We start from the raw sequence: 56,876 nt of genomic DNA, 5'->3' as shown, positions 1-56,876 counted from the left end.
ACATCTTTAACAAGTTCAACACGCCAGAAAATCGCAGCTGGCTACAACAATTGTGGGACAGTATCGTGAACTTCTTCAGCCACATGTTCGGCGGAGTTATTTTAGGCTAAAAAATTAAGGCCATGATTATCAATGATAGTCATGACCTTTTTTAATTACATATGCTCATCCATGTAGCGATTCAATGCGTGATCGACATATTCGTTGCCGCGGTTATTGGCGTGGCCTTTAGTCCATTCAAAAGTGCTGTCAGGGAAGGATTGCAGCAAGCGGTCTAGTTCTTTCCATTCAGGCACATTCTTTAATGGACCTGATGAGCGTTTCCAGCCGCGTTTCTTCCAACCTTGGAGCCAGTGCTGATTAATAGCATTTAAAACGTATTTTGAATCAAGCACAAACAACAAATGCTTTTCGTTAAAGCCAAGCTCAATTAGCTTTTTCAATGCATTGATCAAAGCAGTCTGCTCCATCTTGTTGTTGGTTGCGCCGTATTCGCCACCAGAACCATCTTCAGAGCCGCCATCCCACTCAATTAAGTAGGCCCAGGCAGCCTTATCTGTCTTTTTAACGTGGCCGCCCTTATAAACACCGGTATTTCGGGTACCGCCATCAGTATAAGTAGTCGCAAAATACTCACTAGATTGGGTATTTTGCTTTTTTGTTTTCTTATTTTTGGTTGCCTTAACCGGCTTTTTACTGTTATGTTTTATTTTTTCTATGGCATTTTCTAGCGTGTCATCTTTGCGGTTGATTGTTTCTTCATGTGACTTTTCTTGCCAGCCCAAATAATCAATTGCATCGGTGATATTCTCAAAGGATTTATATTCAGCGCCGGAAAAACCATCCACTTGTTTTTTGGTCTCATCCCAATTGCGATAAACGCCTGGAACGCGACCTTTTTTTACTGCATAAATTTTCATAGCTACCTCAAAAATCAAAAAACTTCCACTAAATGTTAAAATGTACTTGTTACTATTCACATTATATAGAAAAGAAATGAAGGTGAGCAAAAGTTGTTTTTCAATACTAAAAAATACGCTGAAGAAGCGGAAAAGAACCATAAACATGATCTAAAGCAAGAACCAACCATGTTTAACATGATTTCATTGGGACTACTGGCAACTTTTGCCCCAACCCGTATTTTCTTGCGCATGCATAAGCGCCATATTACCGATAATGTGGTCGTTGAAGAAAGCGACGTCGAGCAAGTGCCGATCATTTATTTCCACGGCTTCCGCGGCGGTGACTACACCACCAATGTCATGGTGCATCAGGCAACTAAAGACAAAGGAAACGAGAAATTTTTAAAGGTTACTGTCGATTTACTCGGTAATTTTAAACTTGAAGGTACCTGGACAGGTGACAAGCATCCCATCGTGCAAATTGCCTTCCGGCAAAGAATCGTCGGCATCTATGGCATCGACTATTACCTGAGTTTTGTCCTGCCATTTTTATCTAAAAGATACCACTTCAAAAACTACATCGCAGTGGCCCACTCACTTGCTTGTCCTTGCATCATTAGAACCGAGATGAAGCATTCTTCAAGTAAAACTTTTCCGCATTTAACTAAATGCGCTCTTATTGCTGGTCCATTTGACGGGGTAACTTATCTTGGCGACATCCCTAACGTTAATGTTTTAAACGAAAACGGACGTCCAAGCATGATGAACCCACATTATCTCTATCTTTTATTCAACCGCAGAAAATTCAATCCCAACATTTCCGTCTTAAATATCTACGGCAACGTCTTGGACAATACTAATACAGATAAATTTATTTCCGTCGTCTCAGCTAAAAGCATTCGCTACATTTTGGCCCCTAAAGCTCATTTTTACCAAGAAGTCGAGGTCCGTGGCAAAAACGATGCGGAACACAGCTGGATGCACGATAATCCTTTCGTAATTGACATTATTAATAAATTTCTTAACTTAAAAAAATAGTTTTTATGGAGGAAGAAAATGATTTGGTGGCATGATTTTATCAGAATTATCTTTATAACTAATACGATCTTAGCCTTCTACATCGTTTTCCACCGGAAGCGTTCAGTTTCTACAACTTGGGCTTGGCTGATTATTTTGCTTATTCTGCCAGTAGTCGGTATTACCCTTTATGCCTTTTTTGGTCGAGGCATTTCCCAGGAAAACATTTTTGCCATCAATAAACAGAAACACATCGGCCTGCACAATGTTCAGGAGTCAATTACTGAGGCCCCTAAGCATGTCAGCCCTTCTGATACGTCAAGTGCCGGTGAGATAGCCATCCGCTTTTTTAACCAGGATGATGAATCTCCTTTGACCAAAAACAATAATGTTGAGCTTTACACGGAAGGCGAAACCTTCTTCCACGACATGCTAAAAGACATTGTTCGCGCTAAAGAAACTATTAATATCGAATTCTACACTTTTTACAGTGACAACATTGGCAACCGTGTTTTGCAACTGTTGATTAAAAAGGCCCAACAAGGCGTTAAGGTGCGCGTAATCTACGATGCCTGGGGCTCAATGGGTGCCACTAAAGCCTGGTTTGATCAATTGCGGGATGCGGGCGGCGAAGTTTTGCCCTTTATTACTTCTAAAAATATGATCACCAGATACCGTATCAATTACCACTTGCACCGCAAAATCGTGGTCATTGACGGTAAGATTTCTTGGACTGGCGGTTTCAACATTGGTGATCAATATTTAGGCAAGAAAAAGAAATTCGGTCATTGGCGCGACAGTCAGGTACGCATTGTGGGTTCTGCCTCTCTGCTTTTACAAGAACGTTTCGTGATGGACTGGAACGCTTCAGTTAAAGAAGCAGATCAGATCATTCGCTTTAACTCCACTCTTTTTCCAGATCTTGATGAAACCAACATTCATCAGGGCGACATCGCTACGCAAATCGTCTCAGATGGTCCCGACCGTTACACGCCATACATGCGCAACGGCATGATGCGACTCATGCTACTGGCTCGAAAGAGATTATGGATTCAAACGCCTTATCTGATACCAGATGACGCCGTTTTTGCGGCATGGCAAACGATTGCTGCATCGGGTGTCGACGTGCGCATCATGATTCCTTGCAAACCGGACCACCCATTCATTTATCGCGCTACGCAATGGTACGCTAATGAGTTAACTCGTTGCGGTGTCAAAATTTATATTTACGAAGATGGCTTTTTACATGCGAAAACGACTATCATCGATGACAAATTTTCTAGCGTCGGTTCAATGAACCAAGACTATCGTTCATACGATTTGAACTTTGAAGACAACGCTATTTTTTACGATAAAGATTTCAACGAAAAAATGGCTCAGGTCTTTGAAGAAGATATGAAGAAATCTCATTTGCTCACACCTGAGGAAATAAAAAAGCAAGGTCGTTTATTACGAACCTTGCAGAGTTTTTCTCGTATGTTATCACCAATTTTATAATTATTGGATTTCGACTGAGACATTTTTGCCCATATATTTTTGAAGGGCTGGTACAACTTCATTCACTTGATTGCGGAAACGCATCATGTATGACTTGTTGTCCTTCGTTCTAAAAAGAGCCACAATCAATGGCTTTCTTTGATTTTGCATATTGATCAAAGTGATGTCAGCAATATCTTCATATTTGACAGTGCGTTTGAAATAGCCGGAAACGACTAATCTCTTAGGACTGAAACCTGAGAAACCATCAACGATACTGATTAATAGGAATAAAGCTAGGAAGACGTTTAAGCCTGGATCACCTTTTTCAATGTAGTTCCAGGTAAAGCCTAGCCAGATAAAAATGACGGCCCAAACAATTGAGGAAGCACGGTAGTGACCACGGAATTCGACCTTTGCTTGCCAGTACCAACTGTAACAAGCATAAGCCAACATTAAGATGTTAATTACTATATAAAAGTAGGACATGTATGTCATAAGAATTCTCCTCAACATTTTATTTGTTTTATTATAACAAAAAGTCGATATATAATTATACATAGTAATTCTTTCAGAGGCAAAATAATGAATCATGATGATTTAACTGAATTGCAGCAAGATTTAGATAATGCAAAACATGTTGTCTTCTTAACGGGAGCCGGTGTTTCTACACACTCAGGTATCCCCGATTACCGCTCCAAAAACGGTATCTACAATGGCGTACAAGAAAGTCCCGAGACGATTTTAAGTGAAAGTACACTCTATAATCGCCCCGAATTTTTCTATCATTTCGTGATGGACAATATGTACTTTCCCGATGCCAAGCCAAATCTAATTCATGAAAAAATTGCGCAAATTTGCAATAAAAAAGGCGATTTGATCACGCAAAATATTGATAGATTGGATACGAAAGCTGGCAATGAACACGTAACAGAATTCCACGGCAATTTGTATAATATATACTGTACTAAATGTCATCAGCCAGTTTCCTATGATGAATACGCCAAGGGCTACATTCATCAAAACTGCGGCGGAATTATTCGTCCAGGAATTGTGCTTTACGGGGAATCAATCAATCCCGAAACGCTAAACAATTCGGTCAATGTTATGCAAAAATCCGACTTAATTATCATCAGCGGTACTAGTTTTGTGGTTTATCCATTTGCCCAACTATTGGCCTACCACAAAGAAAACGCAAAAATTTATTCGATTAACAAAACTGAAATTCCGGCTCCTGGCGTAAAACAAATCATTGGAGACGCGCTTGATGCATTTAAACAATTGAATTAGAATTTTTGTTTTGTTATTCTTATAAACAATAACTATATGGGTGTTGAAAACATGGCAAAGGTTTTTTATTATGATTACGTCACGATTGAGCCGAGAACTTATTTTTTAACGGCTTCAGAGTTCGGTTTAACATATGTAGGGCTTAAATGAGATGAAACTGTTTCTCCTATCTTCAGTTTCTATCCTCACCGGATGTTCGTGCGTGATCCTAAAAGATTGGCACCATATGTTCAGCAGCTAAAAGAGTATTTCACTGGAACAAGAAGAGTATTCGACGTTCCGATTGATATTTCAGAATTTGGAACTGAATTTCAGCGAAGAGTTTTGCAAGCGGTGCAACGAATTCCTTATGGAATGACTATCAGTTACGAAGGTGTAGCAACCAGTATGCCTGATGCAAGTTCTTATCGCTCAGTTGAACACGCTGTTGCTCTTAATCCGGTATTATTTTTCATTCCAGACCACAGAGTTGTTTTATCTAACAACCAAGTGGGCACCTATCGTTTAGGACAACAAGAAAAAATCAGATTAATTAAACTAGAAAAGAGTCATTTGCATGGCAATTCTTAAATTGTACACACCCTTTTTCGATGGCAATAACTGGTTGCACGTTTTAACCAGTGGCAAGGACTGGATGATCATTCTTACTTTAATCATCATGGAATGTCTGCTCTCAGTTGATAACGCAGTAGTGTTAGCGGCTCAAACTCAAGTATTACCTACTAAAGCTGAAAAGGAAAAGTCCCTGATCTATGGTCTTTGGGGCGCATACCTTTTTAGATTCATCGTTATTGGGATTGGTACTTATTTGATCAACTTCTGGGAAATCAAATTAGCCGGTAGTATTTATTTGTTCTACCTATCATTCAAGTTCTTCTATAATCAGCGCCACCCTAAGCAAGCAGCTGAACACGAAAAAGAAAAGGAAGAGCGTGAAGAAGCACGTCATAAAGGAAAGAAAAAGAAGAAAAAACACGTCCTTTCTCTTTTCTGGCGGACAGTTATTTCGATTGAATCAATGGACATCGTCTTTTCAATCGACTCCGTTCTTGCAGCTTTGGCTATTTCAGACAACCCAGTAGTTGTTTTAATTGGTGGTATGATCGGTATCCTCTGCATGAGAGGTGTGGCCGAAATTATCATTAAGTTGATGGACATTATTCCGGAATTGCAGCCAATGGCTTATGTTTTGATCGGAATTATTGCACTTAAGTTGTTATTGGCTTTGCCACCACTAAGATGGGAAATGCCTAATACAGCATTCGCAATTCTCGTCTTTGCAATTTTAGGTATAACCATTATTTTCCACTTCTGGCGCATCAGAAAGCATGGACATAAACATTTATAGAAAGCAAAAAGCTTATCTCAATTGAGGTAAGCTTTTTTAGTTACATTTTACTTTCAACATATTCCTTAAGCACAACTGCTTGATTATGTTCCCTATTCTTAGCACCATAAAGAAACAGAACATCGCCAGACTTTAACTTATCCTTTACTGTCTCAATAAATTCAGGCGTAAAGTCATTTTCATCCAATTCCTTGATGTACTTTTCTTTAAATTCGGAAAATTTTTCATCTTCATGGTTAAACCATTTTCTTAATTCGTTTGTTGGGCCGATCTGCTTATCCCATTCACCCAAGTCTGCCTTAACTTTACTCATACCACGTGGCCACATCCGATCAACTAAAATTCGGTAGCCTTCGGGTTGTTCATGACCATAAATTCGTACTAATTTAATTTCTGTCATTTGAAATTCCTCGCTTCTTTTTTTAGTGTATTACTAAAAGCAAAAATTAGAAACAACGAGGCACTTTATGGATTACGCAGAATATTTTACTAACCGTCCCACTGATGAAATCACCCGTGATTTAATTGGACGACCACTCACTTTTAATAATGGAACAGAAAAACTTGGCGGCTATATCGTAGAGGCCGAAGCTTACATAGGAAAACTCGACCGTGCTGCCCACTCTTACGGTGGTCGCCGCAGTCCCTCTAACGAAGGCCTTTATCGCACTGGCGGCACCATTTATATTTATGCTCAACGACAATACTTTTTCTTCGATGTTGCCTGCCAAGAAGAAAATGAACCACAAGGAGTTTTGATTCGCGCAATTGATCCTGCTTGGGGTATTGATACTATGGTTAAAAACAGAAATGGTAAAAGCGGAGTTCTCCTCACCAACGGTCCTGCTAAAATGATGCAAGCTTTTGGTATCCACAATAAAAACTGGAATCTACATTTTCTTTCAGATTCGCCATTTATCATCGATTTAGACGATAATCATAAACGTATTGCCCAGGAAATAATCGCAGATAAACGCGTCGGGATTAATCAATCTGATCCTGTCTGGGCTAACAAAAAATTACGTTTTTACGTTGCTGGTAATCCTTACGTTTCAGATATAAAAAAAAGAGATTGCGCTTACAGCAACGGTTGGGCTTGACAAAACTTCATTTTTCTTTTAATCTTTTTATCAGTTAAATAATTTTCCAATGCAATAGAGGTTGCGACAACCACAAGATAATTCAGAGTCCGCGAAGACAATGAAGGTTATCTTAGGGCTGCCGCCGAAATGGATTTAACATTCGCGTGTTGATCTGTTGGGCTATAGAACAATATTCTATAGACTGTCCTGGTTAGTCCCCAGGGAGCGCTATAAGATTTGGTTTAAATACTGATGATTATGACCCTCGTTTGTTTTGGCAAACGAGGTTTTTATTTACGCTTTATTGTATTGGCTTTATGTTAAAACTATTTTTTCGGAGGTTTTACAATTGAAGTCAAGATTTAGATGGATCGCTGCATTACTTACAGTGCTCCTCAGTATATTTATCGGTTTCAGCTTTAGTAGTAATTCGACTCAGGCTGCTAAAAAAGATTCCGGCACATTAAAGATCGGTATGGAAGCTAACTACCCACCATATAACTGGACTCAACCAACCAAAGCTAATGGTGCGGTTCATATCGATGGTTCTAACTCATACGCTAACGGTTATGATGTTCAAATTGCCAAGATCATTGGTAAGAGACTTCATAAAAAGGTTATCGTTGAAAAGACCCAATGGGATGGACTTTTACCAGCTTTAACTTCAGGCAAAATTGACTTGATCATTGCTGGTATGTCACCTACTCCTGAAAGACGTAAGGCCATCAACTTCTCAGAACCTTACCGTAAGAGTACTTTCGTTGTTATCACTAACAAGGCAAGCAAGTACTCAAATGCTAAGAAATTAACTGACTTTAAAGGTGCTAAGTTAACCGCTCAACAAGGTACTTTGCACTACAACTTAATCAAGCAATTAAAGGGTGCTAAGCGTCAACCTGCGATGCGTGACTTCTCAGCTATGCGTCAAAGTTTAGCTTCAGGCACTATCGACGGTTACGTTGCCGAAGACATCGAATTTGAAAGTTACCACAACGTTAACCCTAACATCGTTGCCATTAACTTGAACAAGATGGCCGGCTTCAAGGTTGACCACGACGATTCCGTTACTAGTATCGGTGTCAAGAAAGGCAACACTAAACTTTTAAACGAAGTTAACGCTACTTTGAGAACTATTTCTAACAAAAAGCGTGATCAATTAATGTCACAAGCCGTTAAGGAACAACCTAAGGCTGGTAACCAAACTAAGAAGGAAAACTGGCTTGTTACTACCTGGAAGCAATACGGTGGCATGATCATGTCAGGTATCGGCATGACTTTGCTCTTAGCTTTAGTTGGTACTATCGTTGGTTTCTTCATCGGTTTGCTCGTTGGTATCGTTCGTACTATTCCAACACCTACTACTCGCGGCAAGCGCTGGGCATTAAACTTTGTTAAGTGGTTATTATCAGTTTATGTTGAAATCTTCCGTGGTACTCCAATGATGGTTCAGGCAGCCGTAATTTACTACGGTATCGCTCAATTCTGGCACTTGAACTTGAACAGAACCGTTGCCGCTTTGATCATTGTTTCCATCAACACTGGTGCCTACTTGGCCGAAGTTATCCGTGGTGGTATTATTTCAACTCCAGAAGGTCAATTCGAAGCAGCTAGTGCACTTGGTATGACCCACAACCAAAGAATGTGGCATATCATCTTGCCTCAAGCTATTAGAAACTGTTTACCATCAATCACCAACGAATTTATCGTTAACATCAAGGATACTTCAGTATTGAGTATCATCTCAGTTTCTGAATTGTTCTTCGTTGGTACTACTATTGCCAGTCAATCATTCAAGTTCTTCCCAACTTACTTAATGATTTCAGCAATCTACTTGATTTTGACCTTTACTATTACTAGAATCTTCAACTTCATTGAAAAGAGACTCGAAGGTAACAAGAACTACAACTTGATGGCTAACCAAGTTCAAGTTGGTACTCCAAAAGATGCGGAGGCAAACAATTAATGACTGAATCAAACGAAGTAATTTTAAGTTTAAAGCATATGCAAAAGTCCTATGGGGCTCACAAGGTATTGAAGGACATTTCTTTCGATATCAACAAAGGCGAGATCGTGACCATCATTGGTCCTTCCGGTGGTGGTAAGTCTACTACCCTTCGCTGCATCAACTTGCTCGAAGAACCTACTGGTGGCGAGATCGATTTCCACGGTGAAAACATTTTGGCACCTGGTTACAACCGTAATACCTTTAGATCCAAGGTCGGCATGGTATTCCAGCAATTCGACTTATTCGAAAACAAGAATGTTTTGGAAAACTGCATGATCGGCCAAGAATTGGTCCTCAAGCGTTCAAAAGACGAAGCACGTAAGATTGCTATGGAGAACCTTAAAAAGGTTGGTATGGATCCATTTATCAAGGCTAAACCACAACAATTATCTGGTGGTCAACAACAGCGTGTTGCTATTGCCCGTGCGATTTCAATGAATCCAGAAGTTTTATTGTTCGACGAACCAACTAGTGCCCTTGACCCAGAAATGGTTGGCGAAGTACTAGACGTTATGCAAAAGCTTGCTACAACCGGTTTGACGATGGTGATCGTTACCCACGAAATGGGCTTTGCCAAGAGCATTTCAGACCGTGTATTGTTCATCAGTGACGGTATCATTACTGAACAAGGTTCACCTGATCAAATCTTTGATCATCCAAAGAACGAAAAGACACAAAAGTTCCTGAGTAACTTCAGAAAAATGGACTTTTAAAATTTTAAAAGCAGAGAAGTTTGATTACTTCTCTGCTTTTTTAGTTTATAATTAATAAAAAATTAATTGGAGGAATATTTATGAATGAAAGAGTGTATTACTTCGTCAAATCGTATGATGAAGATTTACCAAAACCACCCGCAGAAAGTTTTGGTCAAATTTTAAACGAAACCTACTTGCATCCCTTCGATTGGAGCGCAAGAACCACTCGTAAGTCCTACTGGTGGAGCGTCTTAACCAACTTCATTATTGCCATTTTAGCTATTGTAGTTGGATTCTATGCTTTCAATGAAGGCCTTAATCCAGGTATCAGAGTAATCGACGCTGTGGTTGCGATTGCTATCTATGTCTGGGTATTTCTAGCTGGCCTTGGTCAAATGATCCGTCGTTTGCATGACGTTGGCTACAGCGGCTACTGGTACTGGGCTACCTTCACTGGTTATGGAACAATGTTTATGTTTTACTTAGCACTTCAACCATCTGTCCAACACAAGGTTAAATGGGGCAAGTACTTGTTCAGCGATCAAGATTATCCTGAGGGCGGCGCAAAAAGTAATGTTCCTGTACCAACTATTGGTCAAATCTTGAAGGAACACTTCTTTGACTGCTTCAAGTGGGATGCTAGATCTACTAGAACCTCATTCTGGGTAGGTACTGCAATTAGCCAAGTTATCATGACAATCGGCGTACTTGCTTGTTACCTACTTGCTTTCATGCTTTTAGCTCCTTTCAGCGTTACTGAATCTGATTCTGGCGATGCCAAGGTAATCGGTGTAATCTTCATCATTTTTATTATTTTCTTTATTGCAGCAGCTATTTGGGCCTTTTTAGCACAATTAGGTCACACTGTTCGTCGTCTGCACGACGCAGGCTTTAACGGTGGTTGGTGGTGGCTGGGCGTAATTCCTTACGTTGGTCAACTGTTGCTAGCATTCTTGCTCTTCCACCCTACTGTTCAAAATGAAGTTAAATGGGACAAATATTTATTTGATCCAGAAGATCGAATTAGATAGATCAAAATTAAAAAGATCATTCCTATATGGGGATGATCTTTTTAAAACTCATTTTCTATTTTGAATTGAGTTTACAAAAAATAGCGCTTTTTTACGTTTTAAATAATATCCTTATTTTCCTTAATGCGAGCTAATTTCCAGCCCGTATCAAAATACGTCTTGCGCGTTTGACGCAAATCATCATAATCACTTTGTAAACTATCAATGGCATCCTGTAAGCTCTTATTTTGCTTTCTAATCGCATTTAGCTCAGGATCATTGATCACACCCTTAAGGTGTACTTGAGCCGCTAAATAGCGCCGACGATGCTCAAATTCTTCTCTCAAAGTACCCAGCGCATCTTCATACTTAACTAGCTTTTTATTGATCTCAGAAATTTGATCATTCAGTTGAATAAACAACTTATAAGGCATATCCGACTTAATTCGGTTGCATTCCGCACAAGCTAAAGTTAAATTATCTAAGCTGTTGTTGTGACTAAGAGAAACAGGATCCTTATGATCTACGCTGTGGCCACGTCTGCCGCAATATTGGCAGCGGTATTTATACTTGGCCCGAATGCGTTCACGATCAATAAAATCAACTTCGTTTAACTGGAAATTGATCTCCAAACCCATTCCCTTTAAATTTTGCTCAAAAGTTACGCCTTGGTTAGGCACATAATTAAGCTTGCCATCTTCGCTTTTAATTACCGCCAAATTCAAATCAGACCTTTTAATCTGTTGGCGGGCGATTTCATTACCATCATAATCTTGTAAAAAGGCTTCGTATTTTTTACGGTCCTTTTTATTTTTCACAATAAAACCTGATTGATCTTGTTTCTTTGCACCGACAAACGTGTAAAGCAAGCTTTGAGCAAAAGTTGCGACCGCATCATTTGCGTAATCTTCCGGATTCAGGTTGCGCGTGATACAAATGTCGCAAATACTGGTCAACTTAGGATTCATTAACCCCTCTTGCTTAAAATGCAAAGAGTCCATGCGCAGCCCGCATGAACTACATTGAAATTTCACCTAATCATCCCCTAACAATAGAATGCTAAAAGCTATTCGTTGCATCTTATCCTTTCCCGCGAAATCACCTTTAAAAAGATCTGGCAAAATTTTCTTAATAAAGTATTGTACGCAAACTAAATCGTCGAACTTCTTGATCGTTTCAAGACTTTCCTTGAACATTTGCATATAAACCGGGTTAGGATTACCTAATTCGATTTCTCCATAAGCTTCATATAACAAATCTAATTTATCACAGATTGATAAAATTTTACCCTCTAAAGTATCATCTTTGCCTTCTGAGAGACGTTTAGTATAAATTTCTTGAAATTCTTCTGGAATCTCATCCTTAATGAACTTAGTGGTCATTGTTTCTTCAACATCACCAATCATCTTTCTAAGTTGAGGAGTAGCGTATTTAACTGGTGTCTTAATATCACCGATGAAACGTTCAGTATAATCATGATTCAAACTCTTTTCGTAAAGGGCCTTCCAATTGATCTTCTTATTGCCGTGAACTTCTTCGATATCACCCATCATTTGTGCGAGTTCAGCTGTTCTGAAGCAGTGATCAGCTACTGAGTGGTGGTGGTACTTGAAGTAACCTGGTGCACGATCGATTGACTCTAAACTGTTAAAACCTTGAATGTATGCATTTAATCCCATTTTTTGTCCTCCTCTTAAAAATTTATTGCTAAAAATGTTTAAAAATTTTTACTATGTTATCAAAAATCAAAATGAGATGCAAATATAGCTGGATTTTGGCAGCATTGTTCGTGTTTTATATAAAGCGTTTCTCTTGACTAGATAATAACTAATAATTTATCTTTTAGATGACTAATAAATTATTTAGTTTCATCAATATTTGTTCATGTTTTGTGGAGAGAATCAATGATAAAAACTAGAAATAGGTACGTTATCGCCTCAGCCGGGATCACACTGCATTTAATGATCGGCGGCGTCTATGCCTGGAGCGTTTTTACCGGTCCGATTGTTAAACAAACCGGTTGGGCAGAAACCTCCGTTTCTTTTGCCTTTAGTTTAGCTATTTTCTTTTTAGGGATGTCAGCAGCCTTTATGGGACGTTTAGTTGAAAAGTTCGGACCCACAATCACTGGTACAATTTCTAGTGTTTGTTACGGTTTGGGTGTCTTTTTAACTGGGATTGCAATTAGCAACCAACAACTATGGCTACTTTACTTAGCTTATGGTGTAATCGGCGGATTAGGCCTTGGAGCAGGTTACGTAACTCCTGTTTCTACAATTATCCGCTGGTTTCCGGACAAGCGTGGCCTAGCTACCGGTTTAGCCATCATGGGCTTTGGCTTTGCGGCTTTATTGACGGGTCCGATTGCTCAAACTCTAATGGCAAGTTTTGGTGTTTCCAGCACCTTTTATATTTTGGGTATCTTTTATTTTCTGGTCATGATTATAGCTGCCCAATTTATTAAAAAGCCGCGTAAAAATGAATTGCCAAAAGCAGTGATCAAAAAAGCAAGTCATTTCAGCCTAACTGGTCAAAACATGACAGCTAACGAAGCAGTCAGAACCCCAATGTTTTGGTCATTATGGTTCATGTTTTTCATCAATATCACTACCGGTATTGCCCTAGTGTCTGCCGCTTCGCCAATGGCACAGTCGATGACAAACATGACAGCAAATACCGCTGCCATAATGGTCGGTATCCTAGGTTTATTCAACGGTTTTGGTCGTTTAATTTGGGCAACTTTATCAGACTATATTCGTAGGCCTAGAACTTACAGCGCCATCTTTATTTTGGATATCGTCATGTTAATCACCTTAATCTTGTGCAAAGTACCCGTGATTTTTGCTCTTGCCCTTTGCCTACTCTTATCATGTTACGGTGCTGGCTTTTCAGTAATTCCAGTATATTTAGGCGACGTTTTTGGTACTCGTGAATTAGGAGCAATTCATGGATATGTCTTAACGGCATAGGCCGCAGCGGGAATGGTAGGTCCAATTTTGTTATCCTACACTCACCAAATACTGCACAACTACTTTGTGACCCTAGTCGTCTTCATCGTCATCGATCTTTTAGCTCTAATTGTTTCCCTAGCTTTGCAACGAGCACTTGCCAGGATGCAAGAACAAGTGAATAAATAAAAACAAAAATAAAAAAAGTCCCACTTTTGTGGGATTTTTTTATAGCTTATCAGCATCTAAAGCAGCCATTGTCGTCAATGCGGCATCATAATAATTATTTTGCGGTAAATGACGCGTAAAAATATACTGCTGAGACATGAACAAATCGTCATAGCCTTCATTTCGATTGAACGATACGGCATAGAAAATCGGTGCACTGAAGCTGGCAGACTGGTACTTGTTTAATGGCTTGCCTTTTAGAGTATAGCCTGCTGTTATGGTGTTTTGCTTACTAAAGAATTTAAGCATCCTCTTTAAAGTGTTCTGTGCTGAGCGATCATTGCATCCCGCCAGCATCATCGGAACACGACAAGCATTAGCAGAATAGTAGCCATCATTTTCCGTTGAAATAGTCTTAGGCTTAACCGGTTGGGCGTCATTTTTGCTTACCCAAGCAAAATCAGGCACTAAGCCAGTTTTATTTTGATGACTGAGCTGGTTAAGTCGCTTAAGCATCGTATTTTTGATCACGAGCCAGCGCTTATCACCTGTTTCTTGATAAAAGTTGTCGAAGAATTCCGGCATCACATCAGAAGTCCGCATTAAATTGTAGTACTTGGACTTCGAATCAGCCCAGTCTCCGACAGTCAGCGTTTCAGTATCAGGATTGTACTCATAGCGCAAAATATCTTGCAAAATGGCATGCGCTTCTTTTTGATACTTATCATCATGCCACTGCTTGCTGGCTAGTAATAATGCCTGGGCAATAAATAAGTCACCGTCTGTGGCACTATTTTTATTAATCGTCCAGTGACCATTATTTTCAACGGCACGCCAAGACATTAATGCTGTCTTGTCTTTATTAATCGTTTCGCGGTGCTTGAGATAAAAATTATTCAGTTGATCAAAATATTCTTTCTTGCTCCACTTTCTTTTAGCAGACAAAACAGCAATATACATGCCGTAGCCTTGCCCTTCAGATAGCGCGGTTCTGGTTTCTGTTTTTGGCGTCGTATCAATAAAACTCTCTTGTTGATTAACTTTAACAACGTAATCTTTGTACCATTGTCTATAAAAATTGTGGCGCAATTGGCTACTGTTTTGCAATCGTACATATGCCATAATCCCTGAAAAAATAGCGATAATCACTATAAAATACAGGGATAAATGATGATTATGATTTAGTCTCTTCATTTTTCTTCCTTAATCGGCAAATCTCTTCGTCTTAACCCACTTAGTACTATCACGGTGGAACAATCTATCGGCCGTAACTGAACATACTGCATGAACGGAAACTACGATAAACAATTGCGAATATGAGAAATATGAGGCCAAGGCTAGCCAAATTTGTCCAGTAGTTGCCTGACCAAACTGCGTACACATGGCCGCATAAATTTGCAAAATATAAAGCAAAATCATCAGTAGCCAATTAAGCAACAAAATCTGTGCCAGCAAGATGTTGCTTGAAGTAATTGTGAATGGCAATAGCACTCCTGGCTGCCAAATGTGGACGATCATTGCAATCACATTGGCTAAGAAAATAATGTCAGACAAAATAATTGCGGCATTAAACCAGAAGAAAGTACATGAGTAATAAAACGTTTCTAGTTTTACGCGCCAATTGCTTCGATCAAACAAGTGCTTGAAGTTGTTGATGACCACTTCGTAGTTGCCTTTAGCCCAGCGCAAACGCTGGAAGTAATAGTCCTTCAATCTTTCTGGTTCTTGCTGGAAAGCTTCAGAGTTATAAGCCAGTGCAATCAATTTGCCTGAGCCCATAATCTTAAAGGAAATATCGGTATCTTCGGTCAAGGCACCATTACGCCAGCCACCGATTGATTCTACATATTCTTTATTAATAATGCAATTAGTACCTGGAATTCGGCCAATTTTGAATAATTGCCAAATACCGCAGTGTTGAATTCGCTGCGTTACAACGATCTCTTGGTTGATACATCTAGTTAAAAAGTTCTGCTTAGCGTTACGCGTTTTATTTCTACCAAAAGCCGCCATATAACGCTTAGGATTTTCCAACACTTTTCGAACTAAAAAGTACAGTGCATTGCTTTCAGGCATGGCATCCGCATCATAAACGCCTAGGTATTCACCGTGAGCAATTTTCAAGGCATCGTTTAAAACTCCGGCCTTACCACCGGTACCAGTTCGTCTAATTACTTTAGCGTTACGATTTTTAAATCTTTCTTCTGCTAAAACACTGTCTAGAACATCAGCAGTATGGTCCTCACAGTTATCCGCGTAAAATAAGACTTCTAATTTATCCTTAGGATAATTAAGATTCAAAATTGCTGTCGCCGTATTTTTAATTACCAATTCTTCGTTATGGGCTGGGACAACGATCGTCACTTTAGGATAACGAGGAAGCGGTGTAATTTTAACTAAAACCTTGCTGTGCTTTAGCCAAAATGCAATTGCCCCACTTAGAGTAACCATCGACATGAGCAGCGATAGCCAAATCGAAATCAACGTAATTATCTGCATTACATCACTCATTGTCATTCTTCCTCTTCGATTTAATCAAAGTCTGTTCCATATTACTTAAAATTTTTAATGTACAAAAGAAAATGATGAAAAAGCAGATGATAAAAATCAACGTAATGCCAACTGCCAAAAAGTAAAACCAATTAGTCATTTTGATCATCCTTCAAATATTCCACAATGATATCTGTTTCTAGGCCTCGTTCCAAATGCTTAAGGAGCTTGTCCAGATCAGAAAACTTTTCACAGTTTTGCAAGTCTACACTCTGAGTTGCTACCTTAAGCATCAACGGAATTCCGGTATCCAATTTTTGCAAAGCAATGTAAACTTGCTCATCTAATTCCTTATGCATCTCATCTGTAACTCTAGGTGAAAGGATCAAGAATTTACCATCGCCAACGTAATAGATAAACTCGCTTTTTAGGCGTGTCTCCTTTAAAATCTTGGCAATCTCACGTAATAACTTGGCATGATATTGTGGATGTTGCTCTTCGACTTGTTGGTGATGTTCCCAACTGATCAATTCCGCATTAACCCAAATATTCATGTCAGGGTAACGTTTAATCTTTCTCAGATCATCTTCATAGAATTTACTTGCATTGTAATAAGTCTGCAGCTTCACGTTTAAATCATAGTGGCCTATCGAGCGCTTAGCATCGCTTTCACGACCAGAGACAATACTCCAGTCCAAAATATGGTGTCGCACTACACTTAATAAACTTGCTTCAACCGGAAAGGCAATAATCAAGAATGTCTTTTCAGTACTTGCCATTACCACATACCCCAGCAGCAAAAAAGCAACTGCGACTGTAGTCAAAATAATAATCAGCCAACTAACTAAGTATCTAGCTGAAAATAGGCCAACGAAGATTGCTAATACAAAAATCATTAACAAAGCGTTAATCACGTTAATTTGGAAAGAATCCGCTAGCCAAAATGTAATAATTGGAAAAAGCAGTGCTGCCAGCAGTGCAAAATATACTAGTCTAATATATTTTTTATTCATAACCTAACCTTCTCAAAACTCCCATTGCATGAAAAAAGGCTACTAACAAATCTAACGATCTCTTAGTAGCTCTTCTCTGTTTCTTAATTTTAAAAAACGAAATTACTTGTTTTCGTCTTTTACGGCCTTGTTAAGAAATGCAACAACTGCTGCTACGTGAGCAACACGCTTCTTTGCGTTTCTCTTGTTCTTAGGTCTTTGGTTTGGTTCACAACCAGTGTTGTAGTTTTCACCTTTACGCATAGTACTATACTTCCTTTCAGATTTTCGAAAATCTAGTATAGTTTACCATGATCAAACGCGTTAATCAAGTATAGGAAAGGCAGTCATGTAATTTAAGAGTCGTTCCGCATAACTTTTACGCCCTTCAAAGTCTTCAATCGTAGTATTTAATTTAGCCACATCATCGGTAATAAAGCCATCGACGTGTTCATACATCATCTTTTTCATTTCGGCAGTATTATTGACTGTCCAAGCATATACCACGTGATTTTGTAAATGAGCTTGCCAAATGAAATCAGAACTTAAAGTGGAATATTCCATGGAATAGCCATCGGCCGCACTGCGCGGATAAGTTAGGTTGTAAGGCTGAATATATAAAACTGGAATTTTTGAATTAAGCTGGTGCATTTTTTTGACAGCAGTGTAATCAAGCGACTGCACTTGGTACTTATTCTTCAAAATTGTTTGACCGTACTTTTTATTAAAGTTCGCCACAAAGTTCTTGGAATCATGCTGTGTAGTCTTAATCTCTATCAGCAATTTTTGCTTTAACTTTTTAGCGGCTTTTATATATTGATCTAGACTAACAACCTTGCCACGATGGCCATCTTCTTTAGCAGTTAACTGAGTTAATTGTTTTACGGTTAAATACTTCGGCTCTTTGTCTACCCCAGTCAGCTTTTTCAGATTTTCATCGTGCATAATGATAAATTGATTATCTTTAGTTTCATGGACATCAATTTCTACATAGTCCGGCTTAAATTTGGCTGTCTTCTTTAAAGCTTCGATCGTGTTTTGCACACCATTTTTATCATTTACTCCCCTATGGGAAATGGTGACTGGCGCATGGTCGTCTATCCCCGTCAGATAAAAAACATTCTCGACTCCGTTGACGATTATGGCAAAGATCCAGATGATCATGATTGATGTCACGATTGCTTTATTGTGGGATGCATTAGGTAATTTTTCTTCTTTTGTGGTAATTTTAATTAAAAATAATAGTGAAATAGCACTAGTCCAGATCAGCAGTAGTTCACTGATCACTTGAAAGAGTGATAGATTTATCGTAGCTAGTATTAAGGCTAATTCCCTGGGAAATATGTCCCATAATAGCTGCAGTAAATATGCCAGCACGCTGTTAATTACCATGGCCAAAATAGCGATTATTCCCAAGGTAATAAAGAAGCCCAATACCTTGCGCCAACTCTTTTTCATTAAACTGGCGCTTTTCTTCATTGCCTCTCTAGTGGTCGTTTTATCCAGCACCATAATTGGCAAAGTGAATAAAAAGCGAAGTGCCAAAATAAAAATCACGACATAAAAGACAACTAAAACCGTCAGTAAAATCCAATCTCGCGTCATGTAGTCCACAATAAACTGTGGAATTTTTAGCTTGGCTAAAAGTGGCGTTCTAAAGACAATATTGGCAAAAGGTATAATTAACAAAAAATAAATTGCCAATAAAAGTAGTGAGCCTAATCGAAAGTGTTTCAAGCATTGCCCGTACTCACTGAGGCTCTCTTTTAAATCAAATTGATTTTTGATCACCAAAATAAGCAGCGCAAGTTGACTGTAAATGACAAATAGCAATGCAGCTAACTCAATTAGCAATGCTAAAGCCACAAAGGGATGCTTAGTTAAAATAATTTCTAAATTAGAAAGCGAAACAAACGGAATGGCACCCTTTTGCAGTACAAATGTAGTGATATAACGAAAAAACGGAATAAAAACAAACTGGTTTAATACACTAATGCCCGTAAAAAGGACTAAGTATTGTAACCAATTTTGTTTAAATTCCGCTGAAAAATTCTTTATTTCATTAATTGCTTTCATTACCTAATGATTAGCAAGTTTTACCCTCTTGCATTTCCTTCTTAGTTAATTCTTGCGGTGTGTATTTATCAATTGATACCGCTCCATCAAGAATGCCACTATCATCGGATAAACTCAATGTATAATTTCTTGCGTTGACTACTAGGCCGCCTTCAAAGAAGCTAACTTCGTCTGGTGAAGTCCATAAATCAAAACCGGCATTGTTTTCTACTTTAATAGTATATTTAGGATCCTTTTCATCAAGAATCACGAATTGAAAGTTGGCACCAATTGTACAAGTACCACCAAGTCTTGAATACTTGTTTGAACCATCATTTAAAGCTAATAAAAGTGGCTTGTTTTCTGGATTTTTCTTTTCAATAATTTCTTTTGCTTCTGGTTTGATGTTAATTGAAATAGTTTCTTGTGTCATAGTTGTGTCCTCGCTCTAATCTGTTACGTTTACTCATTTTCTTAAGTATAGTATTTTTAAGCAAAATCCCCTATTAAAATGCTCAAAGTGGCCTAAATCTTTAGTTTTTTCAAATTTATCATTGCAAGCTATCCTAAAAAAGCTCAAAATGATACATAGGGTTTTTAGACGATTGTAATACGTAAGGGGGACCTTTTATGACCGTCTTAAAGAATATTGCTAAAGATAGAATTTTACAGATTACAGTTTTAATTACAGTAGTAAGTCTTTTTTTCGCTAGGCCGCGGTTAGCAGATATTAATTTTCACACTTTATGGTCTGTTGCCGCAATGCTGACGCTGATCCAGATCTATGCTTATTTGCACGTTCTGGATGTTTTAGCGTACAAACTTACGAGTATCGCAGATAATACGCGTAAGTTGAACATGCTGTTCACGGTTTTGGCCGTTATCGCCGGTATGTTCTTAGGTAATGACATTACTGTATTAACTTTAATTCCACTTTATTTAAATATCGCTAAGCGCTACAAGCTGCCACAAATTTTGCCTGTTACTTTAATCGGTATGGGCGCAAACATTGGGGCCGCATTTACACCTTGGGGTAATCCCCACAACATCTTTTTAGTTAGTCGCTTCGATATTAAGCCACTAGTTTTCTTCAAATGGTCAGTACCTTACTTGATCATTTCAATGGCGATCATGATTTTGGTCTTCATATTTATTCCGAAGAAAGAAATTCCGGTTCAAAAGACTGAACCAATTCGAATCAGCTGGCGTCCTACTATTATCACGACCGCTGTCTTTATCTTCTTCTTCTTTGGAGTTTTCAGAATCGTGAATATTGTTTGGCCAATGTTGATCGCAATTATCTTGGCACTAGCAATTAATCCAAGAATCATGCTTAAGATCGACTATGCGTTGCTCTTAACCTTCACTGGTTTCTTTATCTTTATCAGTGATATCCAACAGATTCCAGCAATCGTGAACTTGATTCATATGACTGTTCACTCTGAGAGCTCAACTTACTTCGCATCAATTCTTACTAGTCAAATTATGAGTAACGTTCCATCAACTATTTTGGTTGGTAAGTTCACTAATTATGCGCAAGCGTTGTTCCTTGGATCCAACATCGGTGGTTTTGGTTCCGCAATCGGTTCAATGGCCAACATGCTGGTAATGAAGACGTTCAACCAACACGCTACAGTCAGCCGCAAGAAGTTCTTTATTCAATGGACAATCATGCAATTTGCTGGCTTGATCATTTTGACAATCGTTGGTTTAGGATTGTTGATTTTCAGAATTTAAGAAATGAAAAAGAATGCTTTCAAAGCATTCTTTTTTATTGTCCAAAAGTATACAATCGGCTAAAATTTAAATAATATAGTGTGGAGGAGGATACAAAAATGTCACCACTTTTATGGATAATTTTAGCCATCATCGTATTAATTGTGGCTATTTACATTACTGCCTACAACGGCTTGCAAAGAGCCAAAGTTTATACAGAAGAATCTTGGAGTCAAATCGACGTTCAATTGAAGCGCCGTAATGACTTGATTCCTAATTTGGTAGAAACTGTTAAGGGCTACGCTAAGCACGAAAGTGAAACGCTTGAAAAGGTTGTGCAATTACGCAACCAATTAACTGAAATCCCTGCTGGCGATCACGAAGAAACTTTGAAGGTTTCTAACCAAATTACTGACTCATTAAAGACAATTTTTGCCTTATCAGAAAATTACCCTGACTTAAAGGCCAACCAAAACTTCTTAAGCTTGCAAGAAGAATTGACCAACACTGAAAACAAGATTGCCTACTCACGTCAACTTTACAACTCAAGTGCTGCTCAATACGACCAAAAGCTTTTGACCTTCCCATCAAATATTGTAGCTAAGATTCACCACTTCACTAAGGTTGACTACTTAGAAACACCAAAGGAAGAAAAAGAAGCACCAAAGGTTAAGCTTTAAAGGATACGAAAATGCTATACCAACAAATTGCACGTAATAAACGCAAAACTGTAGTGGTTATGGCTGCCTTCGTTATCATCTTAACTTTAGTCGGAGCAGGTTTTGGCTATTTATTCAGCAATACGCCATGGACGGGAATTTTTATTGCTTTAATCGGTAGTTTGACCTATCTCTTTTTAGTAATGCGCGATCCTGCCAACATGGTGATGAGTTTAAACCATGCTCAAGAAATTCACGAACAAGACAATCCGCAGCTTTGGCATATCGTAGAAGATATGGCAATGGTGGGCCGCGTGCCTATGCCCCGCGTTTTTATCATTAATGATCCTAGTCCTAATGCCTTTGCGACGGGCCGAGATCCCGATCACAGCGCCGTAGCGGTTACGCAAGGCTTATTAGACATGATGGATCGTGAAGAGCTGGAAGGCGTATTAGGACACGAGATTTCCCACATTAGAAATTACGACATCCGTTTATCAACGATTGCTGTTGTCCTGGTTGGGGTAATTTCATTTCTTTCAGGTCTTGCTAGCCGCTTCATTTGGTTTGGCGGCAGTGATGACGACGATGACAATAACAATGCTTTTGAGATGATCTTTAAAGTTGTTGCGATTGTCTTTGTTTTGATCTTAGGTCCATTATCTGCATCCCTAGCCCAAATGGCACTTTCCAGAAACCGTGAATTTTTAGCAGATGCTAGTTCCGTCGAATTAACCAGAAATCCGCAAGGACTCATTTCTGCTTTAGAAAAAATTGAAGGCAGTCAGCCAATGAAACAAGCCGATCGCTCAAGTAGCGGCATGTATATCGAAAACCCATTTAAACATAGTGGCAGTCTTTTTGATACGCACCCACCTACAGCCGAGCGAATTAAACGTCTACAACAAATGTAATAAAAAAAGAATCCGGAATTTCCGGATTCTTTTTTAGTTTTAGCTACTTCAAATTGATATTTGCTTGTCTAAACAATTCTTCTCGCATGGCAGCAGGTGTCATGTGATAATATTGATTAAATTTTTTGTAGAAGAATGACTTGCTTGAATATCCAACTCGTCCAATAATTTCCTTAAGTGAAATATCAGGTTGAGCAAGGAGTTCGCGTGCCTCTTGCATTCTTCTTTCATCAACATGATCGACAAAACTCTTGCCTGTTTTTGCCTTAACCATGTTTGAGAAATAATTTGGATTGAAGCCAAAATACTTAGCAGCGTCAGCTAGCGATACATCTGCAAAATGTGCATCAATATAATTATCTAATGACTTCTTTTCGAATTTAGTCTTGTCTAAATTAGTTGGAGTAGCCATTCGCTGGGTTCTAATCGAAATGATTAGCATTACGGTCAATTCGGCCTGAATTAAGGCCGTAGCGAATAAATCATTGTTCAAATAACCGCCGATGATGTGTTGCATTACTTGGGATGCACGAGTTATTTGATTGTTCTTTAGCCACAATACGTGTTCATTGCCAAGGCTATCAATAATTTGTTCAATAACCTTGTTTTCACGCTTTCCTTTGTAACTAAAGTACTTGAAGTATTCACGATAGACAAAACCTGGCTTAAACTTTAATTTAACAAGGACTGAGTCTTCTTTTTGACTCTTGACCTCATACTTCCATCCCTCTGTTAACAGAAGCACGTTACCAGACTTCATGGTAATGATCTTTTCACCACTCTTAATTGTCACAGTACCTTTAGCAACATAGAGTATTGTTGATACATCCATCTGATAACGGTGGATTCCAGTATTATGATTTTCAAGGTAGATAGTAAACATATCAAAATCTGGATTTCCTGCTTCTAGCTTTATTTCATTCCTGTCTGTTGAATTCGACTTTAATATGCTAGCCAGATATTGGTCCAAAGCAACAGCTGCCATATCCATGTCCACCTTCCTTACAATAAATCAAATTATAATACTATTATAACTATATTATAATGCATTATTATAAGTTATTTGATTACAAATTCGACCATCTTTATAGTGAAAAAATTTCTTTTACGAATTAGACAATCAAAAAATCATCTTGTACAATCAGAATTATGATAGTAACACTAGATAATATTACTTTTTCCTATGAAAAAGAACCTATAATCCAAAATTTATCATTAAAAATTCCAGCAGGCTTCTCACTGCTGATGGGACCTACGGGCTGCGGCAAATCCACACTGCTTAAAATTATTGCGGGCCTCTACCCTAAATATGCGGGCAAATTGACTGGCACCGTGGAATTAAATGGGCAAAAAACAGCCATGATGTTTCAGAATGCGGCTGAGCAGTTTACGATGGCGACCCCACGTGAAGAGATCGTTTTTGCCTTGGAAAATTTGCAAGTTGAGCAAAAGGACTACGAAAAAAAATTAGCTAAAGCAGTAGAATTTACACAAATTTCGGACCTACTTGATCAGAAGATCAATACCATGTCGGGTGGCCAGCAACAACGTGTAGCTTTAGCTGTTTTACTCGCTATGAATGTGGATGTGCTTTTGCTTGATGAGCCTTTTGCCAGCTGCGATCCAGATGCACGGAGCTTTTTGATCAGCAAATTGGCTTTACTGGCTAAAAATGGCAAGACCATCATCTTGAGTGACCACGTTTTAGATGATTATGAGCAGGTCTGTGATCACTTATTTGAGTTTAAAGCTAAAACTGTGCAGGAATTGTCAGCTGACGAGAAGGAAAAAATATTTATACAAAATAAGCAAATGCATGCACACGAATATTCATTTTCTTTGCCAACCGGTCAGCCAATTTTCACCTTAAAAAACGTGCAGATTACGCAAAATAAATTGTTGCTTAAGCAAGCTGATCTAAATCTTTATTCAAAGAGCACTTTGATCACTGGACCTAACGGCGTGGGCAAAACATCCCTGTTTAAGGCGATGACGAAGATGATTCCTTATAGTGGGAGTTTTACTTACCATGATCATGAAATAGCTAAATTGCATCAACGTAAGTATTTAGCTCAAGTTGCGCAAGTCTTTCAAAAGGCAACGGATCAGTTTTTGACCGTGACTGTAAAAGATGAACTCAAGCTCAGTAAGAAAGATCGCAATAGCTTTTTTACGGACCAAAAAATAGAGGAATGGTTGGATAAATTGGGACTAGCTAATCACTTGGATCAGGTCGTTTATACCTTGTCAGGCGGTCAACAAAAAAAGTTGCAAATTTTACTACTACTCATGACCAAACATGATGTACTTTTAATCGATGAACCACTCAGTGGTCTAGATCATAATTCTGTAAAGCTGGTGTTGAACCTAATGCGAGAAAGCCAAGAGAGGCTCCAGCAGACGTTTTTAATCATCAGCCATCAGATAGACGAGTTAGCTGATTTCTGCTCTTATCGCCTTGTTTTTGACCAGCAGCAGCTTAAATACGTGGAGAAGTAACTATGAATCCCAGTTTAAAATTTATCTTAGCTTTTATTGTTTCGCTGGAAATATCGTTAAAAGCTAGTTTAACTACCAACATTTTAGTAATCGCGTTTGCGTTAGTTTATTTACTGGTCACTAAGACTAAACTCAAAGAATTGCTTTTACTGATCATTTTGCCCTTCATCGCGGCCTTTACGATCTTTGCGACGCTTTATTGGTTCTCGCCTACGCCAGACCCCTATTATGCCTGGAATTTATCAACACGTGTCTACGTTTATACGTTGACGATTGCCTGCGTGACTCGTAAAGTCACTGCGACGGATTTTGCTCGTTCGCTGGAACGAAATTTGCACCTGCCGAGCAAGTTTGCGTACGGCGTTTTGGCAGCGATCAATATCATTCCGAAGATGCGTATGGCGGTCAATCAAATCCGCACCTCGGCGATGATGCGCGGGATGTACCTTAGCTTTTGGTCACCAGCTCTTTATTTTAAGGCGATCTTAGTTGCGCTAAATTCAGCCGATAATCTGGCCCAAGGCATGGAATCGCACGGCTATGTTGAGAATCAAAAAAGATCTACAATAGTGGCAATTCCACTGACTAAAAAAGATTGGTTGATCTTTTTTACATTATTAATTTTGGTAAATATCTCATTATTTTGTTTTAAGTAGGTGAAGAAATGGAAATTATCGAAGGAAAAATGCCCTTCATGGGCTATGAAACTTACTACCGCATTGTTGGTAAACGAAGCGAGAAGCCGCCACTAATTCTGCTTCATGGTGGCCCTGGTTCAACGCATAATTATTTTGAAGTTTTGGATAAACTCGCAGAAATCGACGATCGTCGCATCATCATGTATGACCAATTAGGCTGTGGCAACAGCAGCATCCCTGACGATCATCCAGAACTTTATAACAAAGAAACTTGGGTTAAAGAATTAAAAGCTCTACGTGAACACTTGGCCTTGCGCAAGATCCACTTATTGGGCCAAAGCTGGGGCGGGATGCTCGCCATCATTTACATGTGTGATTACCACCCAGAAGGCATTCAAAGTGTGATCTTATCAAGTACCCTTTCATCAGCTTCATTATGGTCAAAAGAACTCCACCGTACGATCAAGTACTTGCCAATTGAAGAACAGGCTGCAATTCACCGCGCCGAATTAACGGATACATTTACCGAACCTGACTACTTGAAAGCCAACGAACACTTTATGAACCAACACGCCATCGACATGACAAAGAAGTGGCCAGAGTGCGTGATGCGTGAGAAAAAAGGTGGTACGGTTGCTTATGAGACTGCTTGGGGTCCTAACGAGTATACCCCTGAAGGTAACTTGCACGACTATGAATACACCGATCAATTGGGCAAAATAAAAGTTCCAACTCTGATTACGAATGGAACCGACGATTTGTGTACTCCATATGTTGCTAAGATGATGCAGGACAACATCCCTGGCAGTAAATGGAAGTTATTTGAAAATTGTGGTCATATGTCATTTGTCCAAAAGACCGACGAATATATTGCTATGCTTAAAAAATGGCTTGATGCCAATGATTAACAAAAACGCCTCTGATTTTCTCAGAGACGTTTTTTAATAAGGAAAATCTTTAAGACGATCTTTTTCAGTGATCTTTCTAATTACCTTACCAGGTACACCTACTACTAAAGAATTATCTGGAACATCCTTAGTCACTACTGCCCCTGCTCCGATCACGCAGCCATTGCCAATCGTTACCCCTGGACACACAGTAACATTACTTGCTAGCCAGCAATTATCGCCAATGGTTATTGGGGCACCATATTCAATATCATCAACTTCACCATCAGCTTGTTTTCTAGGGTTACGTTGTTCATACATTAAAGGATGAAGCGGCGTGATTAAAGAGACATTAGGACCACACATTACATTTTTACCAATTGTAATTGGACAAGTATCAAGAACCGTTAAATTAAAGTTGGCATAAAAATTATCTCCTAAATGAGTAAAGCAGCCATAATCAAACTGAATTGGACCTTGGAGAAAAACGCCTTTGCCATGATCAGGCAATAGCTGGTCTATAACTTTATTTCTTTCTTCCGCATTATCTTCTGGAATTTGATTATATTTTTGACTTAATAAATGAGCTTTTCTTCTCATTTCAGGTAAATTACCTTTTCCAGGGCGATACGGTTTACCAGCCAGCATTCTTTTAGTATTCTCTTCCATAAAATCTCTTCCTTTACTTAAGCAATTAACTTAATCTTATCATGAAAGCGGTTTAAGCGTCTCTGATTTCTCAGAGACGCTTTTTTCTACTTATGATATGGACTACCCGAGTTAATCATGAACGCACGATAGATCTGCTCAATCAAAACCACCCGCATCAACTGGTGTGGCATGGTCAGCTTACCAAAACTGATCAGATCATCCCCGCGCTTATTCACTGCATCGCTTGTTCCCAAGCTACCACCAATGACGAAGGTAATATCCGAATGGCCATACGTTGCCAAATCCTGAATTTCTTTAGCAAATTCCTCACTGCTACGCTGCTTTCCCTTAATCGCAGTAACGTACACGTACTCCTTATCCTTGATCTTGCTTAAAATTCGCTGGCCTTCAATTTCCTTAACCTTTTCGTCTTCAGCCGCACTGAATTTTTCCGGTGCTTTTTCGTCAGGCACCTGCACAATCGATACTTTTGCAAAACGATTTAGTCGCTTTTTATATTCCGCAATCGCATCTTTAAAATATTTCTCTTTTAATTTTCCAACACAAACAATCTTAATATTCATACCCACTAGTTTACTACAAAACTACTCAATAGTTTTCCACATTTATCATGAAACACAATCCATATTTTGTGGTATGATTTTAGCTATACTCTATAACTTGTGGCTAAATAAATTTCAAAACTTTTTTGAAAAATACTTTCCCACATTTTTATTTTGAAAGCATTTTTTCACAAACTTTATTTGTTCTTTCCCGATATAACAGCATGAACATTTGTTTTAACAAATTATTTTTACTAACTTTATGAACATTTTTCTATTTTTTCCACAGGTGAATAAAACTATAATTCCTTAGTTATGCACAATCCACAAAGTTATCCACACTTATCAACAGGTGTATATCTATTTGACAAATTTTAAAGCCGAACTTTTCGGTGTTACACATTTAAATAGTTAACAAAAAGGCTATATCCGCGTTCAAAGCGCATGATATAGCCTTTTATTCTTGTAAACTTTTTACTTTACTTATTAATTGCCTTCAAGTTTAACCTTTAAGCTGACATTTCTACCATTTCTGTTCACGGTTACATTTACGGTATCACCGACTTTGTGGCTGTACAGAATGCTGTGTAACGATGCCACATCGTCGACCTTCTTGCCGTCAACTGCAGTAATCACATCGCCGCTCTTCATGCCAGCACGTGAAGCTGAACTGTTCTTGTTAATTGAAGCAACATAAATACCATTCTTAAGGTTTGACTTGATCTTCAAACGGCTTCTGTATGCTTCAGGAATACCATTAAGTGCAACTACTCTTACACCAAGTTGTGGACGAGTAATCTTACCCTTCTTAACCAATTCATTAACGATAGTTACAACTTCGTTTGAAGGAATCGCGAATCCCATACCTTCTACAGAAGTACCGTCACTTGATTGAGCAAGCTTCATTGAGTTGATCCCGATAACTTGACCAGCTGAGTTAACCAAAGCACCACCTGAGTTACCTGGGTTAATTGCGGCATCAGTTTGGACAACTGTTTGTTGGTGGCCTGATGAAGTTTCAATTGTTCTAGCAGGAGCTGAGACAATACCTTGCGTTACCGTAGAAGCATATTCACTACCAAGTGGTGAACCTACAGCAATAACAGTTTGACCGGCTTGTAAGCTCTTAGAATCGCCGAATTCAGCAGTTTGCGTTACATACTTAGCATCGATTGATAAAACAGCCAAGTCGGTTGTGCTATCTTTACCAACAACCTTAGCACTTACAGTTTTACCATTAGCAAGTTGAACTTGAACTGCGTCACTACCTGAAATAACGTGGTTGTTAGTTACGATGTAACCCTTACCGTTTGATTTCATGTAGACAACACCTGAACCTTCACTGTAGGTTTCAAGCTTGCCGTTCTTTTTGGATGAACTGCCCTCATCATCGCCAAACAAGCTGTTATAGAGCGAATCCGTGCTGCTTGATGATTGACGCTTTAAGTTAATCACGGACACTACAGCGCCTTTAACGCTGTTGTAGGCGCTTGTCATAGTGCCGCTTGTCTTGGCACTCTTTTGTGAGACTTTGCTGCTGCTTGATGAGACGCTGGTTTGAGCTGCACTATTATTAACTGATGCACTGTTCATTTGATCAGCTGCGTAATATGAAACTCCACCACCGATAAGTCCACCAACTACACCAACAATAGCTGCAGTGGCAATAATTTTACCGCTGCCGCTTCTTCTTTTTGGCATTTGACTATTATTGTTTTGATTCTCTGTCATACTTGTCTCCCCTCAATTTTACTTTTTAATATCATACCTATTAAATTTGAACTTTGTATGAAAAAAAGGTGCTAAAATTGCTAAATTTGAATTAATTTCGTAGGCTTAGCAGGCTCTGTATCAATTATCTTAGCATCATCGCTTAAATCTGCATCCCCTTCAATCAACATTTCCTTCGCCGTCTCATGAGCGAGGTACTCCGTATTATTATGCTGGCTGCGGTGTGCTAAAAAGATGTGCTTGGTCTTCGATGTCACCACGTCCACCAAGGCTTGAGCAGCTTGATCATTAGATAAGTGCCCTACATCTGACAAGATTCTCTGCTTCAATGGCCAAGAATACGGTCCATCCCGCAACATCATCGTATCATAATTAAATTCCATCATGTATGCATCTGCGTCTTCGATCGTGCCTTCAACTTCTTCAGAGACATAACCGGTGTCGGTTAAAAATGCGACACGTTTGCCACCACTAGTGAAAACGTAGTATTGGGGTTCAGCTGCATCGTGGCTAGTCGCAAACGCCATAACATCTAAATCGCCAAAAGTTTTTGTCTGTCCCGGCTCAATCGTGTTCATCTGCTCAGCCGGCAATTTGCCAATTTTTTGCGTATCAAGCAAGTACTGCCACGTGCCGCTGTTGGCAAAAGCATCAATTCTAGGATAGCGTCGCATTAACACACCAAGGCCGCCACTATGGTCCGTATGATCGTGGCTTAAAAAGGCCATGTCGATGTCATTGATGTCTACTCCGACATCTGCTAGCAAATCTTTAGTCTTTTTACCAGACAGGCCAGCATCCATAAGGATTTTATGCTGGCCTGTCACTATTAAACTGGTATTTCCGGTTGAACCACTTGCCAAAACGGAAACTTTCATTATTTACTTCTACCTTTCTACGTTATAGGTACTCGATTGCAGCATTTGTGCTGTATAAGCATTCACACGCTTTAAAGTAATATTCTTAGTCGTCTTGTTTTCTACCCAAACTAACCAAGTTGGTAATAGAATCGTGCTGCCGCGAACTTCAGTTAACTTAGAATAGCCTAACTTAATGCGGGCAACGCGAGAATTGTTGGTCAATTCACGGTCGATGTACATGGCACGAATCGCACGCCAAGCACTGATGGTTGACTGCAATTCACGCACAGGACTAGCTGGCCCCATGTAAGTTTCGGTGTAGTTAGTAATCTGATTGTCCTTGACACTGATTGTCAATTGAGCCACATTGGCATAAATTTCACCATAGTCAGAAGTTTGAACAAACATGTAGTTGTCGGCACTCGACATATCCGGTTCATACTTGAACTGCTTGCCATAAGGCACGTTTTTCGGATCATTTTTAAACTCATTAACCTGCTTCAACGCGGTCTTTTCATTCTTAGACAAAGTTGTAGCTATCTTGGGTGTAGCGTAAAGCGTATTGTCAGTCTTTGAGTAGCGTGCAGTAACATTAGTTAAATCACTTACCTTAGAAGACAAGTAATCTCTATTCTTAGTGGCTAAATAGTAGCCTGAATCCGGCGTATTCGAAATTGATTCGGGCAGATCGATATTGTCCGACTTCATCTCTGAGCGAATGCTGGCCACACTTTGCGTTGTGGTATCCGCATTGCTCAAGTTAACAGGTGAATGCAGAATTTCGATTCCTAAATAAATATCAATTAGTAAGAAGACAATGAAAAACAGCCATTCAATTCGTTTATAGTCCATTGAATTACTTCGCCTCCCCGCTAGTTACGGATTCGCTAAATTTACGGTAAGTGGTCAAATCTTGCTTTTCCCACTCGCTAACGCTCTTCCATTCATCATAGGCCTTCACATAATAAGTTGGCACTAGGTTAATCAAACCATGACGACTAGAATCTTTTTCAGTCGTAAAGCCAATCACGATTCTTTGAATATCGTCTTGCTTCAAGCCGTGTGATGCCAATTCATCAACTACGTCTTGCGTCGGCTTAATCGTTTTGGTCTGTCCATCAAATGGAATTGGAATCTGAAAGTTGATGCTGTTAAAAGCTACATTGATTGAATCCGTTGAGAAAGTAGTTTTAACTTGTAAATCATGCTTATTCAAGAAGACTGGAATTCCTTCGATGTAGTTCAAATAGCTGACGTTTGAACCATCTGCGTCAAAGAAACGCAAATCTTGTTCGGTCAAACCAAGTTGGTGCACATAGTAGACACTATCGAGCAAACGACTCGTTGCGGAAGGAATCTTATTCTTTTCGTAATGAGTGTAAAGATAGTTATGCTCGCCGGACTTAGGAGCCGGCACCTTCAATCTGGTGTAGTAGCTAAGTGAATAAATTGTTTGACCGTTTTTATTCGTCTTACTGGTAACACCAGAAGTACCTAACAAACGTGAGACAAAGTAAGAATATGATTGATGGTTAGTCAAATAGCTATAAACCTTACCATCGATTTCTCGACTATAAAATGGTGAGTAACCTTCTCTTAAACGTACCAGACGTACTGGTGACTTGCTTTTGGCATTTTGCGCATATTTACGCAAACGATCAAAGTTAGCGCCCTTGATTTTAATCTGGTAAATTTCGTTGTTTTGGTCATTGCCCAGATAAATCCAGTGATTGGATTTGGAAACGAAGAAACGGTTGAATTCACGATCATCATTAGCAGATTTGTTCAATTGGTTAAATAAAGAAAAGGTAATCTCATCTGGATAAACCAATTGCACGTATTCTGGGCTATTCAAGTACTCTTGATATCTGGCTTGTGAATGAACGATTTTCTTGATCTTGTTAACAGCCTTAGCCTTCTTGATTTCTTTAGTAAATTCCAAAGTTAAGTTGTTCTTGGAATCATAAAGCTGACACAAGTTGCCGTTAGGAAAACCATAGGAAGTCGTTGGAATATACAGATCATAAAGAGATTTTACGCTGCGGTTGCGTACCTGCTCCTTAGTCGTCGTATTTTCTTGATTCTGTTGACCGATGTTACTGAAGCGTTGGTCACTGGTCATAATGAAGATCCACAACACAATGGACAAAACTATGACGATAAATGTGCCTAAGCCCAATAAAAAGTCGCCTAGCTTGAATCTAAACTTCATCCCAGTCGTCCTCCTCTGTCATTGGTTCATAAGGTAAGGAAATGTAGAAGGTAGAACCTTTGCCTTCGCTACTGTCAGCCCAGATACGACCATGGTGGGCTTCAACGATTTCTTTAGCAATCGCCAAACCCAAACCGGTACCACCTTGAGCACGTGAACGAGCCTTATCGACTCTGTAGAAACGATCGAAGATCTTGCCCAAGTCTTTACGTGGAATACCCAAACCTTGGTCGGAAATACTCAAGATGACGTGGTTTTTGTTTTGCGTCAAACGAACCGTAATTACACTACCATCTGGTGAATATTTAATTGCATTGTTCATGATATTGTCGATTACCTGCATCATCTTGTCGGTATCGATTTCTACCCAAAGAGCTTGATTGCCTAATTCACGCTTGATCGTGTATTTCTTCTTTTTATCATTGTTTTTGTCAGTCTTAACGATCATGTCGAATCTATTCAAGATGTGGTTAACAAAATCGTTCAGGTTAACAAATTCAAGGTCCATCTTTGAAACGCCACGGTCCATTCTGGAAAGACTGAGCAAGTCGTTGATCATACGAATCATTCGACTAGTTTCTTGTTGCGTTACTTCCAAGAATTTTGGCGCGATGTTTGGATCCTTCCAAGCCCCTTCGTTTAAGGCTTCAATGTAGGCTTGCAAACTAGTAAGTGGCGTTCTAAGTTCGTGCGAAACGTTAGAAACGAATTGCTTTTGTGAATCTTCGTTCTTTTGTTGTTCCGTTACATCGTGCAAAACGCATACGCTACCGGAAACAAAGCCCGTTACTCGCTTAATCAAAGAGAAGCTAGCGTGCAGGATCATTTCATCACGCGTATTTGGATCGATTGTAACGACAATTTCTTTTTGACTAGAAATTAAATCTTGTGAGGAAGTATCCTTCAAGCCAAGGACTTCCGCGATTGGTTTGTTAATGACGTCTTCTTCTTTAACATTTAAGAAGTTCAAAGCCATCTGGTTAACAACGCTGACGTTGCCGTGACGATCGGTAGCCAGCACTCCATCGCTCATGTGCGAAAGCACGCTGTCCAACCTGCGTCGTTCACTATCGGACTCTTCTTGCGAGCGTTCGATTCGAACAGACAAAGTATTAAAGGCACGACCTAATTGACCCAATTCATCGTTTGAATAGATCTTTACCTGGCTAGAATAATCACCATCGGCAATATGCAAGGCCTGCTTCTGCATTTCTTCGATAGGCTGCGTAATTGCCCGGGAAATGACTAACGCCAGGAATGCGCCAAGCAGTGCCGCAATTAAGGATGCGATCAAGAATGTTAATGAAATCTGCCGCAGGTTGTTAAAGACATCCTGCATGCTGGCTTTCACATAGATCGCTCCGACGTTATTGTTAGATCCGTTTCCACTAGTCAGTGGAGAAATCTGGATCATGTAATTGCCGTGGTCATCGATTACCTTGTTAATCTGATGCCCGGTTGAAATTACCCGCTTAACATCGGTGTTGTTGATTCTTTGACCGATCTTGCTTTTATCATTCAAATTAGAAACGGCACGAATCGTATCCTTGTTGTCAACGACGATAATTTCACTGATCGCATCATTATTGTAGTCATTAACGATCTGGTTCAAACGGTCGTTGGCATTTTTACTGTCACTGGTCAGTTGATTAGCTAATTGATTACTTACAACCGTCTGAATTTGAATTGACGATTGAAAGTTCTCAATACTGGTTTGTTCAAGCTGTCTGGTAAAATAAGCTCCAATAACTTCGATTGTCGCCAGCAGCATCAGCATGAACACGATCGCTAATTTCATATTGATGGAATTAAACGTATCATTTAACTTTTTTCTGAGTCTTTTCATTTCTCACTCAACATCTAAAAAAAGAAAGCCACTTACTTCTTCAGTTCTGTGGCTTTCTTTAACTATCCCTCACTTGGCTGTTTTACGTAATAACCTACACCACGGCGAGTAACTAAAACTTGAGGTTGAATTGGATTATTCTCAATCTTTTCTCTTAAACGGTGAACGGTTACGTCAACAGTCCGCACATCACCAAAATAATCATAGCCCCAAACAGTTTGCAATAAGTGTTCACGGGTCATAACTTGTCCCATATGTTGTGCTAAGTAATAAAGAAGTTCAAATTCACGGTGAGTAAGTTCGATCTTCTTACCATTCTTTTCAACAATATAGGCATCTGGCATGATTAATAGATTGCCGATCTTAATATTCTTATCGGGCTCTTCTTGGTTAGCAGCCTCAGCCTTCTTAACGATATCACGGCGACGTAAGTTAGCCTTAACACGAGCAACTAATTCGCGGTTAGAAAATGGCTTAGTTACGTAATCATCTGCACCCATTTCAAGTCCTAAAACTTTATCAATTTCAGTATCTTTAGCAGTTACCATGATAATTGGCATATCGTGCGTTTGACGAACTTCACGAGCAACCTCGAGTCCGTCTTTCTTTGGTAACATCAGGTCCAGAATCATTAAATCTGGATCATATTCGTCAACTTTTTGAACAGCTTCTTCGCCATCATAGGCAGTGTCGACGTCAAAGCCCTCCTTAGTTAGGTTAAATTTGATAATATCAGATATAGGCTTTTCATCGTCGACGACGAGAATTTTTTTTGGCATCGGGAATGCCTCCTTTGCTCTTACATTATACTGAATTTTGTAACATTAGCCAAAAAATTTGAGTTTTTTTCAAAAAAGTCTTGCATTTTTTTACGTTTCAGAGCATAATAATATCTGTTGATTGATTCAACGCATGGGTGGCTAGCTCAGCTGGCAGAGCAACGGACTCTTAATCCGTGGGTCCAGGGTTCGATCCCCTGGCCACCCATAACTGTAAGAGATATGACAGAAGTCATATCTCTTTTTTTGTTCATTCATTTGATTAGCGCTTGTAAGCTCTTTCTTGGTAAAATAGAAGAAAAGAACTTATTCAAGGGGGCTTTACTATGAACGAAGCTGTATTTTTCAATCCGGGGGATGCCATTGCATCTTCACACGACTTCAAGGAAGCACGGCGCAGTGCACAGATTATTAAGGCAGAACGTCCGACTGACCGTCAGATTGTAATTGCCGAAAATGATAAAAATGGCGTGTACGCTGTCTACTATGCCGATAGTGCAAACAAAGATCAAAGCGGAATCGCCCACCACATTAAGGATCAAATTTAAGAAGAAAGTCACTTTTTGTGACTTTTTTTATTTTTTTCAAAAAAAGGGTTGTCAAAACCTATTTCAACTGGTAATATATTTAACTGTCAGCACGAGAGCTGATGAAATCAATATGGGTGGCTAGCTCAGCTGGCAGAGCAACGGACTCTTAATCCGTGGGTCCAGGGTTCGATCCCCTGGCCACCCATAATATGAAAATGGCACTGCGAGGAGTCGGTGCTTTTTTTGTGCTTAAAATTAGATATGTAAAAAAGGCGGCTTGATGGCCGTCTTTTTGGGATCAGTGTGAATTATTGTACCTCCCAATTTATGTGCTTTAATATGGTTAACATTCGAATATTGATGAGGTGTTAACACATGAAAAAGAATAGAACAATATTTACCATTCTCATTACCGTCTTTTTGGGCATCGTTTCACTAAGCATGAATTCCCGCCCAGTTAAGGCAGCCAATAATGTGAAGCTGTATTTAAACAGTAACTCCTATGTATACAACAACAAAGGCCAACGTTTACGTGGTAAAAACAATTATCTTAAGAAGAATAAGGCTGTTACTGCTCCAGGGAAATTACAAAAAACAAATTCCGTGAAGAGATATTACATAATGAAAGATAATAGTTCAACAGGTGTAATGAATTCTAAAGAGAATTTATTTAATTATTTGTATTGGCTTCCATATAAAACAATTAAAAAGCAGGAATACTACAAAATAGGCTATAACAGATATATCAAGTGTATAAATGTTAAATCTATTTACAGTGAAGATCTTCCCTCACCATATGCAAATAAGGCGAATGAACTGATAACTAATCAAGCAACTGTTGTAACAAAAGATCCTAAGACAATTAACCAAAAACATATTTACGCATTAAAAGAAGTTTCTAAAAATAGAGTAGTAAATGCCTATGTATTACCCAAAAATAAGAAATTAGTCGTAGATGATACTGCGGGATTTGATAATGTGTATGCTGAAGCATACCATATTAAGAATACGCAATATTATATCTACGCTGGTGATATAGTTAAGAGACCTAAACATACAGTATATTCTCATCCTTACAAGTCCATCATCAATGGAGTCAAAACTTTATACTAAAAGTTATTACAATACGAAAAATCCTGCCCTAATGGACAGGATTTTATTTTTTAGCTTTTATTTATATATTTTACTTCTTTGCAGCAGCTTCTGCTTCAGCGGCTGTGTTTGATGGAGTTAATTTTACGCTTCCATCAATAAATTTAACATCGCTAGCTTTTACATAAGCATTATGACCAACATTAATTGTGCTCCAATGAACGGTTGGCGTTGTACTTGCATAAAAACTTGTGCCTACCAAGTGATAGAATAATTCAGCCTTATTTTCACTTGGTACCCAAATATATACTAACTTGTCTACTTTTAATTGACCTTTTTGTTTACTTATTTTTTGGCCGTTATGATCTTGGATAGTTCCGTCTGCATTATACACATCAGTGTCCTTAGGGAATGTAATGTATGAGAAGTTTTCAAAGAAATAGTCATGTAGTGGAATACTTTTAGCAGCTTTCACATCAGAAGCATTGATCCACTGATCAGTACCTTTGATGTGATAAAAATGGTCGTCGTTTTCACTTCTCTTAGAAAGTTCATTAAATTCCAAACGATCAACTGTAAATTTTGTTCCTACAGGAGTAATATGAGCCGTTCCTTTATAGCCATTACTGGTTTGGGTAATTAAACGAGTCGGAGTGGTTACAGTGACTGTTGTTTCTTCCGAATTAGTAGATGCTGATGATGAACCAGATCCATTCACTGAAGTATTAGTTTTAATAACTGGTCCTAAATTGGCTGATTTAATGTATTGTTTGCTTGGACCACCAATTCTGAAGTAGTGCTTACCATTTTTGAATTTGTAAGAACCACCATAAGTAGTGACTGTTTCACCTTTATAAAGCTTCCATCTGCCGTTATACGAAGTACGACCATTGGAAGACTTATAAACATAAGTGTTATGCGTTACTTTACGCGTTACACCATCAATATTGGTAGCTCTTAAATAGTGATTTAATCCATTTACTTTGTAATACAAATTACCGTTTATTTTTACAGGCTTAGTCACTACATCAACGGTCTTGTATGCATAATATTTGGTACCTGTGCTCTTACCATCTCTGTTATATGCTATTGAAGTATGCATGATCGTTTTAGTAATAGTAGTATCTGCAGCTTGAACCGTATGAGCTTGTGAGCCAAATGAAAGCATTGGACTTACAGCCATCAAAGCTGCAACCGAAGTTAAGATAAATTTATTTTTCTTCATTTTAATCATCCTTCTGTTAATATCTCGCTGATACTTCTATTATCTCCCCCCAATTTTTAAGTCAATCAACACAATCTGAATTTTTCCAGCAAAAAATCCTGCCCCTACGGACAGGATCTTTGTTAATTATTTAATTTATCTAAATCTACATAGTATGGTAAAAGATTCGATATTTTAGTTGTTGATCCCTTTATATTTGAAGCGCTGATAAATGTATGAGTACCTTTGATTTGATACTTATATTGTGGTCCAGCAGTCTTAGCATTAACAGTTACGGTTGTACCGCTAGGAATACGTTGGCCTAAAATCATATCTCCAGCTCCAACATTAACGGTCTTACCATCAACAATAACTCTATGAGCATTAACGCCATTAACTTTAACGACTCCAGGCAACACCTTCCCTGTTTTTGCATCTGAAGAATCATTCACAACATAAACTGGTACTGTTTGACGACCAGGGGCTGTTACCGTAATCTTTTCGCTATTAGAGCAATTCTGCAAACCATTAATTGTGGCAACGTTTCTAACGTTGATATATCTACCTTTACCCAATGAGTAATAGTAACTATTCTTTATTTTCTTATAAGGCAAATAATATTTTTCAGTACTAGTTGTATAAGCTTGAGAGTCTATGTTACTCTCAAGCACATAATATCTTTTATCTTGGCTAGTTTTTCTTAAACTGCCTGAAAAATAAACTGGATATCTATAAGATAAGCTACCTATCTTTTTACCACTAGCATTGTAAATATAGCTATTATTTAACAAACGGAAAGTATTTCTTCCATTTACTTTGCCAATAGAATTCAATGGAACATATTTGCCTTTGCCAACATTGTAGCAAACATATTTTTGCCCCTTAATAAGCCGTGGATTACCGTAATATTTCATAGTAGTGTTGGTCTTAATTCCACTCGATAAGCTTTTTCCGTTTACGTTATAACTTAAAGCTGTACTTTTGATACCAGCATAATAATTAGTATGTATCGTCTTTTGCGCAGCTTGAACTGTGTGAGCTTGTGAGCCAAATGAAAGCACTGAGCCAATAGCCATCAAAGCTGCAACTGAAGCTAAAATAAATTTGTTTTTCTTCATTTTAATCATCCTTCTATTAATATCTCACTTATACATCTATTATCTCCCCCCAATTTTTAAGTCAATCAAGGCAGTCTGAATTTTCTCAGCAAAAAATCCTGTCGATAATGACAGGATTTTCCTACTTTTTCTTAATTTTTATTCTCTGCAGCCGCTTTAGCTTCTGCCTGAGTGTTACTTGGCTTAAGTTTCAAACCATCAAAGTATTTCATATCACTGGTCTTAACATAAGCATCAGAAACTTTAAGCTTATCGCTTGTTGACGAAGTTGTATAAAAGCTTTTAGCAATCAGATGGTAGAACAACTCAGCCTTATTTTCACTCGGAAGCCAAATGTATAATAGGTTATCAGCTCTGAACCAATTTGCTTGCTTTCTCACTTTTACTCCATCAGCGTTCAGCTTTTCACCTTGACGATTATATACATCTGCGTTGTTCTTAAATCTTACCAAAGAATAATTGGTACGGGCATTTTCAAATTCTGGATCAAACAAAGGAATCTTTTTATTAACTTTAACAGCAGAGCCCATTATCCATTGATTGCTGCCTTTAATATGATAAAATCCATCGTCGTTAATCATTCCTGCTGGGAAGTTATCACTAAATGAAGTTACCTCATGGCGATCAACTGTCAATTTTGTTCCTGGCTTTAAATTCTTACGGACAGTATTGCCTTTATTATTAAAAGTTCTAGCAAGCCAATCAGCGTGTGGCTTTATTACAGCAGTAGCAGTCTTGACAACAGGTCTAGCTTTGAAGTTAGCTACTTTGACGTACTTATTTGATGTTGGACTAATTTTATAAAATTTTTGACCATTTTTAAGTGTCTGTCCATCACCATATGTAGTTACTGATTGCCCCTTGTATAATTTCTTTTTATTTTTATATGAAGTTCTCTTATTGGTTGAATTATAGATATATGCGTTTCTTGTGACTTTTCTAGTTGCAACAACAGAATATGCTGCTTTTACTTGTTGAGTAGAAAATACTCCAATAGCCATCAAAGCTGCAACTGAAGCTAAAAAGTATTTCTTATGATTCATTTCATTTTCTCCTTTATTAACTCTTAACGTTATTATACTCGGATAGAAAAAAAGCGCTTGAAAATTTTTCAAGCACTTTAAAATATTAATCCCATTCAATTTCATAAATTCTATTTAAAATTGTGAGATTCTTATTATTAACAAGCTTATGATACGCAACTGTTAAATAACCATGATTTTCACCAATAATCTGAATTGATTCTACCTCTGAGTGCATTCCTTTTCCGCTAATATTAACAGCAGATAATCCGACTTCTTCCCATTGTGAGGTCTCTTCATGCGCATAATAAGGAATCTTTTTAATCATTTTTGGATAATACTTATGATCTTCCATATTCGGTTTATGTTGACTAGTAATATAAATATTCCCTGCGTTATCTAAATCATAACCCTGTACAGAATTATTCATTAAATCATCAAAATTAGAAATAGTAAAACTATCTTCACATGGATATTTTTGCTTATCGCGTAAATCCACATAATCAATACTTGTATCATCTAAAGCTTGATTAATCATTTTTGCATTATAGATAACAAAATGTCCAGTTCCATCATTTTCCATTGTAGCAATTAACATTTTTGTATAGTCTGGAGATAGTGCTGCTTCTGCCCTCTTAAAGTTTTCAGGACTTTGACAGTAATCTTTAGGTTCTCCAGCTTGATCTAAGTATGCAATTCGTGGAAAAGCAGTATTACTATCGTACGTTTTACTTGCCTTTAAAGATCTAATATCTACACGAGCAATTTGCTTAGCCCAATGTTCCTTAGTAGGTTTCACGCCCACAAACCATTTACCCGATTCGCCTGAAAACTCCCAGGTTTGTGTATGCCCTGCAGCTTGTCCCACTAACTTTAAAACCAAATTAGTTAAATTGCCACGAGTCCCTCTAAATACATATGTATCTAACTGATCACGCCATAATTGCAAACCATAATCATAAGTTTCACCAACATTACCTTTTTGTATAACTGACTTATGTCCTGTACTTACATCAAATTGATTCAAAATTCTAGCATCAATCATAATAAAACCTCCAAAAAATCTACTTATCCTGAGCCTCGTGCAAGTCATTCATTTGCTTTGCAACTTCCGCAAAAATGTCCTGCACTTCTTGTTCATTCAACTTAAAGCCCTTAGCTTGCAAGCCATCAACTACTGCATTGCCAACTCGATTGATCTTCTTTTCATCAGATAAATTCTCTTGATCATACATGTTGATGTAGCTTTTCATTAGATTGCTTGTAACGATACGCAATCTTTCCAGCCTTTTATTCTTAAAGTGAACATGACTCAAGATACCAACACTTACAACACTAATAACCCAAAACGCTAGAGCTATTAGTTCAACGTAATCATGAATATCCATGATTTCTTCTTCACCTCTCTTTTTCCTTATTGCACAGTCATTGGCACCACCTCTTTGAATAAAATTCATCAACTAGATACTAATATTTATTGACTTATATTAGTATTTATACTAATATAACGGTATAAGAAATAACCTTAAGCACATGATTCCTTTCTTACTTACACACGTGTTTCTAGGCTTTTTCTTATTTCTTTCATATCTCGTTGACAGTTCTTATACTACGTCCAAAGACTAATATTGTCAATAAATTTTTAGTAAAAATACTTATTTAATAATTTGAAATATTCGGAGAATGCTTGCCATGATTGAATTAGAGCGTACTAAAGAATTAGCAAAAAAATATAAAATGAACTTACGTGAAGTGAATGACAAGGCTGGATTGGGTACTAATTCTATCTATAATTGGAAGAATAAAAGGCCTGGTGGTGATGCCTTAGAGGCTGTCGCTGAAGTATTAAATACTTCAATCGATTACCTAAAGGGTAAAACCGATGATCCTACCCCTATACCTACAAAAGGACAACCAACTTCTATTCCACTAGACGAAGAAAAGCCTTATTCATATCATGGTTACAACGTTCCTGAGAGATATCTCAATATGATTCGAGGACTAATGGAAGATGATATTAAGGAAGGTCGTGCAGACAAGAAATGAGAAACTTAGGCAAAGAAGAGTTAATTGAGTACTTACTCAATTATGCTTTTAAGCACGGTCTTTCATACATCTTGGTTAAAGGAGAGCCATACGACCCAGCACTTTCATTTAAGAATGCTCATAAAATGGTAATCAATACTAATTGGCATAACCCTAATGAATTGCCTTTTATCATTGGCCACGAAATTGGTCACTTAATGTTAGGCGATTCAGGTATCGCCTATTGGCCTAGTTTTTCAGGGCAAAACTCAGAAGAAGAGGAAGCAGATCTATTTTCTCTTAAGATTATTTACGACTATTCCTGCAAAAATGGTGACTACATTCAAGAACCAGGAACCTTTATGCAGAACTATGGCATCCCCGAAAGAATGACCGCTGCAACCAAGCAACTTTTTAAAGACAATGACGATCTAATGTAACAAAAAACTGATGCTCCTAGCTTCATAGCTTAGATGCATCAGTTTTTTAGTTTTAAAATCTATTTTTAATTTTACTTTTTCGCAGCAGCCTCTGCTTCAGCAGCAGTGTTTGATGGTGTTAATTTCAAACCATTTGGATCAACTTTAACTTCACTTGCTTTTATGTATGCATTTTTAATTGGAACACGATCGGAAACATAGTCGCCATTGTTTGTTAAGCGATAAACGCTTCTATATTCACCATTCAAATGTAAACGATAGAATAGTTCAGCCTTATTTTCCTTGGCTACCCAAATGTATGATAAGCTATCAACTCTCCATGCCGAATCGTTCTTCTTAATTCTAATATTTTGAGAAGTACCATCTGCATTGTAGACTTCAACTGGTTGATCCATAGTAATTAATGATTTGTCTGTTTTGTTATAGCTCTGAACTGATAATTGCTTAGCAGCTTGAACATCATTATTATAAATCCAGTAATCCGTTCCCTTAATATGATAAATTGCTAGCTCATTATCGTCATCACCGTCTTGCCCAGTACCAGCACGTGTCCCTTGTTCTAAACGGTCTACCACAAATTTATCACCTTTTTTAACACGTTTATTAGTACGTTGGACTTGGATTTTACCTGGAACTTCTGTAAAAAGATAAGTGTATGGAGTAGTTACTGTTACAGTGGTTTCATATTTACCAACTGATTGGGTATTATTAGTTGGGGTGTTTGACGAATTATTAGAACTTGTTGAAGTATTAGTTCCGATAACTGGACCTAAGTTAGCAGTTCTAACATATTGCTTTCTTGGTCCGCCTACCTTGAAGTAGTGCTTACCATTTTTAAAGGTGTAATAGCCACCATAAGTAGTTACTATTTCGCCTTTGTATAACTTCCATTTCTTACTGCTTGCAGTCATACCGTAAGGCGTTTTTTGAGTAGAAGTACGATAAATATAAGCATTGTGGGTTACTCTACGTCTTACACCATCAATATTAGTTACTCTAACATATTGGTTTTTACCTGAAATCTTGTAATATTGGTTACCGTTAATAGTTACAGGGGTTGGATCAACACTGATTGATCCGTAAGTGTAATACTTTTGACCTGTTGAATTGCCATCTTTATCATAAGCAATTGAATTATACATAACTGTCTTTCTGACAGAATTATCTGCAGCTTGAACCGTGTGAACTTGTGAGCCGAATGAAAGCACTGGGCTTACAGCCATTAATGCTGCAACTGAAGCCAAGATAAGTTTATTCTTCTTCATTTTAATCATCTTTCTGTTAATATCTCGCTGATACTTCTATTATCTCCCCCAATTTTTAAGTCAATCAATATAGACATTAATGAAAATGAACTATAATTGTATTAACAGTTAAGATATTAATGAGGTATTAATATATGAAAAAGAATAAAACAATATTTACTGTTCTGATCGCTGTCTTTTTAGGCATCGTTTCACTGGGCATGAATTCCAGCCCAGTTAAGGCAGCCAATAATGTGAAGCTGTATTTAAACAGTAACTCCTATGTATACAACAACAAAGGCCAACGTTTACGTGGTAAAAACAATTATCTTAAGAAGAATAAGGCTGTTACTGCTCCAGGAAAATTGCTAAAAACAAATTCTGTGAAGAGATATTACGTGCAAGTACGACAAGATTTACAATCAAGTCCTGATTTTAAAGTTGATTTATATTATCTTCCATATAAAGTTATTAAATCTCAACCATACTACAAGTTGAACAATAATAAATATATCAAATGTTGTAATATCAAAAGAATAAACCAAAAAACTGTTTTTACTAATCAAGCAACTGTAATAGTTGGAAAGCCATTACCACCAGATAAAAATGTATATGCTATGAACCCATCTGGTAAATTTACCAAGAAGATCTTAAAAAGAGGACAAAAATTAGTAGTCGATGAAGCCAATATTTTAAATGGCTCACTTTATTCTTCTTATCATATTAAAAACACGCAATACTGGATTTACTCTGGAAATGTAGTTAAAAAGCCAAAAATGCCATTTTCAGCTCATCCAACAAAATCATTTATCAACATGCAAAGAACGCAATATTAATAAAAGACCAATATGTTTAAGCATTGAACATATTGGTCTTTTTTTATTAACTACCAATTAATCTTAAAAATTTTATTCTTTCGAGTTGTATAATCTGAACTATCATGGTAGGCAACAGTCAGATAAAGATCATTTTCACTATTAACTTGAATACCTTCAAATTCTGTAGCATATCCCGATTCATTTAATTTAAAACTATTATCTAAACGAATTATATCCCATTCAGAAGCTTCAGTAGCTTCCCATGGAATTTTGACTATTTTTCTAGGTTTAGAATAAATATCTGTTTGATCTGGATGTGCCTCACTTGAAATATAAATATTCAGGTTATCATCAATATCATATCCTTGTAATGATGTAATTTCTTTTACTAGACCTTTAATTTTAAATGCTTTCAAGCACTGATCAGCTAATGTGTCTGTCTTCAAATTTACATCACCTGTACCAACTCTATCTAAAGCATTGTTAACATCTTCCAAATTATAAAGTGAAAAATATCCTGTGCCACTTTTATCTACAGTAACAATTAAAAAATAACTATAATTTGGAGATGGAGATACGGCTGCTTCAGATCTAACCAAGTCATTACCACTATACGCTAATCCAAATTTCCTACCAGCTTGATTTAAATTGGAAATACGAGGTAATTGCGTGTTGAATTTATATTCAGCTTTACTGAACTTTACTCTAGCAATTTGAGTATCCCAATAAATTGAAGGATGATCAGGATCTTTTTTAGGCTTAGTACCGATAAACCATTCACTTGCTCCACTATAAGAATCTGTCCGATTAGCATATTCCCAAGTTTGAGTATGACCACCAGCTGCTTGCAAAGTTTTATTAGCAGGAACAGAATGAATCCCATCTAAATACAATCGCTCAACATTACTATTCTTGCCTTTTCCTTTCACAAAATCTCTCCCATGACGAGCACGATATACTACCGCATCTGTACCCTGTTTTAGTAATTGAAGAGCATAATTGTAGGTCTTTCCAACATTACCCTTTTGAACTACAACCTCATGCAAGCCATTCAACTCATACATTTTCTCTATATTCGCATTTGTAATATCAACCATAATAAAACCTCCAAAAAATCTACTTATCCTGAGTCTCATGCAAGTCATTCATTTGCTTTGCAACTTCCGCAAAAATGTCCTGCACTTCTTGTTCACTCAACTTAAAGCCCTTAGCTTGCAAGCCATCAACTACTGCATTGCCAACTCGATTGATCTTCTTTTCATCAGATAAATTCTCTTGGTCATACATGTTGATGTAGCTTTTCATTAGATTGCTTGTAACGATACGCAATCTTTCCAGTCGTTTATTCTTAAAGTGAACATGACTCAAGATACCGACACTTACAACACTAATAACCCAAAACGCTAGAGCTATTAATTCAACGTAATCATGTATATCCATGATTCTTTCCTCACCTCTTTTTTCTTTATTACACAGCCATTGGCACCACCTCTTTATAGAAAATTTATCAACTTAATACTAATATCCGTTGACTAATATTAGTATTTATACTAATATAATGGTATAAGAAATAACCTTAAGCACATGATTCCTTTCTTACTTACACACGTGTTTCTAGGCTCTTTTCTTATTTCTTTCATATCTCGTTGACAGTTCTTATACTACGTCTATAAACTAATATTGTCAACACATTTTTAGTAAAAATACTTATTTAATATTTTGAAATACGTGGAGAATGCTTGCTATGATTGAATTAGAGCGTACTAAAGAATTAGCGAAAAAACATAAAATGAACTTACGTGAAGTGAATGATAAGGCTGGGTTAGGTACTAATTCTATCTATAATTGGAAGAATAAAAGACCTGGTGGTGATGCCTTAGAAGCCGTTGCCGAAGTACTAAATACTTCAATCGACTATCTAAAAGGCAAAACCGATGATCCTACTCCTATACCTACCAAAGGACAACCAACTTCTATCCCATTAGATGAGGAGAAGCCTTATTCATATCACGGCTATAATGTTCCAGAAAGATATCTCAACATGGTTCGAGGACTAATGGAAGATGACATCAAGGAAGGTCGCGCAGACAAGAAATGAGAAATCTAGGCAAAGAAGAATTAATTGAATATTTGCTCAACTATGCTTTTAAGCATGGCCTTTCATACATCTTAGTTAGAGGCGAGCCATATGATCCTGCACTTTCGTTTAAACATAAGCACAAGATGATAATCAACACTAACTGGCACAATTCTAATGAATTGCCTTTTATTATTGGGCACGAGATTGGACACTTAATGTTAGGTGATTCAGGTATTGCTTATTGGCCTAGCTTTTCAGGGCAAAACTCAGAAGAAGAGGAAGCAGATCTATTTTCTCTTAAGATTATTTACGACTATTCCTGCAAAAATGGTGACTACATTCAAGAACCAGGAACCTTCATGCAGAACTATGGCATCCCCGAAAGAATGGCCACCGCAACCAAGCAACTTTTCAAAGACAATGACGACCTAATGTAGCAAAAAAACTGATGCTCCTAGCTTTATAGCTTAGATGCATCAGTTTTTCTATGCTCTTTTAACGTATTTTTTTCACTTTAAAGGCCAAATAAAAGTAAATTGTCGCCTTCAACGCCAATATTGTTATCTTTCTTAAGTTGCTTCAAAGAGTTTACTACAAACTTCTTCTGACTACCCTTAAGCTTATTAGCAGCCTTCATTGCAGCGTTAAAGTCGCGTTTATTTTGTTTATTCTTTAGACTAACGATGTTCTTATCAGCGCTTCTATTAGCAATTCTCTTCAATGGATTTACTACTCCGCGCATCCCCTTGCTATTGAAGTAATAATATTGAAGCATTGCTTGCGTAGTCCAGCAGCTGTACTTCTTATCCTTAGAAGCCACTAAGTACAATGGAGCACCACTAATTTTGCCGTGGAATCTGACTATCTTTTCAACTCTAAATTTAACGTTTTGAACCTTAGCTGGACTAATTGTCTTGCCCTTGAAGGTTTCATAATGCGTTAAAGCATATTTGTAGTTGTTTTTTCCTACATAAATAGGATCTGCATCTTTGGAATTCTTAATTCTTAAAACATAGCCTTGTTTAGTTAACTTAGGGTCATTTTCAATTACGGCCTTAGGATTAACATTTGTGGTTTTAGGTGCACTGCTAGCAGTACTTGCAGCTTGAACAGTAGCAGGTGCAACGCTTAAGAGAAGTCCCGCAATAACAGCGGAAGAAAACAACAATTTTTTGTTAAGTTTCATACTCAATTTCCCCTTTACTCATGAATTCAGGAATATTATTGCACAAAATTTTTGCCTGATGCATCGATTTTTCGCTTAATATTTTTCATGATAAGATTAATTCATAACTATCTTGAAGGAACACGAATGAAACGAATTTATTATTATCACAAAACTACCGACGATGTGGTCGACAGCCACGATCAAAATTTCAGCTTACCAGACGACTATGTGATTTTGCCCAATTCTCGCGGTGCAAAAATTTGGTCAGCAATCGCTCGTCGTCTTGCCGCCGGCTTCGGCTGGATCGTTTTTCGCTTTTTCGACAACGTGAAGGTAATCGGCAAAGAAAAACTCAAGCAAGTCGACGGTGGCTACTTCATCTACGGCAACCATACCAGACCAATGGGCGATGTTTTTACATCCCTTACGATTTTTCCAATTAAGAACTTCTACGCTATCGCAGGTCAAGCCAACTGGGGCATCCCCTTCATCGGCAAATACCTGGTACGCTACGGTGGCCTTCCCGTTGGTAAAGACTTAAAACAGTCGGTCAAGCTGATCAAGGCTATCAAAACCGTGATCAAAGATAAAAAAGGTGAAGTTCTAATCTACCCAGAAGCCCACGTTTGGCCCTACTACACCAAAATTCGTCCCTTTGACGCAACCAGCATGCACTTTCCTGTTCAACTGAACGCGCCAAGTTTCGTTATGACCAAAACCTACCATAAAAGACGCTTTGGGAAGCGCCCTCGCGCAATTGTTTATATCGACGGACCATTTTACCCGGATCAAACTTTAAGCCGTAAGGAAGCCCAAAATAAGCTCCACGATGAAATTCAAAAGACATTAATTGACCGAGCTAAGCTCAGCGATTATGAATATTGTCAATACATAAAAAAATAAGGTTAAGAAACGTTTTTGCTTCTTAACCTTATTAGCTTGTCTTTAAGAGTTTTAGTTACCTAATTAACATCATTACTAAATGTGTGACATCATTTAGATTGTCTTTTCGAATAGAATTACTCAAAAGTACAATCGCATTTTCATCATTCATCCATTCTTGATGCTTAAAAAAGGTCATGCATAGCTTGTTTAACTGCTGCAGTATCTGTTTTATCATCTTTTGAATTTAGTGCAGCTATGATCAAGTTTGCCCTATCTCTTAATTCTGTTGACATATGTTTAGTATTCAAAATTTTCAGCTTTAACTCTTTGGCTTTTTTTACATCATTATCATAAAAAGCTTGATTTAATTCTTGAGATATTTGGGAGTAATCTATGTTATCATTTGATGGAAAATACTTTTTAAAAAATTGAGTAATTGATATTCCACGTAACTGTAAAATTAAAATCAAATCATCAATAAAAATTCTATTTTGTCCATTTTCCATTTTAGAATAATGGGTAACAGATATTTTGCTTTCCTTAATCATTTGACCTTGTGTTAATCCTAATGATTTCCGTTCTTTTCTCGAAGCTTCTGAAATTTTCATTGACTTCATCCCTTCACTCAGAAAAATGCATTCTACACGGTATCATATAGAATATACAGATTAGTAAATTCGAATACTACTAAACAGGAGCAATTATGAATATACTTTTTTGCGGGGACGAAAACGCAGAAGACGGCGTTTTAATCTCCACACTATCTTTATTAAAGAACTCTGGTGCAAAGGAACTGCACCTCTACATTTTAACCATGGAAGCTCACAGCGATAAACGCAAGTATCATCCCTTCTCTAAGCATGCCGCAGATTTTATTCGTTCTTTATTAGTTAAAGCAAACCCTAAAAATACGCTGGAGTTGATCGACTGTACCGATCTATTTATCAAGCAGCCACCTACAGCCAACATGAATACGCGTTTTACGCCTTATGCCATGTTGCGTCTTTTTGCGGATGAATTGCCACAGATCCCTGATCGTATTCTTTACCTGGACGACGATATCGTTATTCGCGGCGACATTACTGCTTTTTATAAGCAAAACATCAAGGGTATCGAACTCATCGGTGTACTCGACTACTGGGGCAGATTTTTCTTCCACAATGTCAAAACTAAGCGCGTCTTTGACTACCTGAATTCCGGCGTCCTGCTGTTAAACATGACTAAGATTAAACAAACCGGTCTTTTTGCTAAAGTCAGAGACATGATGCAAACCAAAAAAATGTTCTTGCCCGACCAGTCCGCAATTAATAAGCTGGCTGTCGCCAAGCGGGTCGTGCCACGCCGCTACAACGAACAATATCGTTTACAAAAGAACACTAAGATTCAGCACTTTACTACTAGTTTTCGTTTCTGGCCTTACTTCCATACGCAGACAGTTAAGCCATGGGACGTTGACCGTGTGCACAGCGTACTTCATTTGCACGAATATGATGATTTACTCAACGAATATCTCAAGATTCGCAATAATTTGAAAGAATAATACTTGGAGGAACTATTTTGAAAACTATCCCTGTTTTTTACACTATCAGTGACAACTACACGCCATATGCATTTGTCTCAATTCAATCATTAATGGATCATGCTGATCCTAAGAAGGACTACACTATCACTCTTTTGGTTCAAGAAATTTCTGATGAACACAAAAAGAGCTTGGAAGACATGTCAACTGACAACATTCATGTCCACGTCTTCCACATTGACGATGACATGGTTAAGCCAATTCACAAGACTAAGGAAAACTACTTACGTGCCCAATTTTTCACCATGTCCATCTTCTACCGTTTGTTCATCCCTGAATTATTCCCACAATATGACAAGGCAGTTTACCTAGATGCCGACACCATTATTTGCACGGACATTGCGGATTTATACAATACTGAAATCGGCGATAACATGTTTGCCAGCTGTCCTGATTTATCTATTCGCTACATGCCGCTTTTACAAAAATACATTAAAGAGTGCCAAGGCATCTTACCTGCCGAAAAATACATCAACAACGGTGTCATTTTGTTCAACATGAAGGCCTTCCGCGATAAGCACTTCGTCGATAAGTTCTACTACTTGATGGGCAAGTACCATTTCGACAACGTCGACCCAGACCAAGCCTACATGAACGAAATCTGTGAAGACAAGATCTACCACTTGCCTAAGGAATGGGACGCTATGCCTAACGAAAGCATCCCCGAAATTGAAAATCCTAAGATCGTGCACTACAACTTGTTCTTCAAGCCATGGCACTTTGAAGACGTGCAATACGCTCACTACTTCTGGGACGTTGCCAAGACCACGCCTTACTATGACGAATTAAAGCAGCAACTTGCTGACTTTACTGACGAAGATCGTAAAAAGGCCCGTGCCGATCTTGAATGGATGGCCAAGAAAGTTGACATGATCGTTGACGAACCTAACACCTGGGCTAAGGTCAAAAAGCACGAATCCGTTAAGATTGACTAAGAAAGGAAAATTTATGACAGTACCAGTTTTTTACAGCATTAGTGATGACTTCACTAAATATGCGGCAGTATCACTCAATTCTTTGGTTAAACATGCCAGCTCTGATACAGACTACACCGTGTATTTCCTAAGCCAAGATTTGTCTGATGAGCATAAAAAAGATTTAAGCGATCTCGGCAATGAAAATGTACACGTAAAGTTTTTCCATATTGACGACAAGTTGGTGAAGCCGATTCAAAACCGAAAGGAAAACTTCTTGCGGGCCGACTTCTTCACCATGTCAATTTTCTACCGCTTGTTTATTCCTGAATTGTTCACGCAATACGACAAGGCAATCTACATCGACAGCGACACCGTTGTTAACGACGATATTGCTAAGCTTTACAATGTAGAGCTTGGCGACAACTTATTTGGTGCCTGCACCGACTCTTCAATTCAATTTGTGCCTAAGATGGTGAAATACATCAAGGATGTTTTAGCACTCGATCCTAAGAAGTACATCAATTCAGGAATGTTGGTCATGAACGCTAAGCAATTCCGTGACAATCTTTTTATCGATCACTTCATGGAACTGCTTGAAACTTACCACTTCGACTGTATTGCACCCGATCAAGATTACTTAAACGAAATGGGCGAAGGCAACATTCTTCACCTTGATCCACGCTGGGATGCTATGCCTAATGAAAATACCGAACCGATCAAAAATCCTGGTTTGATCCACTACAATCTTTTCTTCAAACCATGGCATTTCAAAGGCGTGCAATATGAAGATTATTTCTGGCAAAGCGCTAAGGAAACCAAGTTTTACGACGAACTAAAGGCTGAACTCGATAACTACACCGATGAACAACGTGCGGCCGATCGTCAAAAGCTGAACCACATGCTTTTAAAGGAAGACAAAACAGAAAAAGACCCTAACAATTGGGCCAAAGTTAAGGAACGTGAGGCAGTTAAATTATGATTTTTGGTGATAATCGAGAAGCAGTAATTAAAAATATCAAAAAAGCTGCCAACGACCGTGATTTTACGGCTAAGGTTGAAATCGGTGACCCACAAATGTCGCTTGATGAAAGATTGAAGCTAGTTAATGACTACTGGGAAAACCGTAAAACTTTTTCCAGCAAGATCAACAACCGCATTGGTCATGTGATTTTTAATACTTTGGCTAAGACAATCGCTGGCTCAACCGAATTCGAAGGCCTAGAAAAATTAAACAATTTACCTATTGGTGGCGCGATTGTTACTTCCAACCACTACAATCAAGTCGATTCGCTTCCAATTAAGCTCCTCGCTGACAAAATGCACTGTCAACTTTCAATTGTTATTGAAGATACCAACCTGATGTTGCCTGGCTTTTTCCGCTACTTGATGAACTATGTCGGCACCATTCCTTTGGTTCAAAGCCCTAGTTACATTGCCAACGAATTTCCAAAGCATTTGAGCCAAGCATTGGATCAAAACAACTGGGTTTTGATTTATCCTGAACAAGAAATGTGGTGGAACTACCGCAAACCTCGTAAGTTGCAACGCGGTGCCTACTATTTTGCCGCTAAGCAAAACGTGCCAGTTATTTCCACTTTTGTTGAAATCAAGGATTTGCCTAAGGTCGAAAAAAAGGACGCCAACTTCTACGAAACTAAGTACATTGTGCACGTTTTAGACCCCATTTATCCCGATGTTTCCCTAAGTGCTAATGAAAACGCCCACCATATGATGGAACAAGATTACAAGCAAAAAGTAGCTGTTTACGAAAAGATCTACGGTAAGAAATTAAACTACGATTTCTTAGATTGGGATATTGCCGGCTGGCGTGGTCACCTTTCATAAAAAAGATATAAGAAAAGATAGACCGCTTCTATCAAAAGTGACACTATGTTACTATTAACCTATAGTAGTTTTACTTTAGAAAGGAGCTTCTCGATATGAAAGAATTCACTAAAGAAACTCTGTCAAATTATGATGGCAAAAACGGTCGTCCAGCTTATATTGCCGTAAACGGCGTAGTCTATGACGTAACCAATAACTCTCACTGGGTTAACGGTGAACATCACGGCATGCGTGCAGGACGAGACGTAAGTTTTGATTTAACCAATACATCCCCACATGGGGCAAAAGTTTTAGTTCACACCAACAAAGTTGGTACTTTTAACTAAATAAAAATTTTGATCCGAAAAATGAATCCACCAAAAAAGTGTCTAGGAATTGTTCCTAGGCACTTTTTGTTTTTAGTAGTTAATTATTTTTTTCCGCAAAAGCAGTGTTAGCTGCGATTCTACCAAAAGTAAAGATATCAGCAAGGGAATTACCACCAAGACGGTTGCCGGCATGAATACCACCTGCAATTTCACCTGCAGCGTAAAGTCCCTTAATTACAGCACCGTCTTTATTGATCACGCGGGCCTTGGTATCGATCCTAAGACCACCCATTGTGTGGTGAATAGCTGTTTTACGAGGCGTAGCATAGAATGGGGCAGCTTCACACTTCAAGTTGAAGGCACTCTTGCCAAATTCTGGATCTTCACCAGCATCAACGTAAGAATTATATTTCTTAATTGTATCTTCAAGCACCTCTGGCTTCATACCAATTTGCTTGGCAAGGTCGGCTAAAGTATTTGCCCTGAAAAGCGTTCCTGCCTTAACCTGAGCGTCGATTGACTCTTGGGTAGTGTTATAGGCAGTGGCCTTAATTTTATCGTCAGCGATCAAATAGAAGAGTCCTCCGTTGGCAATTGCAGCTTTGGCCAGCGTATCACGTTCCGCAAATTCATTTACGAAACGTTTCCCCTCTTTATTTACCATAATGTAGTTCTCAGGTGGCGTCTGCAAACCAGTGAATAATTCACCAGTCTTTGGATCAGACACAGGCATCAATTGAATAAAGCCCATGCCGACCAAGTCTGCACCAACTTCTTTTCCTAAACCGATCCCATCACCAGTTATCGCTGGAGAGTTAGTCGTTGGCATGTCGCTATCGATGTGTTTCCAATAAGTGTTGTACTTTTGGACCATCTTCATGTTGGCGCCAAAACCACCTGAAGTTAAGATAACTGATTTAGCGTGAACGGTAACCTTGGAGCCGTCGCTCTTTTCAGCAACAACGCCAACTACTTTATCGCCATCCACAAGCAAGTGCTTAGCGTGAGTTTCAGTCAAAACAGTTGCGCCATGGTCCTTAACCCAGTCGCCCAAAACATGAATATAAGCATAACCCATTGGTTCAACTGGCTTGTGACCTCTACGCCAAAGAGCACCAACTGGCATTGTTACTTGGCTATCGTCAAATTTTACGCCAAGTTCTTTAAGCCAGTTAACTGAATCGAGTGCATTATCAACTAATTCCTTAACTAAAGCGTAAGTACCGTGAATCTCGTGTCCATTCAAATCGGTTCGCTTACCACCAACATAGGTTTGAATTTCATGCAGTAATTTTGAATCAAATAAATAATTTGCGCCTGAATCAACGTATTCCTTAATTTGTTTTTGCAATGCCTCAAAGTCGGAACGATATTCTGGATCAATCTTTTCAATTGGTGTAGCGGCTAATTTTTCCAAGTCCTCTTTTTCACCAGCTAAAGCCTTAAACTTCTTTTGCCATTCAGGCTCGGCCGCATTCATTGGACCACCAGCACGAGTCGTATTGCCGCCAATTTGTGGGAATTTTTCAAGTACGACAACTTTTCTACCATGTTGGATACTGCGCGCAGCTGCAGCCAGCCCAGCACCACCGGCACCGATAACTACTACATCAGTAGTATATTCTTCATCCTTTGTCGCATGTGCCTTGCTAGGCTTAGCACGCTTTTTCCATTCTTCGGCGTCTCCGCCGGCTTCAGTGATTGCTTCCGCAACCCCATCGATTACACCATGGCTAGAGATAGTAGCACCACTGACTGCATCAACGTTTAAAGTTTGATTATCGACAATTAATTTTGGCAAACGGTTGAACACCTCATCAGCAACGCCCCTAGTTTCACCGCTTGCATTGACATATAGCTTGAGCCATGCCCTTTTGCTTTTACATCGTATGTACCTGGTTTCATAGCCATAAAAATCTCCCTCTTTTTGTATGTAAAGGTTTTCTTCTTTATTTTAATGGGGAATCTGGCTTAGGCAAAATAGTTTTCTAGCTAATGAGTTATAATAATTTTATTATTGGAGGTATATTTTATGAACGATCCTGAAGCATTATTGCATTATCTCGACGTATTACTAAAAGAAAACAATTTTACCAAAGCCGCTCGCGAGTTATATATTTCCCAGCCTTATTTAACTCAACTCATTAAAAGAATTGAAAAGCGCCTCGGTACGCAAATTATCAACCGCGATCACGTGCCTTTTTCGCTGACTGAAGCTGGAATGATTTACTACAAATATTTAGAAAACATTTCCTACAACGATCAGCAGCTCGAGCGTGAACTTGCACCCTTTACCCAACCTAATAAAGAGATTATTAAGGTTGGCATTTTAGAGAGCTTAGGTACTTTTTTATTACCTCGACTTCTTCCAGATTTCTTAAAAGAAAATCCTACAGTTGAAATTCAATTATTTGAAAATTCACCTCGTACAAATGAAACTAAATTGCTTAATGGTGAAATTGATTGTTACATCGGTCAAACACCTAAAACCATTTCTCGTGATTTAACTTATTCTGTTAAAGATGGTGAACAGTACTATGTAGTCATTCCTCAGAGCTCGTCATTTTTCCAATCTGGCAAGTTTATTTTGGAACCAAGCAGTCTGGACCTGAAAGAAGTTTTACAGGATCCTATGGTCTTAAGCTCCTCTGAGTCGGCCATTCGCCATCAAGTTAACGGGCTTTTTCAAAAGTTCCATATTAAGCCTAATATTGTATTAGAAAGTAAAAGTATCGTCACAACTACCGAATTAGCATTGCGTGGTGTAGGCTTAACTATTTCTTCAGCCAGCATTTTAACCAAAATGCGGCAAACACCGATCAACTTACTACCTATTGATGAAAATCTGATCTACATTCAATTCTTCATTGCCACTCAAACAAATAAAGAATTGTCTCCTGCACTACAAAGATTAATCACTTGCTTTAAAAAACTTAATCTTAAATCAAGCATCTAAAAAAGACCGAGGATAATTCCTTGGCCTTTTACTTACTACTTATTTAGATACCAAAAAAGAGGCCCGGCGGCCTCCTTCTTCCGTGCTCCGGCTGTCAGACTCGAACTGACGACATCTTGATTAACAGTCAAGCGCTCTACCAACTGAGCTAAGCCGGAATATTAAAAAAGAGCACGGCAGCTTCCTTTCCTCGCAGGCAGTTGCCCACCAAC

The 56,876-nt window shown here is 38.3% G+C and carries 59 protein-coding genes, 3 tRNA genes, 3 pseudogenes and 1 riboswitch (1 of these 66 running past the window's edge); of the genes and pseudogenes, 33 read left to right on the top strand and 32 right to left on the bottom strand.

Annotated features, from left to right (window positions below):
- Positions 1-110 carry the 3' portion of a DUF1002 domain-containing protein gene (locus BN1206_RS00320; protein ID WP_052542696.1) on the top strand. The gene continues 850 nt to the left of window position 1, outside the view, so only the last 110 of its 960 coding nucleotides appear in the window; the start codon falls outside the window, past its left edge; it ends in the stop codon at positions 108-110.
- 45 nt (positions 111-155) lie between these two features.
- On the opposite strand, the gene BN1206_RS00315 is transcribed toward BN1206_RS00320, so the two are convergent.
- Positions 156-920, bottom strand: a complete 765-nt coding sequence (locus tag BN1206_RS00315) for a ribonuclease H family protein (protein ID WP_052542694.1) — start codon at positions 918-920, stop codon at positions 156-158.
- A 93-nt stretch (positions 921-1,013) separates the two neighbouring features.
- Between BN1206_RS00315 and BN1206_RS00310 the strand changes: the two genes are divergently transcribed.
- Positions 1,014-1,940, top strand: a complete 927-nt coding sequence (locus BN1206_RS00310; protein WP_013641382.1) for an alpha/beta hydrolase — start codon at positions 1,014-1,016, stop codon at positions 1,938-1,940.
- Positions 1,941-1,958: 18 nt separating this feature from the next.
- Entirely contained in the window at positions 1,959-3,416 is a 1,458-nt protein-coding gene (cls, locus tag BN1206_RS00305) for a cardiolipin synthase (RefSeq protein WP_013436969.1), read from the top strand.
- Here the strand turns inward: cls and BN1206_RS00300 are convergent, their stop codons facing one another.
- Positions 3,417-3,893 (bottom strand): hypothetical protein, encoded by a 477-nt coding sequence (locus tag BN1206_RS00300; protein ID WP_014565497.1) that lies wholly within the window; start codon positions 3,891-3,893, stop codon positions 3,417-3,419.
- Positions 3,894-3,980: 87 nt separating this feature from the next.
- Here BN1206_RS00300 and BN1206_RS00295 point away from each other — a divergent pair, with 87 nt between their 5' ends.
- The 3 genes and pseudogenes from BN1206_RS00295 (at position 3,981) to BN1206_RS00285 (ending at position 6,033) form a co-directional block, all read left to right on the top strand.
- A complete protein-coding gene (locus BN1206_RS00295) occupies positions 3,981-4,685 on the top strand; it encodes an NAD-dependent protein deacylase (protein WP_052542692.1) in 705 nt (234 codons plus the stop codon).
- 51 nt (positions 4,686-4,736) lie between these two features.
- A pseudogene (locus BN1206_RS00290) lies at positions 4,737-5,255 on the top strand (methylated-DNA--[protein]-cysteine S-methyltransferase).
- Positions 5,242-6,033, top strand: a complete 792-nt coding sequence (locus BN1206_RS00285) for a TerC family protein (RefSeq protein ID WP_052542690.1) — start codon at positions 5,242-5,244, stop codon at positions 6,031-6,033. The pseudogene BN1206_RS00290 and the gene BN1206_RS00285 overlap by 14 nt, the downstream one beginning before the upstream one ends.
- Positions 6,034-6,073: 40 nt before the next feature.
- Here the strand turns inward: BN1206_RS00285 and BN1206_RS00280 are convergent, their stop codons facing one another.
- Positions 6,074-6,433, bottom strand: a complete 360-nt coding sequence (locus BN1206_RS00280; RefSeq protein ID WP_013436964.1) for a DUF488 domain-containing protein — start codon at positions 6,431-6,433, stop codon at positions 6,074-6,076.
- Between the two features lie 67 nt (positions 6,434-6,500).
- Between BN1206_RS00280 and BN1206_RS00275 the strand changes: the two genes are divergently transcribed.
- The 4 genes from BN1206_RS00275 (at position 6,501) to BN1206_RS00260 (ending at position 10,846) form a co-directional block, all read left to right on the top strand.
- Positions 6,501-7,133: a DNA-3-methyladenine glycosylase gene (locus tag BN1206_RS00275; RefSeq protein WP_052542688.1), complete on the top strand. Its 633-nt coding sequence runs from the start codon at positions 6,501-6,503 to the stop codon at positions 7,131-7,133.
- 47 nt (positions 7,134-7,180) lie between these two features.
- A riboswitch (Lysine riboswitch) is annotated at positions 7,181-7,354 on the top strand.
- 110 nt (positions 7,355-7,464) lie between these two features.
- Positions 7,465-9,078, top strand: a complete 1,614-nt coding sequence (locus BN1206_RS00270; RefSeq protein ID WP_046433544.1) for an ABC transporter permease subunit — start codon at positions 7,465-7,467, stop codon at positions 9,076-9,078.
- Positions 9,078-9,833 carry an amino acid ABC transporter ATP-binding protein gene (locus BN1206_RS00265; protein WP_013436961.1) on the top strand — a complete coding sequence of 252 codons (756 nt, stop codon included), beginning with the start codon at positions 9,078-9,080 and terminating at the stop codon, positions 9,831-9,833. Before BN1206_RS00270 ends, BN1206_RS00265 begins: the two co-directional genes overlap by 1 nt.
- A gap of 80 nt (positions 9,834-9,913) precedes the next feature.
- Complete coding sequence (locus BN1206_RS00260; protein WP_013641375.1) at positions 9,914-10,846, top strand: DUF805 domain-containing protein; 933 nt, start codon at positions 9,914-9,916, stop codon at positions 10,844-10,846.
- A gap of 98 nt (positions 10,847-10,944) precedes the next feature.
- Here BN1206_RS00260 and BN1206_RS00255 read toward each other — a convergent pair whose 3' ends face one another.
- The gene (locus BN1206_RS00255) at positions 10,945-11,859 is read right to left on the bottom strand and encodes an HNH endonuclease (RefSeq protein WP_013436959.1); all 915 of its coding nucleotides are present in this window, start codon (positions 11,857-11,859) and stop codon (positions 10,945-10,947) included.
- A complete protein-coding gene (locus BN1206_RS00250; RefSeq protein ID WP_013436958.1) occupies positions 11,860-12,504 on the bottom strand; it encodes a YfbR-like 5'-deoxynucleotidase in 645 nt (214 codons plus the stop codon).
- A gap of 225 nt (positions 12,505-12,729) precedes the next feature.
- Between BN1206_RS00250 and BN1206_RS00245 the strand changes: the two are divergent.
- Positions 12,730-13,962, top strand: a pseudogene (locus tag BN1206_RS00245) (OFA family MFS transporter).
- 39 nt (positions 13,963-14,001) lie between these two features.
- Here the strand turns inward: BN1206_RS00245 and BN1206_RS00240 are convergent.
- The 6 genes from BN1206_RS00240 to BN1206_RS00220 all read right to left on the bottom strand — a co-directional run bounded on the left by BN1206_RS00240 (position 14,002) and on the right by BN1206_RS00220 (position 19,911).
- Entirely contained in the window at positions 14,002-15,135 is a 1,134-nt protein-coding gene (locus BN1206_RS00240) for a glycosyl hydrolase family 8 (RefSeq protein ID WP_052542685.1), read from the bottom strand.
- Positions 15,136-15,144: 9 nt separating this feature from the next.
- Positions 15,145-16,452 carry a glycosyltransferase family 2 protein gene (locus tag BN1206_RS00235; RefSeq protein ID WP_052542684.1) on the bottom strand — a complete coding sequence of 436 codons (1,308 nt, stop codon included), beginning with the start codon at positions 16,450-16,452 and terminating at the stop codon, positions 15,145-15,147.
- A 131-nt stretch (positions 16,453-16,583) separates the two neighbouring features.
- Entirely contained in the window at positions 16,584-17,444 is an 861-nt protein-coding gene (locus tag BN1206_RS00230) for a hypothetical protein (RefSeq protein ID WP_052542682.1), read from the bottom strand.
- Positions 17,445-17,546: 102 nt separating this feature from the next.
- Positions 17,547-17,687 (bottom strand): hypothetical protein, encoded by a 141-nt coding sequence (locus BN1206_RS09680; protein ID WP_013436952.1) that lies wholly within the window; start codon positions 17,685-17,687, stop codon positions 17,547-17,549.
- Positions 17,688-17,747: 60 nt separating this feature from the next.
- Complete coding sequence (locus BN1206_RS00225; RefSeq protein ID WP_052542680.1) at positions 17,748-19,499, bottom strand: glycerophosphoryl diester phosphodiesterase membrane domain-containing protein; 1,752 nt, start codon at positions 19,497-19,499, stop codon at positions 17,748-17,750.
- A gap of 10 nt (positions 19,500-19,509) precedes the next feature.
- Complete coding sequence (locus BN1206_RS00220) at positions 19,510-19,911, bottom strand: iron-sulfur cluster biosynthesis family protein (RefSeq protein WP_013436950.1); 402 nt, start codon at positions 19,909-19,911, stop codon at positions 19,510-19,512.
- 197 nt (positions 19,912-20,108) lie between these two features.
- On the opposite strand from BN1206_RS00220, the gene BN1206_RS00215 reads away from it, so the two are divergent.
- The 3 genes from BN1206_RS00215 to htpX all read left to right on the top strand — a co-directional run bounded on the left by BN1206_RS00215 (position 20,109) and on the right by htpX (position 22,767).
- The gene (locus tag BN1206_RS00215; protein ID WP_013641369.1) at positions 20,109-21,215 is read left to right on the top strand and encodes an SLC13 family permease; all 1,107 of its coding nucleotides are present in this window, start codon (positions 20,109-20,111) and stop codon (positions 21,213-21,215) included.
- A 98-nt stretch (positions 21,216-21,313) separates the two neighbouring features.
- Positions 21,314-21,874: a LemA family protein gene (locus BN1206_RS00210; RefSeq protein ID WP_052542678.1), complete on the top strand. Its 561-nt coding sequence runs from the start codon at positions 21,314-21,316 to the stop codon at positions 21,872-21,874.
- Positions 21,875-21,885: 11 nt separating this feature from the next.
- The gene (htpX, locus tag BN1206_RS00205; protein ID WP_022087170.1) at positions 21,886-22,767 is read left to right on the top strand and encodes a zinc metalloprotease HtpX; all 882 of its coding nucleotides are present in this window, start codon (positions 21,886-21,888) and stop codon (positions 22,765-22,767) included.
- A 43-nt stretch (positions 22,768-22,810) separates the two neighbouring features.
- On the opposite strand, the gene BN1206_RS00200 is transcribed toward htpX, so the two are convergent.
- Positions 22,811-23,752, bottom strand: a complete 942-nt coding sequence (locus BN1206_RS00200) for a helix-turn-helix domain-containing protein (RefSeq protein ID WP_118026882.1) — start codon at positions 23,750-23,752, stop codon at positions 22,811-22,813.
- Positions 23,753-23,916: 164 nt separating this feature from the next.
- Between BN1206_RS00200 and BN1206_RS00195 the strand changes: the two genes are divergently transcribed.
- From BN1206_RS00195 to pepI, 3 genes are read left to right on the top strand one after another with little or no spacing between them, the layout of a single operon-like run.
- Entirely contained in the window at positions 23,917-25,266 is a 1,350-nt protein-coding gene (locus tag BN1206_RS00195; RefSeq protein WP_022087172.1) for an ATP-binding cassette domain-containing protein, read from the top strand.
- Between the two features lie 2 nt (positions 25,267-25,268).
- On the top strand, positions 25,269-25,922 hold the full coding sequence (locus BN1206_RS00190; protein ID WP_013436942.1) for an energy-coupling factor transporter transmembrane component T family protein: 654 nt from the start codon (positions 25,269-25,271) through the stop codon (positions 25,920-25,922).
- Positions 25,923-25,930: 8 nt separating this feature from the next.
- Positions 25,931-26,812 (top strand): proline iminopeptidase, encoded by an 882-nt coding sequence (pepI, locus tag BN1206_RS00185; RefSeq protein WP_052542677.1) that lies wholly within the window; start codon positions 25,931-25,933, stop codon positions 26,810-26,812.
- Positions 26,813-26,845: 33 nt separating this feature from the next.
- On the opposite strand, the gene BN1206_RS00180 is transcribed toward pepI, so the two are convergent.
- The 8 genes from BN1206_RS00180 to yycF all read right to left on the bottom strand — a co-directional run bounded on the left by BN1206_RS00180 (position 26,846) and on the right by yycF (position 35,433).
- A complete protein-coding gene (locus tag BN1206_RS00180; protein WP_013641364.1) occupies positions 26,846-27,460 on the bottom strand; it encodes a sugar O-acetyltransferase in 615 nt (204 codons plus the stop codon).
- Between the two features lie 86 nt (positions 27,461-27,546).
- Positions 27,547-28,026, bottom strand: coding sequence for a 23S rRNA (pseudouridine(1915)-N(3))-methyltransferase RlmH (gene rlmH / locus BN1206_RS00175; RefSeq protein ID WP_013436939.1), 480 nt, complete (start codon positions 28,024-28,026; stop codon positions 27,547-27,549).
- A gap of 465 nt (positions 28,027-28,491) precedes the next feature.
- Positions 28,492-29,736, bottom strand: a complete 1,245-nt coding sequence (locus tag BN1206_RS00170) for a S1C family serine protease (protein WP_013641361.1) — start codon at positions 29,734-29,736, stop codon at positions 28,492-28,494.
- Between the two features lie 80 nt (positions 29,737-29,816).
- Positions 29,817-30,614: an MBL fold metallo-hydrolase gene (locus tag BN1206_RS00165; protein WP_013436937.1), complete on the bottom strand. Its 798-nt coding sequence runs from the start codon at positions 30,612-30,614 to the stop codon at positions 29,817-29,819.
- 9 nt (positions 30,615-30,623) lie between these two features.
- Entirely contained in the window at positions 30,624-31,448 is an 825-nt protein-coding gene (locus tag BN1206_RS00160; RefSeq protein WP_013436936.1) for a two-component system regulatory protein YycI, read from the bottom strand.
- Positions 31,449-31,452: 4 nt separating this feature from the next.
- Entirely contained in the window at positions 31,453-32,808 is a 1,356-nt protein-coding gene (locus tag BN1206_RS00155; RefSeq protein ID WP_013641360.1) for a YycH family regulatory protein, read from the bottom strand.
- Positions 32,798-34,654, bottom strand: coding sequence for a cell wall metabolism sensor histidine kinase WalK (gene walK / locus BN1206_RS00150; RefSeq protein ID WP_014565480.1), 1,857 nt, complete (start codon positions 34,652-34,654; stop codon positions 32,798-32,800). The genes BN1206_RS00155 and walK overlap by 11 nt, the downstream gene beginning before the upstream one ends.
- A gap of 62 nt (positions 34,655-34,716) precedes the next feature.
- Positions 34,717-35,433 (bottom strand): response regulator YycF, encoded by a 717-nt coding sequence (gene yycF, locus BN1206_RS00145; protein WP_013436933.1) that lies wholly within the window; start codon positions 35,431-35,433, stop codon positions 34,717-34,719.
- Positions 35,434-35,568: 135 nt separating this feature from the next.
- Here yycF and BN1206_RS00140 point away from each other — a divergent pair.
- From BN1206_RS00140 to BN1206_RS00125, 4 genes are all read left to right on the top strand, one after another.
- Positions 35,569-35,641: transfer RNA gene (locus tag BN1206_RS00140), tRNA-Lys, on the top strand.
- Between the two features lie 118 nt (positions 35,642-35,759).
- Complete coding sequence (locus BN1206_RS00135) at positions 35,760-35,981, top strand: hypothetical protein (RefSeq protein ID WP_013436932.1); 222 nt, start codon at positions 35,760-35,762, stop codon at positions 35,979-35,981.
- Between the two features lie 114 nt (positions 35,982-36,095).
- Positions 36,096-36,168, top strand: a tRNA-Lys gene (locus BN1206_RS00130).
- A gap of 170 nt (positions 36,169-36,338) precedes the next feature.
- Entirely contained in the window at positions 36,339-37,076 is a 738-nt protein-coding gene (locus BN1206_RS00125; protein WP_052542674.1) for an SLAP domain-containing protein, read from the top strand.
- Between the two features lie 70 nt (positions 37,077-37,146).
- On the opposite strand, the gene BN1206_RS00120 is transcribed toward BN1206_RS00125, so the two are convergent.
- The 5 genes from BN1206_RS00120 to BN1206_RS00100 form a co-directional block, all read right to left on the bottom strand.
- Positions 37,147-38,280 carry an SLAP domain-containing protein gene (locus BN1206_RS00120; protein ID WP_052542672.1) on the bottom strand — a complete coding sequence of 378 codons (1,134 nt, stop codon included), beginning with the start codon at positions 38,278-38,280 and terminating at the stop codon, positions 37,147-37,149.
- Positions 38,281-38,402: 122 nt separating this feature from the next.
- Positions 38,403-39,377, bottom strand: coding sequence for an SLAP domain-containing protein (locus BN1206_RS00115; protein WP_052542671.1), 975 nt, complete (start codon positions 39,375-39,377; stop codon positions 38,403-38,405).
- A 131-nt stretch (positions 39,378-39,508) separates the two neighbouring features.
- Complete coding sequence (locus BN1206_RS00110) at positions 39,509-40,420, bottom strand: SLAP domain-containing protein (RefSeq protein WP_052542668.1); 912 nt, start codon at positions 40,418-40,420, stop codon at positions 39,509-39,511.
- A gap of 85 nt (positions 40,421-40,505) precedes the next feature.
- Complete coding sequence (locus tag BN1206_RS00105; protein ID WP_052542666.1) at positions 40,506-41,444, bottom strand: helveticin J family class III bacteriocin; 939 nt, start codon at positions 41,442-41,444, stop codon at positions 40,506-40,508.
- 19 nt (positions 41,445-41,463) lie between these two features.
- Entirely contained in the window at positions 41,464-41,787 is a 324-nt protein-coding gene (locus tag BN1206_RS00100) for a hypothetical protein (protein ID WP_025006472.1), read from the bottom strand.
- A gap of 304 nt (positions 41,788-42,091) precedes the next feature.
- Here BN1206_RS00100 and BN1206_RS00095 point away from each other — a divergent pair, with 304 nt between their 5' ends.
- Both BN1206_RS00095 and BN1206_RS00090 read left to right on the top strand, forming a co-directional pair.
- Positions 42,092-42,445, top strand: a complete 354-nt coding sequence (locus BN1206_RS00095) for a helix-turn-helix domain-containing protein (RefSeq protein WP_014565477.1) — start codon at positions 42,092-42,094, stop codon at positions 42,443-42,445.
- Positions 42,442-42,864 carry a M48 family metalloprotease gene (locus BN1206_RS00090; RefSeq protein ID WP_014565476.1) on the top strand — a complete coding sequence of 141 codons (423 nt, stop codon included), beginning with the start codon at positions 42,442-42,444 and terminating at the stop codon, positions 42,862-42,864. The genes BN1206_RS00095 and BN1206_RS00090 overlap by 4 nt, the downstream gene beginning before the upstream one ends.
- A gap of 71 nt (positions 42,865-42,935) precedes the next feature.
- Here BN1206_RS00090 and BN1206_RS00085 read toward each other — a convergent pair whose 3' ends face one another.
- Positions 42,936-44,129: an SLAP domain-containing protein gene (locus tag BN1206_RS00085; RefSeq protein ID WP_013436923.1), complete on the bottom strand. Its 1,194-nt coding sequence runs from the start codon at positions 44,127-44,129 to the stop codon at positions 42,936-42,938.
- Between the two features lie 134 nt (positions 44,130-44,263).
- On the opposite strand from BN1206_RS00085, the gene BN1206_RS00080 reads away from it, so the two are divergent.
- Complete coding sequence (locus BN1206_RS00080; protein WP_013436922.1) at positions 44,264-44,944, top strand: SLAP domain-containing protein; 681 nt, start codon at positions 44,264-44,266, stop codon at positions 44,942-44,944.
- 50 nt (positions 44,945-44,994) lie between these two features.
- Here BN1206_RS00080 and BN1206_RS00075 read toward each other — a convergent pair whose 3' ends face one another.
- Together BN1206_RS00075 and BN1206_RS00070 are read right to left on the bottom strand one after the other, a co-directional pair.
- Positions 44,995-46,023 carry a helveticin J family class III bacteriocin gene (locus tag BN1206_RS00075; protein ID WP_013436921.1) on the bottom strand — a complete coding sequence of 343 codons (1,029 nt, stop codon included), beginning with the start codon at positions 46,021-46,023 and terminating at the stop codon, positions 44,995-44,997.
- A 19-nt stretch (positions 46,024-46,042) separates the two neighbouring features.
- A complete protein-coding gene (locus tag BN1206_RS00070; RefSeq protein WP_003628386.1) occupies positions 46,043-46,366 on the bottom strand; it encodes a hypothetical protein in 324 nt (107 codons plus the stop codon).
- A 304-nt stretch (positions 46,367-46,670) separates the two neighbouring features.
- Between BN1206_RS00070 and BN1206_RS00065 the strand changes: the two genes are divergently transcribed.
- Together BN1206_RS00065 and BN1206_RS00060 are read left to right on the top strand one after the other, a co-directional pair.
- Positions 46,671-47,024: a helix-turn-helix domain-containing protein gene (locus BN1206_RS00065; RefSeq protein ID WP_013436920.1), complete on the top strand. Its 354-nt coding sequence runs from the start codon at positions 46,671-46,673 to the stop codon at positions 47,022-47,024.
- Positions 47,021-47,443, top strand: a complete 423-nt coding sequence (locus BN1206_RS00060) for a M48 family metalloprotease (RefSeq protein ID WP_013436919.1) — start codon at positions 47,021-47,023, stop codon at positions 47,441-47,443. The genes BN1206_RS00065 and BN1206_RS00060 overlap by 4 nt, the downstream gene beginning before the upstream one ends.
- A 77-nt stretch (positions 47,444-47,520) precedes the next feature.
- Here BN1206_RS00060 and BN1206_RS00055 read toward each other — a convergent pair whose 3' ends face one another.
- Entirely contained in the window at positions 47,521-48,192 is a 672-nt protein-coding gene (locus BN1206_RS00055) for a hypothetical protein (RefSeq protein WP_052542664.1), read from the bottom strand.
- 126 nt (positions 48,193-48,318) lie between these two features.
- Between BN1206_RS00055 and BN1206_RS00050 the strand changes: the two genes are divergently transcribed.
- Positions 48,319-49,077, top strand: coding sequence for a lysophospholipid acyltransferase family protein (locus tag BN1206_RS00050; RefSeq protein ID WP_052542662.1), 759 nt, complete (start codon positions 48,319-48,321; stop codon positions 49,075-49,077).
- Between the two features lie 164 nt (positions 49,078-49,241).
- On the opposite strand, the gene BN1206_RS00045 is transcribed toward BN1206_RS00050, so the two are convergent.
- Positions 49,242-49,667 (bottom strand): helix-turn-helix domain-containing protein, encoded by a 426-nt coding sequence (locus BN1206_RS00045; protein ID WP_231575936.1) that lies wholly within the window; start codon positions 49,665-49,667, stop codon positions 49,242-49,244.
- Positions 49,668-49,762: 95 nt separating this feature from the next.
- Here BN1206_RS00045 and BN1206_RS00040 point away from each other — a divergent pair, with 95 nt between their 5' ends.
- The 5 genes from BN1206_RS00040 to BN1206_RS00020 all read left to right on the top strand — a co-directional run bounded on the left by BN1206_RS00040 (position 49,763) and on the right by BN1206_RS00020 (position 53,726).
- Complete coding sequence (locus BN1206_RS00040) at positions 49,763-50,599, top strand: glycosyltransferase family 8 protein (protein WP_052542659.1); 837 nt, start codon at positions 49,763-49,765, stop codon at positions 50,597-50,599.
- 17 nt (positions 50,600-50,616) lie between these two features.
- On the top strand, positions 50,617-51,573 hold the full coding sequence (locus tag BN1206_RS00035; RefSeq protein ID WP_013436909.1) for a glycosyltransferase family 8 protein: 957 nt from the start codon (positions 50,617-50,619) through the stop codon (positions 51,571-51,573).
- Positions 51,574-51,586: 13 nt separating this feature from the next.
- Positions 51,587-52,534, top strand: coding sequence for a glycosyltransferase family 8 protein (locus BN1206_RS00030; RefSeq protein ID WP_013641346.1), 948 nt, complete (start codon positions 51,587-51,589; stop codon positions 52,532-52,534).
- Complete coding sequence (locus BN1206_RS00025) at positions 52,531-53,400, top strand: lysophospholipid acyltransferase family protein (RefSeq protein WP_013436907.1); 870 nt, start codon at positions 52,531-52,533, stop codon at positions 53,398-53,400. Before BN1206_RS00030 ends, BN1206_RS00025 begins: the two co-directional genes overlap by 4 nt.
- Before the next feature lie 95 nt (positions 53,401-53,495).
- Complete coding sequence (locus BN1206_RS00020) at positions 53,496-53,726, top strand: cytochrome b5 domain-containing protein (protein ID WP_013436906.1); 231 nt, start codon at positions 53,496-53,498, stop codon at positions 53,724-53,726.
- Between the two features lie 79 nt (positions 53,727-53,805).
- Here the strand turns inward: BN1206_RS00020 and BN1206_RS00015 are convergent.
- Positions 53,806-55,613, bottom strand: a pseudogene (locus BN1206_RS00015) (flavocytochrome c).
- A 127-nt stretch (positions 55,614-55,740) separates the two neighbouring features.
- Here BN1206_RS00015 and BN1206_RS00010 point away from each other — a divergent pair.
- A complete protein-coding gene (locus BN1206_RS00010; RefSeq protein ID WP_013436904.1) occupies positions 55,741-56,664 on the top strand; it encodes a LysR family transcriptional regulator in 924 nt (307 codons plus the stop codon).
- Between the two features lie 85 nt (positions 56,665-56,749).
- Here BN1206_RS00010 and BN1206_RS00005 read toward each other — a convergent pair.
- Positions 56,750-56,822 (bottom strand) — tRNA-Asn (locus tag BN1206_RS00005).
- Positions 56,823-56,876: the final 54 nt, after the last annotated feature.

This window comes from Lactobacillus sp. OTU4228 (genome assembly GCF_001006945.1).
Lineage (GTDB): Bacteria > Bacillota > Bacilli > Lactobacillales > Lactobacillaceae > Lactobacillus > Lactobacillus amylovorus.
Note: the sequence above shows the minus strand (reverse complement) of the source record. Positions and strands in the feature narration are given on the sequence as shown.

What these genes read in the sequence shown, in the direction of transcription:
- BN1206_RS00315 (WP_052542694.1), bottom strand. Translation starts at nt 920, where the DNA reads ATGAAAATTTATGCAGTAAAAAAAGGTCGCGTTCCAGGCGTTTATCGC.
- cls (WP_013436969.1), top strand. Translation starts at nt 1,959, where the DNA reads ATGATTTGGTGGCATGATTTTATCAGAATTATCTTTATAACTAATACG.
- BN1206_RS00300 (WP_014565497.1), bottom strand. Translation starts at nt 3,893, where the DNA reads ATGACATACATGTCCTACTTTTATATAGTAATTAACATCTTAATGTTG.
- BN1206_RS00295 (WP_052542692.1), top strand. Translation starts at nt 3,981, where the DNA reads ATGAATCATGATGATTTAACTGAATTGCAGCAAGATTTAGATAATGCA.
- BN1206_RS00285 (WP_052542690.1), top strand. Translation starts at nt 5,242, where the DNA reads ATGGCAATTCTTAAATTGTACACACCCTTTTTCGATGGCAATAACTGG.
- BN1206_RS00280 (WP_013436964.1), bottom strand. Translation starts at nt 6,433, where the DNA reads ATGACAGAAATTAAATTAGTACGAATTTATGGTCATGAACAACCCGAA.
- BN1206_RS00275 (WP_052542688.1), top strand. Translation starts at nt 6,501, where the DNA reads ATGGATTACGCAGAATATTTTACTAACCGTCCCACTGATGAAATCACC.
- BN1206_RS00265 (WP_013436961.1), top strand. Translation starts at nt 9,078, where the DNA reads ATGACTGAATCAAACGAAGTAATTTTAAGTTTAAAGCATATGCAAAAG.
- BN1206_RS00260 (WP_013641375.1), top strand. Translation starts at nt 9,914, where the DNA reads ATGAATGAAAGAGTGTATTACTTCGTCAAATCGTATGATGAAGATTTA.
- BN1206_RS00250 (WP_013436958.1), bottom strand. Translation starts at nt 12,504, where the DNA reads ATGGGATTAAATGCATACATTCAAGGTTTTAACAGTTTAGAGTCAATC.
- BN1206_RS00240 (WP_052542685.1), bottom strand. Translation starts at nt 15,135, where the DNA reads ATGAAGAGACTAAATCATAATCATCATTTATCCCTGTATTTTATAGTG.
- BN1206_RS00235 (WP_052542684.1), bottom strand. Translation starts at nt 16,452, where the DNA reads ATGAGTGATGTAATGCAGATAATTACGTTGATTTCGATTTGGCTATCG.
- BN1206_RS00230 (WP_052542682.1), bottom strand. Translation starts at nt 17,444, where the DNA reads ATGAATAAAAAATATATTAGACTAGTATATTTTGCACTGCTGGCAGCA.
- BN1206_RS09680 (WP_013436952.1), bottom strand. Translation starts at nt 17,687, where the DNA reads ATGCGTAAAGGTGAAAACTACAACACTGGTTGTGAACCAAACCAAAGA.
- BN1206_RS00225 (WP_052542680.1), bottom strand. Translation starts at nt 19,499, where the DNA reads ATGAAAGCAATTAATGAAATAAAGAATTTTTCAGCGGAATTTAAACAA.
- BN1206_RS00220 (WP_013436950.1), bottom strand. Translation starts at nt 19,911, where the DNA reads ATGACACAAGAAACTATTTCAATTAACATCAAACCAGAAGCAAAAGAA.
- BN1206_RS00215 (WP_013641369.1), top strand. Translation starts at nt 20,109, where the DNA reads ATGACCGTCTTAAAGAATATTGCTAAAGATAGAATTTTACAGATTACA.
- BN1206_RS00210 (WP_052542678.1), top strand. Translation starts at nt 21,314, where the DNA reads ATGTCACCACTTTTATGGATAATTTTAGCCATCATCGTATTAATTGTG.
- htpX (WP_022087170.1), top strand. Translation starts at nt 21,886, where the DNA reads ATGCTATACCAACAAATTGCACGTAATAAACGCAAAACTGTAGTGGTT.
- BN1206_RS00200 (WP_118026882.1), bottom strand. Translation starts at nt 23,752, where the DNA reads ATGGCAGCTGTTGCTTTGGACCAATATCTGGCTAGCATATTAAAGTCG.
- BN1206_RS00195 (WP_022087172.1), top strand. Translation starts at nt 23,917, where the DNA reads ATGATAGTAACACTAGATAATATTACTTTTTCCTATGAAAAAGAACCT.
- BN1206_RS00190 (WP_013436942.1), top strand. Translation starts at nt 25,269, where the DNA reads ATGAATCCCAGTTTAAAATTTATCTTAGCTTTTATTGTTTCGCTGGAA.
- pepI (WP_052542677.1), top strand. Translation starts at nt 25,931, where the DNA reads ATGGAAATTATCGAAGGAAAAATGCCCTTCATGGGCTATGAAACTTAC.
- BN1206_RS00180 (WP_013641364.1), bottom strand. Translation starts at nt 27,460, where the DNA reads ATGGAAGAGAATACTAAAAGAATGCTGGCTGGTAAACCGTATCGCCCT.
- rlmH (WP_013436939.1), bottom strand. Translation starts at nt 28,026, where the DNA reads ATGAATATTAAGATTGTTTGTGTTGGAAAATTAAAAGAGAAATATTTT.
- BN1206_RS00170 (WP_013641361.1), bottom strand. Translation starts at nt 29,736, where the DNA reads ATGACAGAGAATCAAAACAATAATAGTCAAATGCCAAAAAGAAGAAGC.
- BN1206_RS00165 (WP_013436937.1), bottom strand. Translation starts at nt 30,614, where the DNA reads ATGAAAGTTTCCGTTTTGGCAAGTGGTTCAACCGGAAATACCAGTTTA.
- BN1206_RS00160 (WP_013436936.1), bottom strand. Translation starts at nt 31,448, where the DNA reads ATGGACTATAAACGAATTGAATGGCTGTTTTTCATTGTCTTCTTACTA.
- BN1206_RS00155 (WP_013641360.1), bottom strand. Translation starts at nt 32,808, where the DNA reads ATGAAGTTTAGATTCAAGCTAGGCGACTTTTTATTGGGCTTAGGCACA.
- walK (WP_014565480.1), bottom strand. Translation starts at nt 34,654, where the DNA reads ATGAAAAGACTCAGAAAAAAGTTAAATGATACGTTTAATTCCATCAAT.
- yycF (WP_013436933.1), bottom strand. Translation starts at nt 35,433, where the DNA reads ATGCCAAAAAAAATTCTCGTCGTCGACGATGAAAAGCCTATATCTGAT.
- BN1206_RS00135 (WP_013436932.1), top strand. Translation starts at nt 35,760, where the DNA reads ATGAACGAAGCTGTATTTTTCAATCCGGGGGATGCCATTGCATCTTCA.
- BN1206_RS00125 (WP_052542674.1), top strand. Translation starts at nt 36,339, where the DNA reads ATGAAAAAGAATAGAACAATATTTACCATTCTCATTACCGTCTTTTTG.
- BN1206_RS00120 (WP_052542672.1), bottom strand. Translation starts at nt 38,280, where the DNA reads ATGAAGAAAAATAAATTTATCTTAACTTCGGTTGCAGCTTTGATGGCT.
- BN1206_RS00115 (WP_052542671.1), bottom strand. Translation starts at nt 39,377, where the DNA reads ATGAAGAAAAACAAATTTATTTTAGCTTCAGTTGCAGCTTTGATGGCT.
- BN1206_RS00110 (WP_052542668.1), bottom strand. Translation starts at nt 40,420, where the DNA reads ATGAATCATAAGAAATACTTTTTAGCTTCAGTTGCAGCTTTGATGGCT.
- BN1206_RS00105 (WP_052542666.1), bottom strand. Translation starts at nt 41,444, where the DNA reads ATGATTGATGCTAGAATTTTGAATCAATTTGATGTAAGTACAGGACAT.
- BN1206_RS00100 (WP_025006472.1), bottom strand. Translation starts at nt 41,787, where the DNA reads ATGGATATTCATGATTACGTTGAACTAATAGCTCTAGCGTTTTGGGTT.
- BN1206_RS00095 (WP_014565477.1), top strand. Translation starts at nt 42,092, where the DNA reads ATGATTGAATTAGAGCGTACTAAAGAATTAGCAAAAAAATATAAAATG.
- BN1206_RS00090 (WP_014565476.1), top strand. Translation starts at nt 42,442, where the DNA reads ATGAGAAACTTAGGCAAAGAAGAGTTAATTGAGTACTTACTCAATTAT.
- BN1206_RS00085 (WP_013436923.1), bottom strand. Translation starts at nt 44,129, where the DNA reads ATGAAGAAGAATAAACTTATCTTGGCTTCAGTTGCAGCATTAATGGCT.
- BN1206_RS00080 (WP_013436922.1), top strand. Translation starts at nt 44,264, where the DNA reads ATGAAAAAGAATAAAACAATATTTACTGTTCTGATCGCTGTCTTTTTA.
- BN1206_RS00075 (WP_013436921.1), bottom strand. Translation starts at nt 46,023, where the DNA reads ATGGTTGATATTACAAATGCGAATATAGAGAAAATGTATGAGTTGAAT.
- BN1206_RS00070 (WP_003628386.1), bottom strand. Translation starts at nt 46,366, where the DNA reads ATGGATATACATGATTACGTTGAATTAATAGCTCTAGCGTTTTGGGTT.
- BN1206_RS00065 (WP_013436920.1), top strand. Translation starts at nt 46,671, where the DNA reads ATGATTGAATTAGAGCGTACTAAAGAATTAGCGAAAAAACATAAAATG.
- BN1206_RS00060 (WP_013436919.1), top strand. Translation starts at nt 47,021, where the DNA reads ATGAGAAATCTAGGCAAAGAAGAATTAATTGAATATTTGCTCAACTAT.
- BN1206_RS00055 (WP_052542664.1), bottom strand. Translation starts at nt 48,192, where the DNA reads ATGAAACTTAACAAAAAATTGTTGTTTTCTTCCGCTGTTATTGCGGGA.
- BN1206_RS00050 (WP_052542662.1), top strand. Translation starts at nt 48,319, where the DNA reads ATGAAACGAATTTATTATTATCACAAAACTACCGACGATGTGGTCGAC.
- BN1206_RS00045 (WP_231575936.1), bottom strand. Translation starts at nt 49,667, where the DNA reads ATGAAAATTTCAGAAGCTTCGAGAAAAGAACGGAAATCATTAGGATTA.
- BN1206_RS00040 (WP_052542659.1), top strand. Translation starts at nt 49,763, where the DNA reads ATGAATATACTTTTTTGCGGGGACGAAAACGCAGAAGACGGCGTTTTA.
- BN1206_RS00030 (WP_013641346.1), top strand. Translation starts at nt 51,587, where the DNA reads ATGACAGTACCAGTTTTTTACAGCATTAGTGATGACTTCACTAAATAT.
- BN1206_RS00025 (WP_013436907.1), top strand. Translation starts at nt 52,531, where the DNA reads ATGATTTTTGGTGATAATCGAGAAGCAGTAATTAAAAATATCAAAAAA.
- BN1206_RS00020 (WP_013436906.1), top strand. Translation starts at nt 53,496, where the DNA reads ATGAAAGAATTCACTAAAGAAACTCTGTCAAATTATGATGGCAAAAAC.
- BN1206_RS00010 (WP_013436904.1), top strand. Translation starts at nt 55,741, where the DNA reads ATGAACGATCCTGAAGCATTATTGCATTATCTCGACGTATTACTAAAA.